The 54,900-nt window shown below is 67.7% G+C and carries 57 protein-coding genes (2 of these 57 cut by a window edge); 24 read left to right on the forward strand and 33 right to left on the reverse strand.

Annotation, left to right across the window (positions count from 1 at the left end; genetic code table 11):
• Both hmgA and PPZ50_RS01670 read left to right on the forward strand, forming a co-directional pair.
• Nucleotides 1-312, forward strand: the end of a protein-coding gene (hmgA, locus tag PPZ50_RS01665) for a homogentisate 1,2-dioxygenase (RefSeq protein ID WP_066692175.1). 969 nt of this gene lie to the left of the window's left edge; only the last 312 of its 1,281 coding nucleotides appear in the window; its start codon lies off the left edge, out of view; the stop codon is at nt 310-312.
• Nucleotides 309-668 (forward strand): Rieske (2Fe-2S) protein, encoded by a 360-nt coding sequence (locus PPZ50_RS01670; protein ID WP_066692177.1) that lies wholly within the window; start codon nt 309-311, stop codon nt 666-668. The genes hmgA and PPZ50_RS01670 overlap by 4 nt, the downstream gene beginning before the upstream one ends.
• Here PPZ50_RS01670 and PPZ50_RS01675 read toward each other — a convergent pair.
• Complete coding sequence (locus PPZ50_RS01675; protein WP_066692186.1) at nt 665-1,699, reverse strand: patatin-like phospholipase family protein; 1,035 nt, start codon at nt 1,697-1,699, stop codon at nt 665-667. The two genes, PPZ50_RS01670 and PPZ50_RS01675, sit on opposite strands and share 4 nt — an antisense overlap.
• 144 nt (nt 1,700-1,843) lie before the next feature.
• Here PPZ50_RS01675 and PPZ50_RS01680 point away from each other — a divergent pair, with 144 nt between their 5' ends.
• Nucleotides 1,844-2,461, forward strand: a complete 618-nt coding sequence (locus PPZ50_RS01680; protein WP_066692188.1) for a YbhB/YbcL family Raf kinase inhibitor-like protein — start codon at nt 1,844-1,846, stop codon at nt 2,459-2,461.
• A 32-nt stretch (nt 2,462-2,493) separates the two neighbouring features.
• Here PPZ50_RS01680 and ribH read toward each other — a convergent pair whose 3' ends face one another.
• The 7 genes from ribH to gltX all read right to left on the reverse strand — a co-directional run bounded on the left by ribH (nt 2,494) and on the right by gltX (nt 8,489).
• The gene (ribH, locus tag PPZ50_RS01685) at nt 2,494-2,916 is read right to left on the reverse strand and encodes a 6,7-dimethyl-8-ribityllumazine synthase (protein WP_066692191.1); all 423 of its coding nucleotides are present in this window, start codon (nt 2,914-2,916) and stop codon (nt 2,494-2,496) included.
• A gap of 2 nt (nt 2,917-2,918) precedes the next feature.
• Complete coding sequence (gene ribB, locus PPZ50_RS01690; protein ID WP_066692193.1) at nt 2,919-4,049, reverse strand: 3,4-dihydroxy-2-butanone-4-phosphate synthase; 1,131 nt, start codon at nt 4,047-4,049, stop codon at nt 2,919-2,921.
• The gene (locus PPZ50_RS01695; protein WP_272815693.1) at nt 4,036-4,641 is read right to left on the reverse strand and encodes a riboflavin synthase; all 606 of its coding nucleotides are present in this window, start codon (nt 4,639-4,641) and stop codon (nt 4,036-4,038) included. The genes ribB and PPZ50_RS01695 overlap by 14 nt, the downstream gene beginning before the upstream one ends.
• 144 nt (nt 4,642-4,785) lie before the next feature.
• A complete protein-coding gene (gene ribD, locus PPZ50_RS01700) occupies nt 4,786-5,739 on the reverse strand; it encodes a bifunctional diaminohydroxyphosphoribosylaminopyrimidine deaminase/5-amino-6-(5-phosphoribosylamino)uracil reductase RibD (protein ID WP_066692790.1) in 954 nt (317 codons plus the stop codon).
• Between the two features lie 41 nt (nt 5,740-5,780).
• Complete coding sequence (locus PPZ50_RS01705; protein ID WP_066692205.1) at nt 5,781-6,128, reverse strand: hypothetical protein; 348 nt, start codon at nt 6,126-6,128, stop codon at nt 5,781-5,783.
• Nucleotides 6,129-6,402: 274 nt separating this feature from the next.
• Nucleotides 6,403-7,077 carry a TonB family protein gene (locus tag PPZ50_RS01710; RefSeq protein ID WP_066692207.1) on the reverse strand — a complete coding sequence of 225 codons (675 nt, stop codon included), beginning with the start codon at nt 7,075-7,077 and terminating at the stop codon, nt 6,403-6,405.
• 92 nt (nt 7,078-7,169) lie between these two features.
• On the reverse strand, nt 7,170-8,489 hold the full coding sequence (gene gltX / locus PPZ50_RS01715; protein WP_066692209.1) for a glutamate--tRNA ligase: 1,320 nt from the start codon (nt 8,487-8,489) through the stop codon (nt 7,170-7,172).
• 120 nt (nt 8,490-8,609) lie between these two features.
• On the opposite strand from gltX, the gene PPZ50_RS01720 reads away from it, so the two are divergent.
• Nucleotides 8,610-9,545 (forward strand): ribose-phosphate pyrophosphokinase, encoded by a 936-nt coding sequence (locus PPZ50_RS01720; protein WP_066692211.1) that lies wholly within the window; start codon nt 8,610-8,612, stop codon nt 9,543-9,545.
• Between the two features lie 24 nt (nt 9,546-9,569).
• Here PPZ50_RS01720 and PPZ50_RS01725 read toward each other — a convergent pair whose 3' ends face one another.
• The 6 genes from PPZ50_RS01725 to PPZ50_RS01750 form a co-directional block, all read right to left on the reverse strand.
• Nucleotides 9,570-10,070, reverse strand: coding sequence for an Mpo1 family 2-hydroxy fatty acid dioxygenase (locus PPZ50_RS01725; RefSeq protein WP_066692213.1), 501 nt, complete (start codon nt 10,068-10,070; stop codon nt 9,570-9,572).
• Between the two features lie 123 nt (nt 10,071-10,193).
• Nucleotides 10,194-10,697, reverse strand: coding sequence for a hypothetical protein (locus PPZ50_RS01730; protein WP_126013541.1), 504 nt, complete (start codon nt 10,695-10,697; stop codon nt 10,194-10,196).
• A gap of 458 nt (nt 10,698-11,155) precedes the next feature.
• Nucleotides 11,156-12,373 carry a hypothetical protein gene (locus PPZ50_RS01735; protein WP_272815694.1) on the reverse strand — a complete coding sequence of 406 codons (1,218 nt, stop codon included), beginning with the start codon at nt 12,371-12,373 and terminating at the stop codon, nt 11,156-11,158.
• A 10-nt stretch (nt 12,374-12,383) separates the two neighbouring features.
• Complete coding sequence (locus PPZ50_RS01740; protein WP_066692796.1) at nt 12,384-13,082, reverse strand: sulfite exporter TauE/SafE family protein; 699 nt, start codon at nt 13,080-13,082, stop codon at nt 12,384-12,386.
• A gap of 51 nt (nt 13,083-13,133) precedes the next feature.
• Nucleotides 13,134-13,517: a hypothetical protein gene (locus tag PPZ50_RS01745; protein ID WP_066692219.1), complete on the reverse strand. Its 384-nt coding sequence runs from the start codon at nt 13,515-13,517 to the stop codon at nt 13,134-13,136.
• Nucleotides 13,514-14,038 carry a sterol desaturase family protein gene (locus tag PPZ50_RS01750; protein WP_066692798.1) on the reverse strand — a complete coding sequence of 175 codons (525 nt, stop codon included), beginning with the start codon at nt 14,036-14,038 and terminating at the stop codon, nt 13,514-13,516. The genes PPZ50_RS01745 and PPZ50_RS01750 overlap by 4 nt, the downstream gene beginning before the upstream one ends.
• Before the next feature lie 23 nt (nt 14,039-14,061).
• Between PPZ50_RS01750 and PPZ50_RS01755 the strand changes: the two genes are divergently transcribed.
• The 4 genes from PPZ50_RS01755 to PPZ50_RS01770 all read left to right on the forward strand — a co-directional run bounded on the left by PPZ50_RS01755 (nt 14,062) and on the right by PPZ50_RS01770 (nt 17,416).
• On the forward strand, nt 14,062-14,217 hold the full coding sequence (locus PPZ50_RS01755; protein WP_164523916.1) for a hypothetical protein: 156 nt from the start codon (nt 14,062-14,064) through the stop codon (nt 14,215-14,217).
• 120 nt (nt 14,218-14,337) lie between these two features.
• Complete coding sequence (gene sucC, locus PPZ50_RS01760; RefSeq protein WP_066692220.1) at nt 14,338-15,537, forward strand: ADP-forming succinate--CoA ligase subunit beta; 1,200 nt, start codon at nt 14,338-14,340, stop codon at nt 15,535-15,537.
• A gap of 203 nt (nt 15,538-15,740) precedes the next feature.
• Nucleotides 15,741-16,490 carry an electron transfer flavoprotein subunit beta/FixA family protein gene (locus tag PPZ50_RS01765; protein ID WP_066692222.1) on the forward strand — a complete coding sequence of 250 codons (750 nt, stop codon included), beginning with the start codon at nt 15,741-15,743 and terminating at the stop codon, nt 16,488-16,490.
• Complete coding sequence (locus tag PPZ50_RS01770; RefSeq protein ID WP_066692224.1) at nt 16,487-17,416, forward strand: electron transfer flavoprotein subunit alpha/FixB family protein; 930 nt, start codon at nt 16,487-16,489, stop codon at nt 17,414-17,416. Before PPZ50_RS01765 ends, PPZ50_RS01770 begins: the two co-directional genes overlap by 4 nt.
• A 167-nt stretch (nt 17,417-17,583) precedes the next feature.
• Here PPZ50_RS01770 and PPZ50_RS01775 read toward each other — a convergent pair whose 3' ends face one another.
• Nucleotides 17,584-18,111 (reverse strand): hypothetical protein, encoded by a 528-nt coding sequence (locus tag PPZ50_RS01775; RefSeq protein ID WP_126014991.1) that lies wholly within the window; start codon nt 18,109-18,111, stop codon nt 17,584-17,586.
• Between the two features lie 80 nt (nt 18,112-18,191).
• Here PPZ50_RS01775 and PPZ50_RS01780 point away from each other — a divergent pair, with 80 nt between their 5' ends.
• Nucleotides 18,192-19,424, forward strand: coding sequence for a dipeptidase (locus PPZ50_RS01780; protein ID WP_066692229.1), 1,233 nt, complete (start codon nt 18,192-18,194; stop codon nt 19,422-19,424).
• Here PPZ50_RS01780 and nhaA read toward each other — a convergent pair.
• From nhaA to mnmA, 4 genes are all read right to left on the reverse strand, one after another.
• Entirely contained in the window at nt 19,411-20,601 is a 1,191-nt protein-coding gene (nhaA, locus tag PPZ50_RS01785) for a Na+/H+ antiporter NhaA (protein WP_066692232.1), read from the reverse strand. The genes PPZ50_RS01780 and nhaA overlap by 14 nt on opposite strands.
• A gap of 155 nt (nt 20,602-20,756) precedes the next feature.
• A complete protein-coding gene (dapD, locus tag PPZ50_RS01790) occupies nt 20,757-21,575 on the reverse strand; it encodes a 2,3,4,5-tetrahydropyridine-2,6-dicarboxylate N-succinyltransferase (protein ID WP_066692234.1) in 819 nt (272 codons plus the stop codon).
• Complete coding sequence (locus PPZ50_RS01795; RefSeq protein ID WP_066692236.1) at nt 21,572-22,234, reverse strand: pyrimidine 5'-nucleotidase; 663 nt, start codon at nt 22,232-22,234, stop codon at nt 21,572-21,574. The genes dapD and PPZ50_RS01795 overlap by 4 nt, the downstream gene beginning before the upstream one ends.
• A 185-nt stretch (nt 22,235-22,419) precedes the next feature.
• The gene (gene mnmA, locus PPZ50_RS01800; RefSeq protein WP_066692238.1) at nt 22,420-23,514 is read right to left on the reverse strand and encodes a tRNA 2-thiouridine(34) synthase MnmA; all 1,095 of its coding nucleotides are present in this window, start codon (nt 23,512-23,514) and stop codon (nt 22,420-22,422) included.
• Nucleotides 23,515-23,627: 113 nt separating this feature from the next.
• Between mnmA and PPZ50_RS01805 the strand changes: the two genes are divergently transcribed.
• The 3 genes from PPZ50_RS01805 to PPZ50_RS01815 all read left to right on the forward strand — a co-directional run bounded on the left by PPZ50_RS01805 (nt 23,628) and on the right by PPZ50_RS01815 (nt 24,658).
• Complete coding sequence (locus tag PPZ50_RS01805; RefSeq protein WP_198158589.1) at nt 23,628-23,897, forward strand: hypothetical protein; 270 nt, start codon at nt 23,628-23,630, stop codon at nt 23,895-23,897.
• A gap of 98 nt (nt 23,898-23,995) precedes the next feature.
• Nucleotides 23,996-24,298 (forward strand): CtrA inhibitor SciP, encoded by a 303-nt coding sequence (sciP, locus tag PPZ50_RS01810; protein ID WP_066692240.1) that lies wholly within the window; start codon nt 23,996-23,998, stop codon nt 24,296-24,298.
• Nucleotides 24,299-24,406: 108 nt separating this feature from the next.
• Nucleotides 24,407-24,658, forward strand: a complete 252-nt coding sequence (locus tag PPZ50_RS01815; RefSeq protein WP_066692242.1) for a GlsB/YeaQ/YmgE family stress response membrane protein — start codon at nt 24,407-24,409, stop codon at nt 24,656-24,658.
• Between the two features lie 61 nt (nt 24,659-24,719).
• Here PPZ50_RS01815 and PPZ50_RS01820 read toward each other — a convergent pair whose 3' ends face one another.
• Both PPZ50_RS01820 and msrA read right to left on the reverse strand, forming a co-directional pair.
• Nucleotides 24,720-26,705, reverse strand: coding sequence for a GAF domain-containing protein (locus tag PPZ50_RS01820; RefSeq protein ID WP_272815695.1), 1,986 nt, complete (start codon nt 26,703-26,705; stop codon nt 24,720-24,722).
• Between the two features lie 109 nt (nt 26,706-26,814).
• A complete protein-coding gene (gene msrA, locus PPZ50_RS01825; protein ID WP_066692247.1) occupies nt 26,815-27,357 on the reverse strand; it encodes a peptide-methionine (S)-S-oxide reductase MsrA in 543 nt (180 codons plus the stop codon).
• Nucleotides 27,358-27,421: 64 nt separating this feature from the next.
• On the opposite strand from msrA, the gene galE reads away from it, so the two are divergent.
• Nucleotides 27,422-28,417: a UDP-glucose 4-epimerase GalE gene (gene galE / locus PPZ50_RS01830; RefSeq protein ID WP_066692249.1), complete on the forward strand. Its 996-nt coding sequence runs from the start codon at nt 27,422-27,424 to the stop codon at nt 28,415-28,417.
• 111 nt (nt 28,418-28,528) lie between these two features.
• Here the strand turns inward: galE and ligD are convergent, their stop codons facing one another.
• Together ligD and ku are read right to left on the reverse strand one after the other, a co-directional pair.
• On the reverse strand, nt 28,529-30,931 hold the full coding sequence (gene ligD, locus PPZ50_RS01835) for a DNA ligase D (RefSeq protein ID WP_066692250.1): 2,403 nt from the start codon (nt 30,929-30,931) through the stop codon (nt 28,529-28,531).
• A gap of 1 nt (nt 30,932) precedes the next feature.
• The gene (ku, locus tag PPZ50_RS01840) at nt 30,933-31,805 is read right to left on the reverse strand and encodes a non-homologous end joining protein Ku (protein ID WP_066692799.1); all 873 of its coding nucleotides are present in this window, start codon (nt 31,803-31,805) and stop codon (nt 30,933-30,935) included.
• Between the two features lie 117 nt (nt 31,806-31,922).
• Here ku and pdxH point away from each other — a divergent pair, with 117 nt between their 5' ends.
• The 4 genes from pdxH (at nt 31,923) to PPZ50_RS01860 (ending at nt 35,289) form a co-directional block, all read left to right on the forward strand.
• Complete coding sequence (gene pdxH / locus PPZ50_RS01845; protein ID WP_066692252.1) at nt 31,923-32,498, forward strand: pyridoxamine 5'-phosphate oxidase; 576 nt, start codon at nt 31,923-31,925, stop codon at nt 32,496-32,498.
• Complete coding sequence (locus tag PPZ50_RS01850) at nt 32,495-33,451, forward strand: cation diffusion facilitator family transporter (protein WP_066692255.1); 957 nt, start codon at nt 32,495-32,497, stop codon at nt 33,449-33,451. Before pdxH ends, PPZ50_RS01850 begins: the two co-directional genes overlap by 4 nt.
• The gene (locus tag PPZ50_RS01855) at nt 33,451-34,236 is read left to right on the forward strand and encodes a PhzF family phenazine biosynthesis protein (RefSeq protein ID WP_066692258.1); all 786 of its coding nucleotides are present in this window, start codon (nt 33,451-33,453) and stop codon (nt 34,234-34,236) included. The genes PPZ50_RS01850 and PPZ50_RS01855 overlap by 1 nt, the downstream gene beginning before the upstream one ends.
• Nucleotides 34,237-34,302: 66 nt before the next feature.
• Nucleotides 34,303-35,289, forward strand: coding sequence for an LLM class flavin-dependent oxidoreductase (locus PPZ50_RS01860; RefSeq protein WP_066692261.1), 987 nt, complete (start codon nt 34,303-34,305; stop codon nt 35,287-35,289).
• Between the two features lie 164 nt (nt 35,290-35,453).
• Here the strand turns inward: PPZ50_RS01860 and PPZ50_RS01865 are convergent, their stop codons facing one another.
• From PPZ50_RS01865 to PPZ50_RS01875, 3 genes are read right to left on the reverse strand one after another with little or no spacing between them, the layout of a single operon-like run.
• The gene (locus PPZ50_RS01865; RefSeq protein WP_066692264.1) at nt 35,454-36,821 is read right to left on the reverse strand and encodes a sensor histidine kinase; all 1,368 of its coding nucleotides are present in this window, start codon (nt 36,819-36,821) and stop codon (nt 35,454-35,456) included.
• Between the two features lie 10 nt (nt 36,822-36,831).
• The gene (locus PPZ50_RS01870) at nt 36,832-37,521 is read right to left on the reverse strand and encodes a response regulator transcription factor (protein ID WP_066692267.1); all 690 of its coding nucleotides are present in this window, start codon (nt 37,519-37,521) and stop codon (nt 36,832-36,834) included.
• A 21-nt stretch (nt 37,522-37,542) separates the two neighbouring features.
• A complete protein-coding gene (locus PPZ50_RS01875) occupies nt 37,543-37,857 on the reverse strand; it encodes a PepSY domain-containing protein (RefSeq protein ID WP_066692270.1) in 315 nt (104 codons plus the stop codon).
• Between the two features lie 86 nt (nt 37,858-37,943).
• Here PPZ50_RS01875 and PPZ50_RS01880 point away from each other — a divergent pair, with 86 nt between their 5' ends.
• On the forward strand, nt 37,944-39,713 hold the full coding sequence (locus PPZ50_RS01880; protein WP_066692273.1) for an ATP-binding cassette domain-containing protein: 1,770 nt from the start codon (nt 37,944-37,946) through the stop codon (nt 39,711-39,713).
• Between the two features lie 27 nt (nt 39,714-39,740).
• On the opposite strand, the gene PPZ50_RS01885 is transcribed toward PPZ50_RS01880, so the two are convergent.
• The 5 genes from PPZ50_RS01885 to PPZ50_RS01905 form a co-directional block, all read right to left on the reverse strand.
• Nucleotides 39,741-40,550 carry an ATP-binding protein gene (locus PPZ50_RS01885; protein ID WP_066692277.1) on the reverse strand — a complete coding sequence of 270 codons (810 nt, stop codon included), beginning with the start codon at nt 40,548-40,550 and terminating at the stop codon, nt 39,741-39,743.
• Nucleotides 40,551-40,676: 126 nt separating this feature from the next.
• Nucleotides 40,677-42,731: a tetratricopeptide repeat protein gene (locus tag PPZ50_RS01890; protein WP_232308024.1), complete on the reverse strand. Its 2,055-nt coding sequence runs from the start codon at nt 42,729-42,731 to the stop codon at nt 40,677-40,679.
• On the reverse strand, nt 42,715-44,070 hold the full coding sequence (prsR, locus tag PPZ50_RS01895) for a PEP-CTERM-box response regulator transcription factor (RefSeq protein WP_066692280.1): 1,356 nt from the start codon (nt 44,068-44,070) through the stop codon (nt 42,715-42,717). Before prsR ends, PPZ50_RS01890 begins: the two co-directional genes overlap by 17 nt.
• On the reverse strand, nt 44,067-46,118 hold the full coding sequence (prsK, locus tag PPZ50_RS01900; protein WP_066692282.1) for an XrtA/PEP-CTERM system histidine kinase PrsK: 2,052 nt from the start codon (nt 46,116-46,118) through the stop codon (nt 44,067-44,069). The genes prsR and prsK overlap by 4 nt, the downstream gene beginning before the upstream one ends.
• Nucleotides 46,119-46,122: 4 nt before the next feature.
• Nucleotides 46,123-47,511: a TIGR03013 family XrtA/PEP-CTERM system glycosyltransferase gene (locus PPZ50_RS01905; RefSeq protein WP_066692291.1), complete on the reverse strand. Its 1,389-nt coding sequence runs from the start codon at nt 47,509-47,511 to the stop codon at nt 46,123-46,125.
• A gap of 261 nt (nt 47,512-47,772) precedes the next feature.
• Between PPZ50_RS01905 and PPZ50_RS01910 the strand changes: the two genes are divergently transcribed.
• The 4 genes from PPZ50_RS01910 (at nt 47,773) to PPZ50_RS01925 (ending at nt 50,736) form a co-directional block, all read left to right on the forward strand.
• Nucleotides 47,773-49,239, forward strand: coding sequence for a S41 family peptidase (locus PPZ50_RS01910; RefSeq protein WP_066692294.1), 1,467 nt, complete (start codon nt 47,773-47,775; stop codon nt 49,237-49,239).
• A gap of 140 nt (nt 49,240-49,379) precedes the next feature.
• Entirely contained in the window at nt 49,380-49,685 is a 306-nt protein-coding gene (locus PPZ50_RS01915; RefSeq protein ID WP_066692297.1) for an alkylphosphonate utilization protein, read from the forward strand.
• Nucleotides 49,682-50,413 (forward strand): uracil-DNA glycosylase, encoded by a 732-nt coding sequence (ung, locus tag PPZ50_RS01920; RefSeq protein WP_066692300.1) that lies wholly within the window; start codon nt 49,682-49,684, stop codon nt 50,411-50,413. Before PPZ50_RS01915 ends, ung begins: the two co-directional genes overlap by 4 nt.
• 44 nt (nt 50,414-50,457) lie before the next feature.
• Complete coding sequence (locus PPZ50_RS01925) at nt 50,458-50,736, forward strand: hypothetical protein (protein WP_066692303.1); 279 nt, start codon at nt 50,458-50,460, stop codon at nt 50,734-50,736.
• A gap of 352 nt (nt 50,737-51,088) precedes the next feature.
• Here PPZ50_RS01925 and PPZ50_RS01930 read toward each other — a convergent pair whose 3' ends face one another.
• Entirely contained in the window at nt 51,089-51,994 is a 906-nt protein-coding gene (locus tag PPZ50_RS01930) for a hypothetical protein (RefSeq protein WP_066692306.1), read from the reverse strand.
• Between the two features lie 89 nt (nt 51,995-52,083).
• Between PPZ50_RS01930 and PPZ50_RS01935 the strand changes: the two genes are divergently transcribed.
• On the forward strand, nt 52,084-52,320 hold the full coding sequence (locus PPZ50_RS01935) for a type II toxin-antitoxin system Phd/YefM family antitoxin (RefSeq protein WP_066692310.1): 237 nt from the start codon (nt 52,084-52,086) through the stop codon (nt 52,318-52,320).
• A gap of 412 nt (nt 52,321-52,732) precedes the next feature.
• On the forward strand, nt 52,733-53,014 hold the full coding sequence (locus tag PPZ50_RS01940) for a DUF3892 domain-containing protein (protein WP_066692311.1): 282 nt from the start codon (nt 52,733-52,735) through the stop codon (nt 53,012-53,014).
• Nucleotides 53,015-53,289: 275 nt separating this feature from the next.
• Here the strand turns inward: PPZ50_RS01940 and thiC are convergent, their stop codons facing one another.
• Nucleotides 53,290-54,900, reverse strand: partial view of a phosphomethylpyrimidine synthase ThiC gene (gene thiC / locus PPZ50_RS01945; protein WP_066692313.1) — the 3' portion only. 276 nt of this gene lie beyond the right edge of the window; the window shows 1,611 of its 1,887 coding nt (coding positions 277-1,887); its start codon lies off the right edge, out of view; it ends in the stop codon at nt 53,290-53,292.

Below are 54,900 nucleotides of genomic sequence, written 5' to 3' on the forward strand. Positions count from 1 at the left end.
TGGTTCCACCGCAACGTCATGAGCGAGTTCATGGGGCTGGTGACCGGCGCCTATGATGCGAAGGAAGGCGGCTTTGCGCCCGGCGGTGCATCGCTCCACAACCAGATGAACGGCCATGGCCCCGACCAGGCGAGCTATGAGAAGGCCGTCGCCGCCGATCTGAAGCCGCACCGCATCGCCGACACCATGGCGTTCATGTTCGAGACCCGCCACGTCGTCCGCCCGACCGCGTGGGCGATGGCCACGCCGACGATGCAGCTCGACTATGACGATGTGTGGACCGGTTTCGCCAAGGCGCAGCTGCCCGGATGACCGACGAACGCGTCTTCGCGACCCCGGCCGGGGTGACGATCGGGCCATTGAGCGACATCCCCGACGGCACCGCGCGCAATTACGTCCTGCAACTGCGCGCCGGACGCTTCCACGGCTTCGTCGTCCGGCAAGGGCAGGCAGTATTCGGCTATGTCGACCGCTGCCCGCATATGGGTCTGCCGCTGGCGCAAACGCTCGACGCCTATCTGACCCCGGACCGCAGCGCGATCACGTGCAGCTGGCATGCCGCGCTGTTCGCGATTCGAGACGGCCGCTGCCTCGGCGGCCCCTGCCCCGGCCGGTCGCTCACCCCCTGGCCGGTCACCGTCGTCGGCGGGGCGATCGTGACGGCCTAAGCCGTCACCGCCTCGGGCAGGGCGGTCAGCGTCGACTTGCGGCCGAGCTTTGCGCCATGGTCCCGCAACCACGCATCCGCCGTTTCGCGGCCCAGTTCGCGCAGGCCATCGAGCTGCGAGCGGCGCGTGTCGATCTTGCCGGTCGGCCCCCGCGCCGCCAGCGCGTGCGGTGCCTCCATCAGATGCAGGTTGGTGTTCGCCAGCGCGGTGAAGTTATCGTCGATCGGCGGCGCGCGCCGGGCGATCTCCTGCACCTGTGTCAACGCCTTCAGGTCGCGCAGCAGGCAAGCGTTGAAGCCGATATCGCTCATCCGCCCCATCACCTCGACCAGCGACTCGGGCGTGTCCTGCGTCACGAACGGCGTGATCTGCACGATCAGCAGGTCGCTCTGTCCGTGCCCGTCGAAGATCAGCGGCTCGAGCGCAGGGTTCGCCGAAAAGCCGCCGTCCCAATAGGGTTCGTCGTCGATCGTCACCGGGCCGAACAGGTCGGGCAGGCAGGCCGAGGCCATCAGCGCGTCGAGCGTGATCTCCGCATTGCCGAACAGCCGCGCCGCACCCGTCGACACCCGCGTCGCCGCGATCGACAGCGGAATGGCACGGGGATCGGTCAGCAGCGACAGGTCGAGGCTCGCCTCCACCACCCGCCGGAGCGACCGCATGTCGCGCAGGGTCGGCGACAGCGGCGCGACATAACGGCCGAGCAGCTTGCCGACCTCCAGCGAGCGGCGCAGCGCCGGTTCGAACAAGGGCGGTGCCCACATCCCGAAGTCGAACACCTGCAGCGGCGAATTGCGCGACACCGTGTCCCATAGCCGTTCGAGCGCGTCCTTCGCCCCCTGCCGTCCGCCCGCCGCCAGCCCGGTGACCAGCGCCGCACCGTTCAGCGCCCCCGCCGACGCGCCGCTGACCGCGACGATAGGCAGATCCTCTTCCAGCAGCCGGTCGATGACGCCCCAGCCATAGGCGCCATGCGCGCCGCCGCCCTGCAACGCGAGCGCGAGGCGCGGTGTTTCGGTGGATGCGGACATGGACGGCTCCTTGCGGCAAGTTCCCTTGCTGCAACGCAGCAACCCCGCCGGGTATCCGATCGTGCCCCGTCCAAAATTTCCGCACCACGGACCCCGCCGCGCCCTTCGCCGGTTCTGGTTCCGACCATTATCGAAAGGACCGACATGCTCGAACATGTTCCGGGATGGCTGGGCGCGTTGTTGCGCAACGTCCGTGCGGGCGCCTCCAAGCTGACGATCGTCGATCCGGCGCTGGGCAGCTTCGACAGCCTTGACCTCGCCAGCCTCGCCTTTGCCGATGGCCAGCGGCTGCCCGACCGCTTCACCGCCGATGGTGAGGGGGTGTCGCCGCCGCTCCACTGGCGCGGCGTGCCGGCGGCTGCCACGTCGCTGGCGCTGATCGTCGAGGATGCCGACGCCCCCTCGCCCCAGCCGCTGGTCCATGCGATCCTGTGGGACATCGCCCCGGCCGATGGACAGCTGGCCGAAGACGCGATCCAGCCCGATGGCGACGGCGACGCGGTACACGGCGATGTCGGCCGCAACAGCTATCTGCGCGAAGGGTGGCTGCCGCCCGACCCGCCGACCGGCCATGGCGAGCATCGCTACGCCTTCCAGCTGTTCGCGCTGAAGGACGCCCCGCACCTCGATCCCAATCCGGGCCGCAGCGCGGTGGTGGAGGCGATGGCCGGCCGCGTGCTGGCCGCCGGGCTGCTCACCGGTGTGTATTCGCGCGGGGAACCGGCGGAGGTGGGGCCGGTCGGAGAGGTAGCGCCGGCTTGAAAACTCCTCCCCGCGGGCGGGGAGGAGCTAGGTCACACCGAAAACCGCTCGCGCAGCGCCAGCATCGCCAGCGCCGCCTTGGCCGCCTCGCCGCCCTTGTCCTTCTCGTCCTTCTTCGCCCGGGTCAGCGCCTGCGCCTCGTTCTCGACGGTCAGGATGCCGTTGCCGACCGGCACGCCTTCGAGGCTCAGGTTCATGATCCCGCGCGCGCTCTCGTTCGACACGACCTCGAAATGATAGGTCTCGCCGCGGATGATGACGCCCAGCGCGACGAACGCGTCATAGGTCTCGGCGGCGTCGGCGATCGCGATCGCTCCCGGCACTTCCAGCGCGCCCGGGACGGTGACCGTCTCATGTTCATGCCCCGCCGCCTCGATCGCCGCACGCGCGCCTTCCAAGAGCAGGTCGTTCAGATGGTCGTAAAACCGCGCCTCGACGATCAGCACCTTCGCCATGTTCAATCCTCCGTGATCGGCCGTTCGCCGACGATTTTCAGCCCATAGCCGTCGAGCCCGACCAGCGTGTGATGGGTGTTGGTCAGCAGCACCATGTCCTCGACGCCCAGTTCGTTCAGGATCATCGCCCCGACGCCATAGTCGCGCAGTTCCTCCATGTCGGGCACCGGCGCCCCGCTGCGGGCGTGGATGGCGAGGGTCAGCCCGTCGGGACGCGGGCGGTTGATGACGACGACCACACCCGCCCCTTCCTCGCCGATGATCCGCATCGATTTGCTGAGCAGCCCGCCGCGCTCGCCCCCCTCGCCGAACAGGTCGGCAAAGGGCGACAGCGCGTGCATCCTGACCAACGTCGGCTTGCCCGGATCGATCAGCCCCTTGACCAGCGCGACCTGCTCGCTGCCCGTCGCCTTGTTCCAGAAGGTCATGGCGCGCCATTCGCCGCCCCACTCGCTCTCGAACACCGTCTCCGCGCGCTTTTCGACCAGATGGTCGTGGCGCCGGCGATAGGCGATCAGGTCGCGGATCGTCCCGATCTTCAGGCCATGCAGCTGCGAAAAGCCGACCAGGTCGTCCATCCGCGCCATGGTGCCGTCCTCGTTCATGATCTCGCAGATCACGCCCGAGGGGTTGAGCCCGGCAAGGCGCGATACGTCGACCGCCGCCTCGGTATGGCCGGCGCGCACCAGCACCCCGCCTTCGCGCGCGACCAGCGGGAAGACATGGCCGGGCGTCACGATCTCCGACGCTTCCTTGCTCGCATCGATCGCCACCGCGATGGTCCGCGCGCGATCGGCTGCCGAGATACCGGTCGTCACCCCCTCGCGCGCCTCGATCGAGACGGTGAAGGCGGTTTCGTGCCGCGTGCCGTTGTTGCGCGCCATCAGGTCGAGACCCAGTTGCTCGACCCGCCCCCTGGTCATCGCGAGGCAGATCAGCCCGCGCCCGTGGCGCGCCATGAAATTGACCGCATCGGGCGTCGCCATCTGCGCCGGGATGACCAGATCGCCCTCATTCTCCCGGTCCTCGTCATCGACCAGGATGAACATCCGCCCGTTGCGGGCCTCGTCGATGATCTCTTCGGGGGACGACAGGAAGGCGTGGCGGAGACCCGCCAGTTCAGCGTTGGCCACGGACTTGTTCCATTCGCATCAGATAACGGGCGAGCACGTCGATCTCGATATTGACCGACTGCCCGATGGCAAGGGTCCCAAGCGTGGTGACCGCCTGGGTATGGGGGATCAGGTTGACGGTAAAGCGCGTGCCCGCCGCATCGTCGGCGACGTCGTTGACGGTCAGCGACACGCCGTCGATCGTCACCGACCCCTTGGTCGCGACGAACGGGCTGAGCGCGCGGGGAATCGCAAAGGTCACGCGGGTCGAATCCTGGTCGGCCTCGACGTCCACGACCGTGCCGACGCCATCGACATGGCCGGTAACGATATGCCCGCCCAGCTCGTAGCCCAGCTTCAGTGCGCGTTCGAGGTTCAGCGGACGGCCCGCGACCCATTGGTCGGCGGTGCGCGACACGGTTTCGCCCGACACATCGACCGCGAACCAGTTCGGGCCCTTCTCGACCACGGTCAGGCACACGCCCGAACAGGCGATCGACGCGCCCATGTCGATGGTCGTGGTGTCATAGGCGCATGCGATCTTCACGCGCAGGTCGCCCGGCCCGTCGATCGATTCGATGCGCCCTACGTCGCTGACTATCCCGGTGAACACGCTTCGCTCCTTCTCACGGATCGCTCGGTAACTGCTCCTTCGTCATTCCCGCGAAGGCGGGAAGCCATAGCCGCTGACGGTTCGGCACGTTCGCTACCGACGGCGTATACGGATCCCCGCCTGCGCGGAGATGACGAACGGGTGCTATCGCCCGATCCTGACGCGCTCGTAGACCTCCAGCCGGTCGCTGCCAAGCATCCGGGCGTCGTACAGCCGCCACCGCCCATGCGCCTGTGCCAGATCGGGCAATCCGATATCGGGCAGCGTCCGGCCATGGCCGATCAGGATCGGCGCCCGGTACAGCAGCAGCCGGTCGACCACATCCGCGCGCAGGAACGCCGCCGCCGTCGCCGCCCCGCCCTCGACCAGCACATGATCGCCGGAGAGGCTGGCCAGCGCATCGATCGACGACAGCATCGCGAACCCGTCCAGCGCCGCGCTGTCCGCCGACAGCACCACCCGCTGCGGACTGCGTTCGGCCAAGCCGGGCAGGCGGACGTTCAGCGCCGGCCGGTCGATCTCCGCCGTGCCGCGTCCGACCAGGATCGCCTCATGCCGGCTGCGCTCCAGATGGCCGTGCGCGCGCGCCTGGGGTCCGGTGATCCACTGGCTTTGCCCGTCGGCGCGCGACACCGCCCCGTCGAGCGACAGGGCGAGCTTCAGGGTGACGAACGGCCGCCCGAGCGCCCGCCGCTTCAGGAACCCGGCCATGCTGCGTGCCGCATCGTCCGCCCGCACGTCGCAGACGACATCGATGCCCGCTGCCCGCAGGCGCGCGATGCCCTGTCCGTTGGTCCGCGGATCGGGATCGGTCAGGGCGATGACGACCCTTGCTACCCCGCTGGCCACCAGCAGGTCCGAACAGGCCGGCCCCCGCGTCGAGACATGCGCGCACGGCTCCAGCGTGACATAGGCGGTCGCGCCGCGCGCCCGTTCCCCGGCCTGTGCGAGCGCCGCCGCCTCGGCATGGGGTCGCCCGCCGCTCTGGGTCCAGCCGCGCCCGACCATCCGACCGTCGTGGACGATCACGCACCCGACATTGGGATTGGGCGCGGTCCGTCCCCGCGTCCGCTCGGCCAGCGTCAGCGCGACGCCCATCCAGCGCGCGTCGTCGGGCGTCCCGGCGGTTGCCAAGCGGGTCAGATGCCCCAGCTTTTCAGCTTGTCGTCGATCTTCTTCCATTCCGCCTGCCGCGCGGCACGTTCGCGTTCGAACTCGGCGGCCTCGGCGCGTTCCTTGGCCAGGTCGATCTGCTGCTGGGCGATGATCTCTTCGTCGGTGCGGTTCGCCGGCCAGCTTTCGACATAGATGATGTTCGGCTTGTACTCGCGTTCGAAATGCGAATCGTGGACGAACGCCCAACCGATCACCAGCACGACGCAGATCGATGCCAGCAGGAACCACCATTCATGCTTTTCGCGCGCGCGGGCGAAGTTCACGAAATCGCGAATGGCATGAACCGGCGAGAATAGATGGCGAATCTTCACTCCGGCCAAGATAGTCGCGGGGGCGTCTGATCGCCAGCCCCTCGGGACGGGTGCAGAAGAAGGATGGTTCACGCGGAGGCGCGGAGGCGCGGAGGGGTTGCGTTCCAGGCGAGTCTCTCGCGAACGGGAGACGATTTCGCCGCTTGCCCCGGTCGATCCGAGGCTGCTGGCGCGGATCGGGTTGCAGCGGACGCACCCCCTCCGCGCCTCCGCGCCTTCGCGTGAACCAACTCTTCTAAAGGCCCGCACCCCGGCGAGGTACGGGCCACCCCGATCAGCGATCCTCCATGGTGAAGCGCACCGTCATCTCGCGCCAGCTCTCCACCGCCACCCCGTCGCGGGTCGCCGGGCGGAAGCGCCATTTCGACAGCGCGCGCCGCCTGGTCGCTTCGAAGAACGCATCGCTCGTAGCGCTGACCTGCTCGACCGCGCTCACCCGGCCATTGGCACCGACCAGCACGCGCAGGACCACCACGCCGTCGCGCGCCAGATTGCGTTCGATCGCGGGATAATCGGGCTGGAAATCGGCGCGGTAGCGCGGGTCGATGCTGGCATTGACCAGCACCGGCAGCGGGCTGGCGACCGTCACCGGGCTGCCGGTGCCCGTACCGCCGGGCGCGGTCACCACCGGGGCGACGGGCGGTGGCGCCACCGGCATGTCGGTCGTGGTGGTCATGATCGGGCCCGGCACCGGGATCGGCGCGGGCGGTGCGTAGAGCGGCGGGACCGGCGCGGGATCGGGCAGCGCCTTTTCGACCGGCTTGGGCATATCGACGGGCGGGGGCGGCGGTTCGATGGGGACGTTGACCGCTTCGATCGGCTTCCACGGATCGATCCGCGTGACCACCGTCGTCGCCGTCAGGATCGCCACGGCCAGCAGGCCGCCGTTGATCGCAATCGCAATGCCCAATCCCACCGGGTTCAGGCCACGTTGTCCCTGATATGCCATGCCACCTTCCTTCTCGATTCGTATCTCCTGCCGTCCAGTCGGCCGATGCGATGAGATACCCTATCGAGGGCGGTGTAAAGCTGACGTGCGCGTCAGCCCGTCAGGCGTGCGACCGCCCGCTCGCGCCCGATCAGCGGCAGCAGCGCGGCCATGTCCGGCCCATGGTCCATACCGGTCAGTGCGCGTCGCAGCGGCAGGAACAGCGCCTTGCCCTTGCGGCCCGTCTCGGCCTTCAGCGCACTGGTCAGCTCCGCCCACGGATCGACCCATGCCAGCCCGGCGGCAACCTCCGCCGCGCGGGTCAGGAACGCACGATCCTCCTCCGCCACCGGCAGCGCATCGACCGGCCCGGTCACCACCCGCCACCAGTCGGCGGCGTCCGCGACCCGCTCCAGATTGCCGCGCACCGCATCCCATGCCGCCGCGTCCATCCACTCGGGCAGCGCCTGCCGCACCCGCTCGAACGGCAGCTGGTGCACGATCCGCGCATTCACCTGCGCCAGCTCGCCCTCGTCGAACCGCGCCGGCGCGCGCCCGAAGCGGCCGAAATCGAACGCCGCGATCAACGGCGCCGGATCGACCACCGGCTCGACCGGATCGCTGGTCCCCAGCCGCGCCAGCAGCGCGACGACCGCCTCCGGCTCGATCCCTTGCTCCCGGAAATGCTCGACGCCCAGCGACCCCAGCCGCTTCGACAGCTTGCCTTCGTTGCCGACCAGCAGCGCCTCATGCGCGAACGCCGGCGGCGTTGCGCCCATGGCGGCAAACATCTGCATCTGCGTCGCGGTGTTGGACACATGATCCTCGCCGCGCACGACATGGGTCACCCCCATATCGGCATCGTCGATCACCGAGGGCAGCAGATACAGCCACGACCCGTCGGCGCGCCGCACCACCGGATCGGACAGCAGCGCCCCGTCGAACCGCTGCGGCCCCCGCACCATGTCGTCCCATGCGATCGGCTCCGCCTCCAGCCGGAACCGCCAGTGCGGCCGCCGCCCCTCTTCCTCCAGCCGCGCCCGATCCTCGTCGCTCAGCTTCAGCGCCGCACGATCATAGACCGGCGGCAGCCCGCGCCCGGCCAGGATCTTGCGCCGCAAATCCAGCTCTTCCGGCGTCTCATAGGCCGGATAGATCCGCCCGCGCGCCACCATGTCGGCGAACACCGCCTCGTACCGATCGAACCGCGCCGACTGCCGCTCCTCGCCATCGGGCACCAGCCCCAGCCACGCCAGATCGCGCCGGATCGCCGCGACGAACCGCTCTTCGCTGCGCTGCGCATCCGTATCGTCGATCCTGAGCAGGAACCTGCCCCCCGCCTTCTTCGCGAACATCCAGTTGTGAAGCGCGGTGCGCAGGTTGCCGATATGGAGAAAGCCGGTCGGGCTGGGGGCGAAGCGGGTGACGGTCATGGCGCAGCCCTCTCGCCCATTTGTCGCATCGGCGCAAACGCGGGCGTCACATGGGTTTCACAATTCGTCCGCGCGCTCTATGGCGCACCCATTCTTTCCATCATGGATACGGGCGCACCCATGAAGCTGCTGGCGGGCAATTCCAACCTTCCCCTGTCGACCGCGATCGCGGACTATCTGGAAATCCCGCTGACCAAGGCCAGCGTGCGGCGCTTCGCCGACGAGGAAATCTTCGTCGAGGTGCTGGAAAATGTCCGCGGCGAGGACGTGTTCGTCGTCCAGTCGACCAGCTATCCGGTCAACGACAATCTGATGGAGATGCTGATCATGATCGACGCGCTGAAGCGCGCGTCGGCACGGCGCATCACCGCCGTCATCCCCTATTTCGGCTATGCGCGGCAGGACCGCAAACCCGGCCCCCGCACGCCCATTTCGGCCAAGCTGGTCGCCAACATCGTGACCGAGGCCGGCGCCGACCGCGTGCTGTGCGTCGATCTCCACGCCGGGCAGATCCAGGGCTTCTTCGATATCCCGACCGACAATCTCTATGCCGCGCCGGTGATGTCGGAGGATATCAAGACCCGGTTCGGCGAACATAACCTGATGGTCGTGTCGCCCGACGTCGGCGGCGTGGTCCGCGCGCGCAGCCTCGCCAAGCGGCTGCACAACGCCCCCCTCGCCATCGTCGACAAGCGCCGCGAGCGCGCCGGCGAATCGGAAGTGATGAACATCATCGGCGATGTCGAGGGCCGCTTCTGCGTCCTGATCGACGATATCGTCGATTCGGCCGGCACGCTGTGCAACGCCGCCGCGGCGCTCAAGCAGGCCGGCGCGGTCGGCGTCGTCGCCTATTGCACCCACGGCGTCCTGTCGGGCGGCGCGGTCGCCCGGGTCGAGGCATCGGCGCTCGAGGAACTGGTCATCACCGATTCGATCGGCAACCACGACGTGATCGCGCAGGGGCAGAAGATCCGCCACCTGACCATCGCCCCGCTACTCGCCGAAGCGATCCGCCGCATCGCCGACGAATCGTCGGTGTCGAGCCTGTTCGACTGATCCGGACGGGCCGCCCCGCCCGCGTCAATGCGGGCGGAGGGCCCCTTCCATCGCCCGCCGCACCGGCTGCCGCAGGCCCAGCATAAACGCCGCCTCGGCCACCACGAACAGCGGCCCGACGAACAGGCTCGACAGGTCGTCGACGAATGCCGGTTTGCGCCCTTCGAAATAATGGCCGACGAACTGCAGCGTCCACCCGACCACGAAACTGCCCAGCCCGACCGCCAGCCACGCGCCGGTCGACCAGGCGGCCACCCCGCTCCCCGCCCACGTGATCAGCGCGAGGAACGCCGCGAGCACCGCACCGAACATCAGGTCGAGCCGCAGATAGCCGGCCGCCGCAACCGCCGCGACGATCATCATCGGCGTGACCACCAGCCCCTCGCCCAGCGCGATTGCCGGCCGCGACAGCAGTACGGCGATGGCGAACAGGATCAGCGGAATGCCGACCATGTGCGTCGCGACATTATGTCCGTTGCGATGATATTCGGCATAGGCCGACAGCTGCCTGACCAGACGCGACATCGATCCTCTCCTTCACCAGCCGCCGGGCGAGTCGTTCGTCCGTTTCGGCAGCGTGCGGTTCGATCCTGTCACGTCCCATCGCTCGCGTCACCTTGCAGCGCGACGTAGGACGTAGCGGGTCGCCTATTCCCCGCCTGCACGAAACGTCACCGCGCGCGCTCCGTCGGGCATCGGCACCGCCAGCGTCACCCTATCGCCGATCGACAAGGGCGTGTCGTTCGCCCGCGCGAACTCGATCTGTACCCGCGCCTCGCCGTTGGCCGCGATCGTCAGCGGCGCCTCGTCCAGCAACGGTCGACCGATCGCATTGCCGGGAAAGGGTTTCGTGCGGTCCCACGCGGAGGTCGCCGGGCGGGCGATACCTGTCGCTCCGCCCCGTATCGCGATACGAACCGGCACCGCTCCTGCCCGATAGCGTATCTCGATCGTCTCGTTCTGCTGCGACCAGCGCCCGGTAACGTCAGCCGTAACCCCGCTGCCGGACAGGCGTGCGGTGTCGTCCGGCAGGCCTTCGGTCGATGCCAGCGTCACGCCCGGACCGGCGACTGGTGAAAGGTCGCCGCGATTTGCTGGCGAACAATTGGTCAGGAGCAATAGCAGCGCAACGGAAAAGCCTGTTCGTCCCATCGACGGCGCTGCCAAACCACCGTGCTGCCGCTCTTGCCGGTCAGAACGATAGGACACCGTAGGAATAGCCGACCTGCAGCGGGATCTGCAGCGAAATGTAAACACCAACCAGTTGCAGCATCCACGGCAGGCCACGAAAACCGTGCCCAAAAGCAACGCCGCAGGCAGCAGCCAACCCAACCGCCACGCATCCCCATAGCCAAAGCGTCCCCGGCGGGGCCGGGAACGTGCTACGCAAAAATCGGGAGACGAATATTCCACCTACACCTACCGCCAAGGCAAGAATGTCAGAGAGTGCTTAGCGGGATTTCTTAGCGGGCAAGTCCATCAAAAATTATCCTCGCCTAAAGTGCGTGGGAGCGTTGAGATTGACCCCGCAAGATTCGTCAGGCTGATAACGAAAAGGCGCCGGGACAACGCTCTGGACACGCATGCCGAATACGATGGCACAGCCCCCCCTACTCCTTCGCGGCCATCGGTACGTCCACCACCTTCAGCTGATACCGCCCGGGCGGCAGTAGCAGCGCGATATCCTCGCCCGGCCGGATCGCCACCCGGTCCATCGGCACCGACGCCTCGCTCTCCCCGACCGGCCGCGCCTCGACGATCCGCCAGCCTTTGGCCGGGCGCAACGCGGTTGGGATCGACACCACCCGGTCGCCTGCCGCCACCCGCCATGCCGGACGCCCGCGCACGAACTTCGCCGTCGGATGATCTACGACCACGTCGAACGTACCGGGCCGCTGCTCGGCGGGCAGCACGGCAAGCCGCTCCCGGCTACCGCCGCCCCGGCAGGTCGTCTGCGACACGGTCAGTGGGTCGATACCCGTGATCGCCTTCAGTCGCGTCGCCATCCATCGTTGGCCGTCGGCACGCGGCACTTCGGTTGCATGCGAATAACCGACATGGATCAGCAGCTTGGCCTTGGGATGCGCGGCGATGTAGGCGGCGAGCTGCTCCGCCTGTGCCGTTTCGCGCCGGGCGATGCCCTCATCCAGGGACAGGGTCGCTGCCGTCTCGCTGAACCGCTCTTCATAGGGCAACAGGCGATACCCCAGCGCCTTTGCCTCCCGCCCCAGTCGTCCGAAACCGGCTTCATAGAGGTAATAGCCGTCGGTATCTTCGAAATACAGCTGATCCGGTCGCTTGAGATAGGGCGGCAGGAATTTGTCCGGCGTTCCCAGCGCCGGGATCGACAATGTCTCCATTGCCAGTACGTCATAGCCGAGCGGACGCAGCGCACGCGCAACCCGCGCCGTAAAGCCGCGATGCTCGGATCGCTCATGGCTTTCATTGACGATCACGATCGAGGTTTTGCGGGCACGTTCGATGATCGTCCCGATCGCATCCCCCGCCCCTGCGATCGGCGAACACGCCGTCGGCTTGTAATCGCTGCTGGTGCGGGCGATCAGGTCCTCGCGGCCGAACAGGCTGAGCGTCTGCCCCGCCATTGCTCCGGCCAGGGGTTGTGCGGGATCGACGTCCGCGAGTGACCGTACCTTGTAATCGTCTTTCGCTATTGGCGCTGCGATCGGTGTCGGCGGCGGGATCAGCGTCACCTGTCCGGCACATGCCGAAACAAACAGGCAAATGACGGGTGCGAGCGGACGACGGTGAACGGCCATGGCATAGCCTAGGGTGCCGAAACGACACAGGCCATCGTCTTTTCGCGGCATGCCTGCCCGGCTAAACCACCCCGTCCCACACCAGCTTCACCCCCACCACGATCATCAGCACATAGATCAGCGTGTAGAACCGCTTCGCCGACACCCGCTGCACCAGCCACACCCCGCCGAACGTCGTCGCGATCGCCACCGGCAGCAGCGCGGCCGATGTCAGCAGGTTCGCGCGCGTGAACTGGCCAAGGCCGATATAGGCCGGCACCTTCAGCCAGTTGACCGCGCAGAAATACAGCGCGGTCGTCCCCACCAGCACGTCGCGCGGAAGTTGGCGCGGCAGTACCCAGAGCTGGAACGGCGGCTGTCCGGCATGGGCGATCTGACTGGTGATGCCCGATGCGACGCCGAACAAGGTGCCGACCCAGCCCGGCGAACGGCTGGCGACCGGCATGCCATGGCGCTCGGTCCACAATCGCCAGCCACCGAACAGGATCGAGATCAGCCCGACCGTCGCCAGTACCGCCGAAGGTGACACCAACGCCGCAAAGCCATAGCCGAGGGCGATGCCGATCACCGCGCCCGGCAGCATCCATGCCAGCACCCGCCCGTCGAAGGTCCGCCGGAACGCCCATACCCCCACCACGTCCTGCACGATCAGGATCGGCAACAGGATCGCGGCGGCGCGGACCGGATCGATCGCCAGTGCCAGCAGCGGCATCGACAGCGCGCCCATGCCGGCGAACCCGCCCTTGGCCAGCCCCTGCATCGCCACCGCGATGACGGCGACGACATAGAAGAACGGGTCGACGATCACCGGCTAATCGCGCCGCTCGGACAGCACCTGTGCGATACGGAACAGCGCCAGCACCCCGACCGCCAGCACCGCGACCAGCGCCAGCACGGCATAGGTCAGCACCGCCAGCCAGTCGGCGACCTTGCGCGTCGCGGCGGCCTGCGCGGCGACGGCGATGCTCTGCGGCGTCTCGACGCGCGGCGCGCCGGTGGTGAAGGGCGCGGGCGGCGGCACTGGCGCGCCGGTGCGCGGATCGACCTGCCGGGTGGCGTCGCTGTCAACTTCGGCGCCCGATCGTGTCGGTCCGCCATTGGTCGACATCGTCGCCACCGCGCCGACCATCGCCAGCGTGGCGAAGATCGCGAGCAGCCACGACAGCGCCCGCGCCTGCCATCCGCCGGCGGTCATGGATGCTCGACGCGGTCGCGGGTCGTCGCGGTCGCCGCGCGCACCCCGGCATTGCCGCGCCGCTTCAGTTCGGCCTTCAGCTCCTCGGGCCTGGGCGCCCACAGGAAGCCGAAGCTGACCGTGCCGTCCTTCGTCTCGACCGCATGGTGCAGCCGGTGCGCGGAAATGATCCGCTTCATATAGCTGGATTTCGGCAGATAGCGGTGCTGCAACCGGCGATGGACGATGATGTCGTGGAAGCCGAAATAGATCGCGCCATAGGCGGCGATGCCCGCGCCGATCCAGATCGTCCCCGGCCACCACCCCCATTGCACCCCGCCCAGCAGCAGCACGATCGACGGCACCGCAAAGATCGCGGCGTACAGGTCGTTCCACTCCCAGTTGCCATGGCGCGGGCGGTGGTGGCTGGCGTGCAGGAACCAGCCCGGCCCGTGCATCAGCCAGCGATGCGCGACATAGGCGAAGCCTTCCATGAAGATCACGGTGGCGAGGAAGATCAGGATGCCGATTGCCCAGTGCATCGCGGGCATATAGCGGCTCGGCCATGACATTGCGACGCCTTACCGCCCTGTTGGTCCTCGCCGGCCTCACGGGCTGCGCAGTGCCCGAGGCGCGGTTGCGCAGCGGCCTGCAATCCGCCGGCCTGTCGCGCTCTCTGTCGGCGGGCATGGCGGCGCTCTGCGCGACCGCTCTCTCGTAAAGCATCTGCGACGCAATCGCATTAAGGTCGATTTGGGCTGGATTCGACCTCCCGCATGTGCTTTAGCGCGGCAACTTTGCCAACTATCAGGCACCCACCCGAGAGGCGGAAGGCGAATCCATGAACATTCACGAATATCAGGCCAAGGAACTGCTCGCGAAGTTCGGCGTGCCCGTCCCCGCCGGCTTCTCGGCGATGAGCGTCGAGGAAGCGGTCGAAGCATCCTCGAAGTTGCCCGGACCGCTCTATGTCGTGAAGGCACAGATCCATGCCGGCGGCCGCGGCAAGGGCAAGTTCAAGGAACTGGGTCCGGATGCCAAGGGCGGCGTCCGCCTCGCCAAGACCGCCGACGAAGTCCGCGCCCACGCCACCGACATGCTCGGCAACACGCTGGTCACCATCCAGACCGGTGACGCCGGCAAGCAGGTCAACCGCCTGTACGTGACCGACGGCGTCGACATCGCGAAGGAATTCTACCTCGCGCTGCTCGTCAACCGCGCGACCGGCCGCGTCTCGATGGTCGCCTCGACCGAAGGCGGCATGGATATCGAAACCGTGGCGCATGACACGCCCGAAAAGATCCACTCGATCGACATCGACACCGCGACCGGCTTCATGCCGCACCACGGCCGCGCCGTCGCCGCCGCGCTCGAACTGACCGGCGACCTCGCCAAGCAGGCCGCCAGCGTCGCATCGAAGCTGTACGACGCGTTCCTCGGCACCGATGCCGAGCAGATCGAGATCAACCCGCTTGCCGTCACCGACGACAACAAGCTGGTCGTGCTCGACGCCAAGGTCGGCTTCGACGGCAACGCCATGTTCCGTCACAAGGACCTGATGGAACTGCGCGACACCACCGAAGAAGACGCGATGGAGCTGGAGGCGTCGAAGTACGACCTGGCCTACATCAAGCTCGACGGCGATATCGGATGCATGGTCAACGGCGCCGGCCTCGCCATGGCGACGATGGACATCATCAAGCTGAACGGCATGTTCCCGGCCAACTTCCTCGACGTCGGCGGCGGCGCGAACAAGGAGAAGGTCACCGCGGCGTTCAAGATCATTCTCGCCGATCCGGCGGTGAAGGGCATTCTCGTCAACATTTTCGGCGGGATCATGAAGTGCGACATCATCGCGGAAGGCATCGTTGCCGCCGCGAAGGAAGTGAACCTGTCGGTGCCGCTGGTCGTCCGCCTCGAAGGCACGAACGTGCAGGCCGGCAAGGACATCCTCGCCAATTCGGGCCTCGCGATCGTCCCCGCCAACGACCTGGGCGATGCCGCCAAGAAGATCGTCGCGGAAGTGCAGAAGGCGGCCTGATCGCCCTTTGCCTGCGACGGACAAGGGGTCCGGACGGAAACGTCCGGGCCCTTTTTCGTTGGGGTGGCAGGGCGATTCGCGCTAGGGTCGCCACCTGCCGCTACGGCGTCGCTGCGTTTCCATACCGGACTTGCGAAACCCACGCAAAACCGCCAGAGAAACGCGCGATGCCACCGCGTAAAACGTTTTGAGAGGGAGTGCTCATGAAGGTGCTGGTGCCGGTCAAGCGTGTGCTTGATTACAATGTGAAGCCCCGCGTGAAGGCGGACGGGTCGGGTGTCGACCTGGCCAACGTCAAGATGAGCATGAACCCGTTCGACGAGATCGCGGTCGAGGAAGCGATCCGCCTGAAGGAAAAGGGCGTGGCGACCGAGATCGTCGTCGTTTCGATCGGCGAACAGAAGGCGCAGGATACGCTGCGCACCGCGCTGGCGATGGGCGCCGACCGCGCGATCCTCATCACCAGCGAGACCAAGGTCGAGCCGCTGGGCGTCGCCAAGCTGCTCAAAGCCGTGATCGACGAGGAAGCGCCGCAGCTAATCATCCTCGGCAAGCAAGCGATCGATGACGACAACAACCAGACCGGCCAGATGCTGGCCGCGCTGACCGGCTATCCGCAGGGTACTTTCGCCAGCAAGGTCGAGGTCGCGGGCGACAAGGTCAACGTGACCCGCGAAGTCGATGGCGGGCTGGAGACGGTCGCGCTCACCCTGCCGGCGATCGTCACCACCGACCTGCGCCTCAACGAACCGCGCTACGCGTCGCTGCCCAACATCATGAAGGCCAAGTCGAAGCCGCTGGCGGCCAAGACCGCCGCCGATCTGGGCGTGGACGTCGCGCCGCGCCTGACGACCGTGAAGGTCGAGGAACCGGCCAAGCGCCAGGCGGGCGTGAAGGTCGCCGATGTCGACGAACTGGTCGGTAAGCTCAAGACGCTGGGAGTGGTCGCATGAAGACGCTGGTTTGGGTCGAACATGACGGGCAGTCGGTCAAGGACGCAACCTATGCCACCGTCACCGCCGCTGCGAAGCTGGGCGAGGTCGAACTGCTCGTCGCGGGTCAGGGCGTCGATGGCGTGGCACAGGCCGCCGCGCAGATTGTGGGCGTCACCAAGGTGCTGGTCGCCGACGATGCCGCCTATGCCCATAACCTCGCCGAAAACGTCGCGCCGCTGGTCGTCGAGTTGATGGGCAGCCATGACGCCTTCCTGGCGCCGGCCACCACCACCGGCAAGAACATCGCGCCGCGCGTCGCCGCGCTGCTCGACGTGATGCAGATCAGCGAGATCCTCTCGGTCGAGGGGCCGGACAGCTTCACCCGCCCGATCTATGCCGGCAACGCGATCGCGACGGTCAAGACCAGCGATCCCAAGCTGGTGCTGACGGTGCGCGGCACCGCGTTCGACAAGGCGGCAGCGACCGGTGGATCGGCCACGGTCGAAGCGGTCGCCTCGACCGGCGACAAGGGCGTGTCGAGCTTCGTCGGCGCCGAGATCGCCGCATCGGAACGCCCCGAGCTGACCAGCGCCAAGATCATCGTGTCGGGGGGTCGTGCGCTCGGATCGGAAGAGCAGTTCCACGCGCTGATCGATCCGCTCGCCGACAAGCTGAACGCCGCCGTCGGCGCTTCGCGTGCGGCCGTCGATGCCGGCTATGCGCCGAACGACTATCAGGTCGGTCAGACCGGCAAGATCGTCGCGCCGGAAGTCTATATCGCGGTCGGCATTTCCGGCGCGATCCAGCATCTGGCGGGCATGAAGGACAGCAAGGTCATCGTCGCGATCAACAAGGACGAGGACGCGCCGATCTTCCAGGTTGCCGATGTCGGGCTGGTGGGTGACCTGTTCAACGTGGTGCCGGAGCTAACCGCCAAGCTTTGAGCGAAGCAGCGCAAGCTGCTGACCGGTGCGCAAGGGGCAATGCCCCAAGCGCACAAGGCGGCGACGGCCGGCGTCGCCATAGCGACGACCGACGACGCGGGATTCACTCCCGCGTCACCCCCGGAGGCGAAGATCCTCCCCGGCACGGGGAGGATCTTCGAGCCCCCCTACTTCGCCGCTACGGCCGCTACCGGCAACGGCACCGCCGGATCGAGCGGGATCGCCACGCGCTTCGCCCGCTCCTTCTTCGACGGGCCGCCCTTGATCCCGCGCACGATGTCGCCGACCAGCTTGCCGACATCCTTGTATTCGTCCGGTTCCTCACAGCAGCTGCCCGGGTCGATCAACTTGCCGATCGCGCGAATGGCAAAGGTGCCGCCACCGAAAATATCGACGCCGGTGGTGCAGCCCTGCGACAGGGTGGCACATGGGCTGTCGGCCGCCAGCTCCGCACCCCGCCCATCGGCATAAGGATTGGATGCGAGCGGACGGTCGGGGGGCGCGCGTTCCGATGGCAGCGGCAGACGCGGCTCGCGCACGCCCTCCCCGCAAACCAGGATTTCGTCGTCCTGCGAATTGCGCCGCTGCGACGCGCAGGGATCGACCAGGATCGAGATTCGCTCGGGCGGGCCTGGCAGCGGGACGGCGGGCGTCGCGGCCTGTCCCAGCAGCAACAGCATGGCGTACATCGGCACGTCTCCCATATCCCCGGCGCATGGCCGATGCCATGCGTAGCACTTGTCCGGCCTACGCGCGACGGATTAGCGTGGGATCCATGATCCTGCCGCTCCTGCTCCTCGCCGCCGCACAGGCCCCCGCCCCTTCCGCACAGGACCGCGCACGGGCCGAACGGGTGCTGGAACGCGCGCCGATCATCGACGGGCATAACGACTTGCCGTGGGGCATTCGCGAACATCATCACGCGGCGGTCGAATCGGTCGACCTGACCAGCGATACGAGCAAGATCGATCCGCCGCTGCAGACCGACCTCGCCCGCCTGAAGCGTGGACATGTCGGCGGGCAATTCTGGTCGGTCTGGATCCCGGCAACGACGACAGGTCCGCAGGCGGTCGAGACGACGATCGAGCAGATCGACATCGTCCGCCGGATGATCGGCGCCAATCCGACCCGGATGGCGCTGGCTCGCGATGCGGCGGACATGGCGCGCATCGCCAGGAGCGGCCGCGTCGCCTCGCTGATCGGCGTGGAGGGCGGGCACCAGATCGACGGGCGGCTGTCGGTGCTGCGGCAATATTACAATCTCGGCGTGCGCTACATGACGCTGACGCATACCAAGAGCGTCGGCTGGGCCGATGCGTCGACCGATACGCCGCAGGCCAACGGCCTGACCCCGTTCGGTCGGCAGGTGGTGCACGAGATGAACCGGCTGGGGATGCTGATCGACGTCGCACACGTGTCCGATGCGACGATGGCGGCGGCGCTGGCCGAATCGAAGGCACCGGTGATCGCGTCGCACTCCAACGCCCGCGCGCTCGCCGACCGGCCACGCAACATTCCCGACGATCTGCTGCGGGCGATCGGCGCGAAGGGCGGGGTGGTGATGGTCAATGCCTATCCCGCCTTCCTGTCGGCGGAGTGGAACGCATGGGACAATCGCCGCGGCGCCTTTGCCAAGGCACAGGGGCTGCCGGGCAACCTGTATGGTGCGCAGGCACCGGCAGCGGTAAAGGCTTGGGAAGCCGCCAACCCCGCTCCGCGCGTGACGGCGGCAACGATGGCCGACCATGTCGAACATATCGCGAAGGGCGCCGGTCGCGCGTCGGTCGGCATCGGCGGCGACTATGACGGTATTTCCGGCACTGGTCCCGAAGGCATGGGCGGGGTCGACGGCTATCCGCTGCTGTTCGCCGAACTGGCGCGGCGCGGGTGGAGCGATGCCGACCTCGCGGCGCTGGCGCAAGGCAACGTGTTGCGCGTGCTGGGTCAGGCCGAAGCGGTGGCGAAGGCGATGGCCGGGCAGCGCCCGGTCGACGCTACCTACCCCTGACCGGCGCGAGGCGGAGGAGCGTCGCGCCGAGCAGCGCGGACAGCAGCGACCCGGCCAATACCCCGATCTTCACCTGATCGATGGCCGCCGCGTCATCGGCAAAGGCCAGCCCGCCGATGAACAGGCTCATGGTGAAGCCGATCCCGGCCAGCGCGGCGACGCCCCAGAGCTGCATCCAGTTCGCATCGCCCGGCCGGCACGACAGCCCGCTGCGCACCGCCAGCCAAATCGCGCCCAGCACACCGACCTGCTTGCCAACGAACAGCCCGACCGCGACCGCCAGCGGCAGCGGCGCCCACAGGATCGACAGCGGCACGCCGGTCACCGCGACCCCGGCATTGACGAAGCCGAACAGCGGCACCACGCCGAACGCGACCCAGGGATGGATGGCATGTTCCAGCCGGTGCAGCGGCGAATCGATCGCCTCCGGTGCGCCCGGCGTCGGCTTGACCGGGATCGTCATCGCCGCCAGCACCCCGGCAACCGTCGCGTGGATGCCCGACAGGAACACGAAGTACCACAAGGGTACGGCCAGCAGCAGATAAGGTGCCAGACGCATCACCCCCGCCCGGTTGAGCGCGACCAGCATCGCCAGCACCAGCACCGCACCGCCCAGCGCCGTCAGGTCGAGATCGCTGGTATAGCCGAGCGCGATGATCGCCACCGCCCCCATATCGTCGACGATGGCGAGCGTCGTCAGGAACAGCTTCAGCGCCGCCGGTACCCGCTTGCCCAGCAACGCCATGACGCCCACAGCAAAGGCGATGTCCGTTGCTGCCGGGATCGCCCAACCCTGCGCGAGACCCGGCGTCGACCGCGCGACCAGCAGGTACAACATCGCCGGGACGCCCATGCCGGCGATCGCCGCAATCACCGGCAGGCGGCGTTGCTCCCACGTGGCGAGCCGCCCGTCGACCAGCTCGCGCTTGATCTCTAAACCGACCAGCAGAAAGAACAACGCCATCGCCGCGTCGTTGACCCACAAATGCAGCGTCATCGGCCCATGCCGGTCGCTCAACACCGGCCCGGTCACGATATGCAGCGCGTGGAAATAGGCGGTGTCGATGCCGGGCAGATTGGCAAGCAGCAGTGCCAGCGCCGAGGCGAGCATCAGGACGATACCGCCCGACGCTTCGCCATGGAGAAAGCTGCGGATCATGGAACGGGGGCGGGTCATGGTGTCGGCCTACCAGTTCCTCTCCAGTACGGGGAGGGGGACCACGCCCAGAGGGCGGGGTGGAGGGGGGTACTCACAAAACGCAACGGTGGTGGACGAGGACACCCCCCTCCACCAGCTTCGCTGGTCCCCCTCCCCGTGCCGAGGAGGATATATTAGTCGCGCAGCAGGTCGTTGATGCTGGTCTTCGAGCGGGTCTGGGCATCGACCCGCTTGACGATTACCGCGCAGTACAGCGCCGGCTTGCCGTCGCCGCCACCGATCGATCCGGGCACGACCACCGCATAAGGCGGCACTTCGCCCCGGAACACTTCGCCGGTCGCCCGGTCGATGATCTTGGTGGACGCGCCGAGATAGACGCCCATCGACAGCACGGCACCCTCACCGACGCGGACACCCTCCGCCACCTCGGCCCGCGCGCCGATGAAGGCGCCGTCGCCGATGATGACCGGATCGGCCTGCAGCGGCTCCAGCACACCGCCGATGCCCGCACCGCCCGACAGGTGGACGTTCTTGCCGATCTGCGCGCAGCTGCCCACGGTCGCCCAGGTGTCGACCATCGTGCCTTCGCCGACATAGGCGCCGATATTGACGAAGCTCGGCATCAGGATCGCGCCCTTGCCGATGAAGGCGCCGCGCCGCACGATGCTGCCCGGCACCGCACGGAACCCGGCGTCGCGGAAGCGATGCTCGCCCCATCCGGTGAACTTGCCCGGCACCTTGTCGAACCAGTTGGTGCCGCCCGGGCCGTCCATGATCTGGTTGTCGTTCAGGCGGAACGACAGCAGCACCGCCTTTTTCAGCCACTGGTTAACCTGCCAGCCGTCCCCGACCGGTTCGGCCACCCGCGCCTCACCCGAATCGAGCAGCGCCAGCGCAGCGTCGACGGCGACGCGGACCTCGCCCTGGGTATGGACGGTCAGTTCGGCACGGTTTTCCCAGGCGGCGTCGATCTGGGCGGCAAGGTCGGTCATGATTCCTCCACGAAGCGTAGCCACGCGACGATGTCGTGCGTGATGTAATCGATATGGTCGCGTGCCGTCCCCGGCCCCTGTTCGGACCCGTTGTCGACCCACACGGTGGTCATTCCCGCCGCCTTGGCCGGTACGAGATTGCGGGCCATGTCCTCAGCGAACAAGGCGGTCGTCGGGTCGATCTCCCATGCCGCGCACAGCCCTTCATAGGCGCTGACATGCGGCTTGGGATGATAGGCGGTGGCATGGATATCGTGGATGCCGGCGAAACTGTCCGACAGGCCGAGCTTCGCCAGGACGCGGCCGGCATAGGCCGCGTCGCCATTGGTGAAGACCAGCTTGCGTCCCGGCAGCGCTGCCAACAGGCGCGGCAGGTCGGGATCGGGCACCAGCGGCGACAGGTCGATATCGTGGACGAAATCGAGGAAATGGTGCGGATCTACCGCCTGTTCGGCCATCAGCCCCGACAGCGAGGTGCCGTGATTGTGGAAATGCAGCTTCTGTACCCGACGGGCTTCTTCCGCATCGCAGCCGAGCAGGTCGCAGATATAGTGCCCCATGCGCGCCTCGATCTCGGCGAACAGATTGGACGACGCCGGATAGAGCGTATTGTCCAGATCGAAGATCCAGTCGCGGACATGGGCTAGCGCGGGCAGCATCGGGTCGGGGCTGTAAGGGGACGAAGCGCAAGCGGCAAGCCGATCCTCCCCATATCATGGGGAGGGGGACCATGCGCAGCATGGTGGAGGGGGTAGGCCGCGCAAGGCAACCTCGCCGCATGCCGCCAGCCCCCTCCACCACCGCTTCGCGGCGGTCCCCCTCCCCGCAAAGCGGGGAGGATCCTTCAGGCCGCCTCGGTCCCTTCGATCCAGCCGCCGCCCAGCACGCGGTCACCGGCATAGAGCACCGCCGCCTGTCCCGGCGCGACGCCATATTCGGGCGCGTCGAACACCAGCCGTTCGCCCGCCAGCCGCGCCGGCACCGGCTTGGCCATCGATCGTACCTTGGCGGTCAGCGGTCCGGCATGGTCGCCGCCGATCCAGTTGATGTCGGAGAGCCGCGCCGCGCCGACCGCCAGCGCGCTGCGCGGGCCGACGACCAGCCGCTTCGTCGCGGGTTCGAGGCGTACGACATAGAGCGGTTCGGCCAGCCCGCCGATCTCGAGGCCGCGCCGCTGCCCGACGGTATAGCCGACCAGTCCGCCATGGCGGCCCAGCACCCGCCCTTCCAGATCGACGATCTCGCCACCGTCCTTCGCCTCGGGCCGCAATTTGCGCACCAGCCCGGCATAATCGCCATCGGGGACGAAGCAGATGTCCTGGCTGTCGGGCTTTCCGGCGACGCCCAGCCCCAGTTCGGCGGCGATCTCGCGCACCCTTGCCTTGGGCATCGCGCCCAGCGGGAAACGCAGGAAGTCGAGCTGGGCCTGCGTCGTCGCGAACAGGAAATAGCTCTGGTCGCGCGCCGTATCGATCGCACGGTGCAATTCGGCCCCGGCCGGCCCCATCACCCGCCGGATATAATGGCCGGTCGCAAGGCAATCGGCACCCAGGTCGCGGGCCAGCGCGAACAGGTCGGTGAATTTCGGCCCCATATTGCACTTCACGCAAGGGATCGGCGTGCGCCCGGCCAGATAGGCATCGGCGAAATCGTCGATCACCGTCTCGCGAAAGCTGCTTTCATGGTCGAAGACATAATGGGCGATGCCGAGCCTGTCGCACACCACACGCGCATCGCGAATGTCGCGCCCGGCGCAGCATGATCCGGCACGTCCTACCGCCGCGCCATGATCGTAGAGCTGCAGCGTGACGCCGATCGTCTCCGCCCCGGTCGCATGGGCGAGTGCGGCGACCACCGAACTGTCCACGCCGCCCGACATCGCCACGACGATGCGGCGCGCCGAAACGGGCGCATCCAGTTGAAATTCACCAAGGTCCATGGCCCGCCAGATAGGCGCTTCGCGCGTCGGTTGCAAAAATGCGGTGCCATTTACCGGACCTTCAACGTTGTCGAGGTAACACCATCCCCTAAGTCCTGTTGCTGGAAGAACATTTGGATCTGAGTTTCGCCCGTTTCGACCGTGGTTCCACGGTCACCACCCTGCCGACGGAGCTGGCCGTGTTGCTGGCGGCTGCGACCGGGCGGCAGGCGGCGACGCCGACGGCGCGACTGCAGACCCGACTGGCATGGAACCGCGCGCCGGTGTCCCTGCTCAATCCGGCGGACGGGGCGTTCAACGGGTGGACTGCCGCCCTGCTGAGGGCATGTGTCGTACCGGAACACCGGCCCGTCGCGAAGGGATGGCACGATGCGAACGGATGAAGACGATGTTTACCTAGCCGTTTTAGCCGATGTTCAACCGCGTTCGCGTATGACCGCGCAAGAAGGTTTGAGGGGGCGACCCCGGCTCGAGGTCCAGTATGATTGAGAACCACAAAATCCGTCCGGCAAAAGTGATCGGTCCGCTCGGCGAACCGCTGACGATCGATTCGCTGCCGCCGCCCGATACGACCCGCTGGGTCGTGCGACGCAAGGCGGAAGTGGTCGCAGCGGTCAATGGCGGCCTGCTGAGCGTCGACGACGTGTGCCAGCGCTACAACCTGTCGGCGGAGGAATTCGCCAGCTGGCAGCGCGCGGTCGACCGGTCGGGGATGCCGGGCCTGCGCGTGACGCGGATCCAGCACTACAAGTCCCTGTATGAGCGGCAGCAGCGCAAATATTGAGCCTATCAGTTAAAACGGAGGCGGAACAAGCCGGACGTTTGTGAGTCTTTCCCTCAGTACTCCCGGTACGAAATTGCCGGGTTGCAGGCAGCAATGGAGGGACGTCACATGGGTATCATCATCTGGCTGGTTGTTGGTGGCATCGTCGGCTGGCTCGCCAGCATCATCATGCGGACCGATGCGCAGCAGGGCATCATCCTGAACGTCGTCGTCGGCATCGTCGGTGCCGTGATCGCCGGTTTCGTGACCGGTGCGAACATCAACAACGGCATCACCGTGATGAGCTTCCTGTATTCGCTGGTCGGCGCGATCGTGCTGCTGGCAATCGTGAACCTCGTGCGTCGCGGTTCGGTGCGCTAAGCACCTGCCGTAACGGTACAGGATACGGGCCGTCCCTGTCGGGGCGGCCCGTTTTCGTTGGTCAGCCGCCGACCAGATCGGCAAGATTGGCGCGCATCGACACGCGGACGCCCGCCGGATCGTAACAGATTTCACTGTCCCCCGTTCCCGCCAGGCCCAGCCGCAACAGCTTCGACCCGAACCCCCGGCGGGCCGGTTGCTGCACCGACGGGCCACCGCATTCCCGCCACGTCATGCTCAGCTGATCGTCGGCCACCTGCCAGTCGAGCAGCACCGACCCTTCGACGGTCGACAGCGCGCCATATTTGACCGCGTTGGTGCCCAGTTCGTGCAGCATCAACGCCAGCGCCAGCGCCGCCCGGGCGCCGAGCGCCACGTCGGGACCGGTCAGCGTAATGCGGTCGTCGCAGCCGAACACCGCCATTACCTGTCCGATGGTCGTCGCCATGTCGGCACCAACCCAGTTGCGTTCGACCAGCACGTCATGCGCCACGCCCAGCGCCTGCAACCGGCGTTCGAACGCGTCGAGCGGCGCGCGGTCGACCGACCCGCGCAGCGTCTGCGAGGCGATCGCCTGCACCATCGACAGGGTGTTCTTCAGCCGGTGAGCGAGTTCTTGGATCAGCAGATTCTGCCGCGCTTCCGATTCGACCTGCGCCATGCCGACCTCGACCCGGTCGGCCACCTTGCGCAGGAACACGATTTCCTCCCCGGTCCATTGGCGCGGACCGGTCATGCAGACGAGGAATGCGGAAACGATTCGTCCGTCGCGGCGCACCGGTACGATGACGAACGCGCCGATGCCGCGCGCGATCAGCGCATCGGCATGCCCCGCCGTCCGACGATCGTGCTGGACATCCGCGACCACTATCGCGTCGCCCCGTCCGATATCGCCCGCCAGTTCACCGAAGGTGTCGAGCGCCTGTCGCCCCGTTAGCGACGCGCCGCCGGTCACGGTCCAGTCGGGACCGATTTCCACCTGCGTCAGACCGGCGTCGATCCGGCCGAACCCGGCACAGCTGACGTCCAGCGCCTGCCCGATCAGCGCCGACGCCGCCCGCGCGACATCGGCGACATCGTGGCAGTCGCGCAGCAGGTCGCCGAGCTGGATCAGCGCGGACTGGCGGCCATCCGCTGCGCGTTCGGCGGTGATGTCGCGCAGGATCGCGCCGAACCGGTCGCCCTCGATGCGGAAACAATGGCCGCGGAACCAGCGGCGCAGATGGGGGATGTGGTGGACGAAACCGATCGGCACGCCGTCCGACAGCATGCCGTGCAATTCGTCGGCCCAGTGCGCGGGGGCAGCCGGATCGAGCCGCCGTCCGGTCAGTGCCAGCATCCGTTCGCGGTCCACGCCCGACAGCGCGAACCACGCCGGATTGGCGTCGACGAACTGCCAATCGACCACCTGCCCGTCCGGGTCGCGGATCGCCTCGCCCAATGCAAAGCCGTCGCTGATATTTTCGAACAGTCGCTGCCAGCGTTGCTCGTTGCCGCTCAGCGCCGCCTCGGTCTCGGCGATGCGGCGCAGGGTTTCGTCGCGTTCGGCGAGCAGCCGTCGCAGTTCGAGCGTGGTTACCGCCTGCCGCGCGAGCCGCAGCAGCATGTCGCGCTGGGTGTTGCTCAACCCTTGGGGACGGGCGACGACATCGATCACGCACAGCGTCCCGACCGGAACCCCTTCGGCAATGCGCAGCGGCACGCCGGCATAGAAGCGGATATGCGGTTCCCCTGTCACGATCCCGCTGTTGCAGGTACGCGGATCGGTCGAGAGGTCGGGAATGACGAGGATGTCTTCGACATCGAGCGCGTGGGTGCAGATCGCATCGCCCAGCGACGTGCCGCACAGATCGGTGCCGACCGCCGCCACGAACCATTGCTGGTCCGCCGCGAGCAGGGTGACCAGCGCCACCGGCGCTTCGCAGATTTCGGCGGCAAGCCGGGCAAGGTCGTCCTGCCCGCCATCGCCAATCGCCTCGATCAGCCGATAGTCGCGGATCGCGGCGAACCGCCGGTCCGATCCGGTCGTATCGATCGTCGCCCCCATGTCTCGTCGCCCCTGTGGCCGGGATCGGGATAGCAATTTACCCGAAACGACACAAGGGCCGCGCAGTCTTGGCACGGCCCTTGCAAACTTATGATAACCGAGTGGCGGTTCAAGCCGATTCGGCCGCCTTGCTCCGCGCGGCGAAACTCTTGCGCAGCTTTTGCAGCTTGGGCGGGATCACCGCCAGGCAATAGGGATTACGCTGGCCTTCGCCGTCCCAATATTCCTGATGATAATCCTCGGCCGGATACCAGGTGGCGAGCGGTTCGATGGTCGTGACGATCGTGCCACGCCCTTCGCCCGCGCGCTCGATCCCGGCACGCGCCGCCGCTTCCTGTTCCGGCGAATGGGGGAAGATCGCCGAGCGATACTGGGTGCCGACGTCGTTGCCCTGCCGGTTCAGCTGCGTCGGATCATGCGTCGCGAAGAAAATGTCGAGCAGATCGTCGTAACCGATGACGGCCGGGTCATAGGTGATGCGGATAGCCTCGGCATGGCCGGTGTCGCCACCGCACACCTGCTTGTAGGTCGGATGCTCAACCGTGCCGCCGATATAGCCGCTTTCGACCTGCTCCACGCCGATCACGTCGCGAAACACCGCCTCGGTGCACCAGAAACATCCGCCGGCGAAGGTCGCCTGTTCGGTAGCCATTGCGTAATCTCCTTTGGTCGCAGAGATAGGCGCGCATCACGGCGACGCAATCGGGGGTACGGTAATGGGCAAGGTTCTGGTCACGGGCGGTGCGGGCTATATCGGCAGCCATGCGGTGCTGGCGCTGCTCGACGCGGGCCATGAGGTGGTGGTGGTCGACAACCTCGTCACGGGCTTCGACTGGGCGGTCGATCCGCGCGCGACATTGGTCGTGGCCGATATCAGCGACGACGTGGCGGTGCGCGCGGCGATGCGCGACCATGACGTCCATGCCATCCTGCACTTCGCCGGATCGGTGGTGGTGCCGGAGTCGGTCGAGAACCCGCTAAAATATTATCGCAACAACACCGCCGCCTCGCGCAGCCTGATCGAGAGCGCGGTGGGCGAGGGGGTGAAGCACTTCATCTTCTCCTCGACCGCCGCGACCTACGGCATACCCGAAGTCGTGCCCGTGCGCGAGGACAGCCCGAAACAGCCGATCAATCCGTACGGCATGTCGAAGCTGATGACCGAGATCATGCTGGCCGACGTCGCCGCCGCGCATCCGATCAACTATGCGGCACTGCGTTACTTCAACGTAGCGGGCGCCGATCCGCAGGGGCGCAGCGGCCAGTCGACGGCGGGTGCGACCCATCTCATCAAGGTCGCGGTCGAGGCGGCGACCGGCAAGCGCGGCCATGTGGGCGTCTATGGCACCGATTTCGCGACCCCCGACGGGACCGGCGTGCGCGACTATATCCACGTCACCGACTTGGCCGATGCCCATGTCCATGCACTCGACCTGCTGATGGCCGATCCGGCGAAGAGCCACACGATGAACGCGGGCTATGGCCGCGGTTATTCGGTGCTCGAAGTGCTCGACGCGGTCGACCGGGTGACGAACATGACGATCGACCGCCGGCTGGAAGGCCGCCGCGCCGGCGATCCCGACGCGCTGGTCGCCGACAACAGCACGATCCTCGCCACCCTGCCATGGCGGCCGCAGCATGCCGATCTCGACCAGATCGTGCGCGACGCGCTGGCGTGGGAGCGCAAGTTGGCGGAGCGGAGCGGCCAATAGCCGAGGCGTGCCCCCGCGCGGGCGGGGGTCCGGAGCCCCGAACGCAACCGGTGCAAGAAGCAACCCTGGATTCCCGCCTGCCCGGGAATACGGTAGTGGCCGGTGGCGCGCTTACCGGTCCGGCAACACCTGATCCGCGACGCCCCAGCCGGTCAGCAGTCGGCTGTCGGCGCGCTTCAGCAGTTCGTCGGCGTCGCGGATCGTCCAGCGGCCTGCGCTGTCGATGTCGTCCAGCTCGCGCCACGCGACCGGGGCCGCCACCGGCGCGCCGGTCCTTGCGCGGGCCGAATAGGGTAGCACGGCGGTACTGCCGCGCTGGTTGCGCAGCCAGTCGATGAAGATGCGTCCTTTCCGCTTCGCCTTCGCCATCGTCGCTACGAAGCGGTCCGGCTCGGCCTGCGCCAGCGCGCGGGAGAAGCGGTCGGCGAAATCCTTGACCGTCGGCCACTCGGCTTGCGGGGTGAGGGGAACGACGACATGGACCCCCTTGCCGCCCGACAGCATCGCGAAGCTCGCCAGCCCCAGATCGCCCAGATGCCGGCTGATATCATGTGCCGCGCGCTTCACATCGGCAAAGTCCAGCCCCTCGTCGGGATCGAGGTCGAACACCATCCGGTCGGGCCGCTCGACATCGCCGACGCCCGATCCCCAGCCATGGAATTCGATCGTCCCCATCTGCACGCAGGACAGCAGCCCGGCGGCATCGCGGACATAGAGATACGGTTCGCGCTTCCCCTCCTTCTCCGCAATATCGATCGCATGGACCGCATCGCCGAAGCTGCCGGCGTCGTGTTTCTGGAAGAAGCACGCCTTGCCCCGCCCCTGCGGACAGCGCACCAGGCTGAGCGGCCGGTCGGCGGCTGCGGGCAGCAGCAACGGCGCGACCCGCTCGACATAGGCTGCCAGATCGCCCTTGGTCAGCCGGTCGCCGGGAAAGATCACCCGCTCGGGATGGCTGATGCGCACCGCCGGCGCGGCATCGGCGGCGACCGGCGTTTCGCGCACCACGTCCTTGGCCGCCTTGTCCCCCCGCAAGGCAATGAAGCTCGCATGGCGCACCAGCCCGTCGGCGGTGAATTCGGCAAAGGCGATCTCCGCCACCAGCTTCGGCGTGACCCAGCGCGCACCCCGGCGTTGCACGGCGGGCAGCTCGACTGGTGGCGTCTTGCGCGCCAGCGGGGCCAGTGCCGCCGCCACCTCCGCCATGTTCGCCGCGTCGAATCCGGTGCCGACCTTGCCGGCATAGCGCAGGCCGCCTTCCTCCTGCACACCCAGCAACAACGACTTGAACGGCCGCCCCTTCGCCTCGCTCGGCAGCCAGCCGAGGATGACGAATTCCTGCCGATGGGTGCATTTGACCTTCAGCCAGCTGCGCGAGCGGGTGCCGCGATAGGGGGCATCGGCGCGCTTCGACACGATCCCCTCGAACCCCTCCGCACACATCGCCGCGAACAGCTTCTCGCCCGACCCGGTGACATGGTCGGAATAGGCGATGCGCGGATCGGCCCCGGCCAGCACCCGCTGCAACCGCTCCTTGCGCCGCACCAGCGCCTCGTCGCGTCGGTCGCCATCGGCATCGCGCAGCAGGTCGAAGGCGAAGCAGCGCATTTCCCCACCGTCCTTGATCGCCGCCTGCAAGGTCGAGAAATCGGGCTTGCCGTCTTTCAGCGCGACCACCTCGCCATCGAGCAACAGGCCCGGCGGCAGGCTTGCCGCCGCCTCGGCAATGCCGGGAAACTTCGCCGTCCAGTCCAGCCCGGTGCGGGTGTAGAGTCTGGGACCGGTGCCACCGGTCGCGATCAGGATGCGATAACCGTCATATTTCACCTCGTGCAGCCATTCGCCGCCCGTCGGCACCGCATCGACCAACGTCGCAAGCTGCGGTTCGACGAACGCCGGGCGCTTCGCTTCGGCCGCCACCTTGCGCGGGGCGGGCTTGCTCTCGGCAATCTCCTCCATCGTCCGCCCGGTGGTCACGCTGGTCAGCATCGTTGCAGTCAGCGTGTCGGTGCCGCCCGCTTCCCCATCGGCGACCTTGCGCAACAGCCAGTTCTCGCGCTTCTCCTTGCCACGGGGCTTGAGCCGGACCAGCAGCCATTCGCCGCGCATCCGCGTGCCCGCCAGCACGAAATGGAGATGCCCCTTCTTCAAATCCGTCGCCGATTTGCCCGCGACCGGCGACCAGGTGCCCTCGTCCCACAACATCACCGTGCCGCCGCCATATTCGCCCGCCGGGATCACCCCTTCGAACCCGGCATAATCGAGCGGATGATCCTCGGTGCGTACCGCCAGCCGCTTCTGATCGGGGTCGAGACTGGGTCCGCGCGTCACCGCCCAGCTTTTGAGCACCCCGTCCACCTCCAGCCGGAAATCATAGTGTAGCCGTGTGGCGTCATGCTTCTGCACGACGAAGCGGTTGCCTTGCCCCTTGGCCAGCGTCCCCGCTGGCTCGGCGGTGCGCGCGAAATCGCGCTTGGCGTTATAGGTGGCCAGCGGATCGGACTTGCGCGCCATGTCAGGCCCGCTTGCGCGTCGTGGCGGCCTTCTTCGCCGGTGCGCGCTTCTTCGGCGTGGTCTTCTTCGCCGGTGCCTTGGCCGCCGGCTTCTCGAGCGATTTCTTGAGCGCCGCCATCAGGTCGACGACATTGCCGCCGCTCGGTCGATCTTCGTTGGGGTCGGTATCGACGATCTTACGCCCCTTCGCCTTGGCCTTGCGCTCGATCAGGTCCTTCAACGCATCGACATAGCGGTCGTGAAACTCCTGCGGGTCGAACGCGGCGGTCTTCTTGGCGATCAGCGTCTCGGCCAGGTCGAGCAGATCGGCATCGGGCCTGGCATCGGGAATGTCGCGGAAATAGGACTGGGCGCGATTGACCTCGTCGGCATAGCGGAGCGTCTCCAGCACCAGCCCGCGCCCGCACGGCTTCAGGCTGACGACATATTCCCGGCCGCGCAGCGCCAGCTGGCCCAGCCCGACCTTCTTCGTGCGCTTCAACGCCTCGCGCAGCACGACGAACGCTTCCTCGGCAAGGTCGTCGGCGGGCACCACGAAATAGGGTTTCTCGTAATAGATCACGTCGATCTCATGCGCGTCGACGAACTGGGTCAGCTCCAGCGTCTTCTTCGACTCCAGCTTGACCGCGTCGATCTCGTCCTGGTCGAGCAGGACATATTCGCCCTTTTCGAGCTGGTATCCCTTCATGATCTCGTCCGGGTCGACCGGGCCGATGCCGGTCACCGATTTCTCGTAATGGATCGGCTTGCCGCTGGGTTCGTGAATCTGGCGAAAGCTGATGCTCGCCCCCGATTTGGTGGCGCTGTAGATTTCGACCGGGATCGATACGAGGGCGAGGCGAATCTGCCCCTGCCAATATGCGCGTGCCGTCATGCCGGTTGTCCCGAAATCGTTGCTCAACCGATTCAATTCGCAGGGGAAAGAGTCGTTCCGCGGCGCTGCCCATCGGGCCGGGGTGAAATCGCCTGCGAAAGGGCGTATGGGCGGGCCATGACCGATCCCTTTGCCCTGTTCGACGAGTGGTTCGCCGAGGCGCAGACCAGCGAGCCGAACGACCCCAATGCCATGGCGCTCGCCACCGCCGATGCCGCGGGGAGGCCGTCGGTGCGGATGGTGCTGCTGAAAGGGCATGGCCGCGACGGATTCGTGTTCTATACCAATCGCGAAGGGCGCAAGGCCGGCGATCTGGCCGCCAATCCCAACGCGGCGCTGCTGTTCCACTGGAAGTCGCTGCGCCGGCAGATCCGGATCGAGGGGCCGGTGACGCTCGCCTCCGACGCCGAATCCGACGCCTATTTCGCCTCGCGCGGGCGCGATTCGCAGCTGGGGGCATGGGCCTCCGAACAGTCGCGCCCCCTCGACAGCCGCGACACGTTCGAAGCACGCTTCGCCGAGGTACAGGCGCGATTCGACGGGCAGGACGTGCCGCGCCCGCCCTTCTGGGGCGGATACCGGGTTACCCCGCGGACGATCGAGTTCTGGCAGGACCGCGCGCACCGGCTGCACGAACGCCGGGTCTTTACCGCGACCGACGACGGCTGGAGCCAAGGACTGTTGTTCCCGTGACCGAGACCGAACGCAAGCGGGTGATCCCACTCGCCACCCGCGCCGCCATCGCGTCGGTGACGATGGCGCTGTTCCTGCTGGGGCTGAAGGGCTTTGCCGCATGGCATACCGGGTCGGTGGCGATGCTCGGCAGCCTTGCCGATACCGCGCTCGACCTGCTCGCCAGCCTCGTGACCCTGTACGGCGTGCGCCTCGCCGCGACGCCCGCCGATCACGACCATCGCTTCGGCCATGGCAAGGCGGAGGCGCTGGCCGCGCTGTTCCAGGTCATGCTCATCACCGCATCGGCGGCGGGTATCGCGTGGCGCGCCATCGCCGCGTTCGGCGCGCCGGGCGAGACGCAGGACGTGGAGTTCGGCATCGGCGTGTCGGTGATCGCGATGATCGCCACCTTCGCACTGCTGGCGTATCAGAAGTCGATCATCAACCGCACCGGATCGGTCGCGATCCGTGCCGACAATGTCCATTATCAGAGCGACCTGCTGCTCAACCTCGCGGTCATCGTCGCGATGGTGCTCGACCAGATTTTCGGGATTCGCGGCGCCGATCCGGTGATGGGCATCCTGATCGCGCTATGGCTGGGCTGGGGCGCGTTCCAGGCGTCGAGCCAGGCGATCGACCAGCTGATGGACAAGGAATGGCCGGAGGAGGAGCGCCGCGCCTTCCTCGACGTCGCCGCCCGGCAGGAGGGGCTGCGCGGCATCCACGACTTCCGCACCCGCCGGTCGGGCAGCCACGATTTCGCGCAGTTCCACATGGAGGTCGCCCGGGACATGACCGTCGCCGATGCGCATGACGTGGTCGAAGGGGTCGAACGCGCGCTGCGCCAGGCATTCCCCAAGGTCGAGGTGCTGATCCATCTTGACCCCGAAGGCCATGTCGACACCGACAATCCGCTGGTCGAGGCGGACGTGACGCCGCACTGGTTCGGCAAGCGCGTGGGAAGCTATTGATGGCGATGCCCTTCACCGTGGTCGACGCCTTTGCCGACAGGCCCTTCGCGGGCAATCCGGCGGCGGTGATGCCGCTCGACGCATGGCCCGACGATGCGCTGCTCCAGTCGATCGCGCTGGAGCATAACCTGTCCGAAACCGCCTTCGTCGTGCCGGCAAGCGACGGCGAGGCGGAGTACGAACTGCGCTGGTTCACGCCGACCGTCGAGATCGCGATGTGCGGCCATGCCACGCTCGCCAGCGGCCATGTGCTGATGGGGACGCGCGACGCGGTGCGGTTCGCGACACGCAAGGCGGGGGTGCTGATCGTTCGGCGGGAGGGCGATGGCTATACGCTCGACCTGCCGGTGACGCGGGTTGCGCCTGCCCCCGATGTGGCGTTGCTGGCGGCGCTGGGCGTCGAGGGCGAGGTGTTCGCGAGCGTGTCGGGCGCGCAGGAAACCAGCATCATCCTGGTGAAGGATGCGGCGACGGTGCACGCCTGCACGCCCGACATGGCGGCGCTGTCGGCCTGTCACGTCATGGCGATCGTCACTGCGCCGGGCGATATCGCCGATGTCGTCAGCCGCGTCTTCGTGCCCGCCTGGGGCGTGGACGAAGACCCGGTGACCGGATCGGCGCATGCCGCGCTCACCCCGTTCTGGGCAGAGCGTCTGGGCCGCGACCGCTTCACCGCGTTTCAGGCGAGCGCACGCGGCGGGCATCTGACCTGCACGCTGGACGGGGATCGCGCGGTGCTGGGCGGACAGTGCGTGACGGTGATGCGCGGCGAGCTGCTGCTGTAAGCCCGGCTTGGGCGCGGCCAATGTGGGATTGGTGGCAATTCGCAACCTGCTCCCCATCTCTCTCGAATGACCCGCTATTCGATGCTCGACCTCGTCCCCGTCCGTCAGGGGGGCACCCCAGGCGAAGCGCTCGCCGCCGCCGCCGACCTTGCCGCCCATGCCGAGGCGGAGGGATTTCACCGCTACTGGGTGGCCGAACATCACGGCATGCCGGGAATTGCCAGCGCGGCGACGGCGGTGGTGATCGGCCATGTCGCCGCCGCGACGAAGGCGATCCGCGTCGGTGCGGGTGGCATCATGCTGCCCAACCATGCGCCGCTGACCATCGCCGAACAGTTCGGGACGCTCGACGCGCTCTATCCGGGGCGGATCGACCTGGGGCTGGGCCGTGCGCCGGGATCGGACCAGATGGTTGCGCGGGCGCTGCGCCGCACGCTGGACAGCGACCCCAACGCCTTCCCGCAGGACGTCGTCGAATTGCAGAGCTATTTCGCGGACGACGGCCGCACCGGCATCCGCGCGGTGCCGGGCGCCGGTGCCAACATCGACCTGTGGATATTGGGGTCGTCGCTGTTCGGCGCGCAACTCGCGGCCATGCTCGGCCTCCCCTACGCCTTTGCCTCGCACTTCGCCCCCGCCGCGCTCGACCAGGCGCTGGAGGCGTATCGGCGTAACTTTCGTCCCTCTTCGGTGCTCGACAAACCCTATGCCGCCGCCGCGTTCAACGTGCTGGCAGCGGATACCGACGAAGAGGCCCGGCTGCTCGCCAGCTCGACCGAACAGATGTTCGTCGCGATCCGTACCGGCCAGCCGATCGAACTGCCCCCGCCCGTCGCGAACTACCGCTCGCAGATCGGGGCGCAGGGCAATGCGATCCTCGACCATGTGCTTGAATGCTCGGCGATCGGCGGACCGGACACGGTGCGGGCGGGACTGGCGAAGTTCATCGAGCGGACGCAGGTGGACGAGGTAATCGTGACCGGCGCGATGTTCGATCCGGCGGCGCGCAAGCGGAGTGCGTCGATCGCGGCGGCAGCGATGCGGGGGTTGTAGGCTCCGTCCCCCGTCCCCCGTCCCCCGTCCCCCGTTTGCTTCGAGCGCAGGTTCGAGCCTGTCGAGAACCGTAGTCGAGAAGGGGTTGCCCCAAACGCATGGTTCTCGACGGGCGCTTCTCGACAAGCTCGAAGCTGCTCGAACCGAACGGAGGGAGACGGGGGTTACGCCGACGGCAACCTCAGCCGCACCAGCAACCCGCCCAGATCCTCGCTCTCCTCGAGCGACGCTGTACCCTCGTAAATCTCCGCCACGTCGCGCACGATGGCGAGGCCGAGACCGGTGCCGGGTTTGCCCGAATCGAGCCGCACGCCGCGATCGAAAATGCGCAGCCGGTCCGCCTCCGGAATGCCGCGACCGTCGTCCTCGACCAGCAGTTCGACGAAGCCCGCATCGGCACGCGCGGTGACGAAGACGCTGCCGCCGCCATATTTGGCGGCATTCTCGACCAGGTTGCCGAGGATTTCGTCGAGGTCCTGCCGCTCGATCCGGGCGATCAGGTCCTTCTGCCCGTCCACGTCGATGCGGACATTGGGATAGAGCCGGGCGACGGCGCGTTCGACCGCCTCGACCGAGGCCCATACGTCCGCCCGGCTGTGTGCCGATCCGCGCCGCCCGACCGCGCGGGCGCGGGCGAGGTGGTGGTCGACCTGCCGGCGCATCGTCCGCGCTTCGCGGATCACCGTGTCGGCAAGGTCGTCCTGTCCCGCGGCGGAGGCATTCATGATGACGGTCAGCGGGGTTTTCAGCGCATGGGCAAGGTTGCCGGCATGGCGCCGCGCCTCCTCCGCCTGCTTGTCGTTATGTTCGACCAGCGCGTTCAGTTCCTCGACCAAGGGTGCGACCTCGGCCGGCATCGCCCCTTCGACCCGCGCCGATTGGCCTGCGCGCAACCGGGCGATCGCATCGCGAACGGCGCGCAAGGGCAGCAGGCCGTACCAGGTCTGGAGCGTCGCCATGACGATCAGCCCCAGCCCCAGCAGCGCGAACGAGCGCACCAGCGTCTTGCGCAAAGCCGCGATCAACCCGTCGAGCACGTCGCGCGATTCGGCCACCTGAAACCGCCAGACGGTCGGCGATCCGGGCAGCGTCAGGTCGCGTTCGACGATGCGCAATTTCTGGTCGGGGAACGGCCGCGCGTCATAGACATGGACGTCGGTATAGCGCTTGCCATCGACCGGCAGTTTGCGGTCCCACAGCGAGCGCGACGGCCAAGTCTCGTGCCCCGGCCCGCTCACCTGCCAGTAGAGGCCGGAATAGGGTTCGAGGAAGCGCTGATCCGACAGCTGCCGGTTGAACGTCACCTCGCCCGTCGAATCGATCTCCGCCGACACGATCAGCGAATTGAGCAGATATTCGAGCCCGTCATCGGTGTTGCGGGTCACCGCCGACACCAGCACCCGGTCGAGCGCGAAGCCGCCACCGGCCAGCAGCAGCATGATCCACAGCGCCGCGACGAGGATCATCCGCCGCGACAGCGATCCCGTCACCCGGACATAGGTGCGCGGGGCAGGATCGGTGCCGCTCGTCATGACGCTCGCTTCAGTCCTCCGCGCCCGCCGGCTTCGGCGCGCCCGGTTCGTCGAGGCTGTAGCCCAGACCCCGGATCGTCGTGATGACGTCGGCGCCCAGCTTCTTGCGGATGCGCGTCACGAACACCTCGATCGTGTTCGAATCGCGGTCGAAATCCTGGTCGTAGATATGCTCGATCAGCTCGGTGCGGCTGACCACCTTGCCCTTGTGGTGGAGCAGGTACGACAGGAGCTTGTATTCCTGGGCGGTCAGCTTCACCGGTTCGCCGGCCTTGGTCACCTTGCCCGAGCGGGTGTCGAGGCGGATGTCGCCGGCGGTCAGTTCGGCCGAGGCATTGCCCGAGGCGCGGCGGATCAGCGCGCGCAGGCGGGCGATCAGTTCCTCGGTCTGGAACGGCTTGGCGACATAATCGTCGGCGCCCGCATCCAGCCCGGCGACCTTGTCCGACCAGCTGTCGCGCGCGGTCAGCACCAGCACGGGGGCGGTGCGCCCTTCCTTGCGCCAGCGATCGAGCACGGTCAGCCCGTCGAACTCGGGCAGGCCCAGGTCGAGGATGATCGCGTCATAGGTTTCAGTGGACCCGAGGAAATGCCCCTCCTCGCCATCGGTGGCGAGGTCGACGGCATAGCCCGCACCCTCCAGCGTGGCGCGCAGCTGGCGGCCGAGATTGGGTTCGTCCTCGACGATCAGGACGCGCATCGGCTGTTCTCCCCTAGTTGCTTAACGGCTGCGGCCGGTAACCTGACCGGTCCGGGCATCGACATCGACCCAGATCACCGCCCCATCGCGCAGGAATTTGAGCGTGTAAATCCCGCGATCGGGATCATAGTCGAAGCCGAGATACTGGGCACCGCGCATCTGTGGCAGGACGCGGCGTTCGATCTCGCGCATCGGCAGGATGCGGCCCTCCGCCCGCGCGGTGCGCGCGGCCTGGTGATCGCGCAGCACCTGGTCGGGCAATGCCTGCGCATTTCCCGACACCGCCAGCAATCCCAGCACAAGGAACCGAACGACCATCGACATGAGGCGTGGCATAGGGGCAACGCGTTGAACAGCCCGTGAATAGGGCAGACAGGCTGGCGTAACTTGCTTCGTTCGCGAGTGCGGCTTACCTGCCACACATGGCTGCACCGATATTGTCCTATGAGGGCCTTGGATTGATCCAGGGCAATGGCTGGCTGTTTCGCGGGCTCGACATCCATGTCGGCACACGCGACCGGCTGGCGCTGATCGGGCGCAACGGGGCGGGCAAGACGACGCTGCTGAAGCTGATCGCGGGGGGAATCGATGCCGACGAGGGGCGCCGGACGATCGTGCCGGGCACCCATGTCGTGCTGCTGGAGCAGGACCCGAAGGTCGATGGCTACGCGACCTTGCGCGACTTTGCGCTCAGGGGGCCGCGGGCGCCGGCCGAGCATGAGGTCGATGCGATCGCCGACCAGCTGGGCATCGACCTGAACCGCGAAGCCGCCACCGCTTCCGGAGGCGAGCGGCGGCGGGCAGCGATCGCCCGCGCGCTGGCCGAGAATCCCGACGTGCTGCTGCTCGACGAACCGACCAACCATCTCGACCTGTCGGCAATCGAATGGCTCGAGGAATGGCTGAACCGCTATAATGGCGCGTTCATCGTCATCAGCCACGACCGGACCTTCCTGACGCGGCTGACCAAGTCGACCTTGTGGCTCGACCGCGGTGGTATCCGTCGGGCGGAGATCGGGTTCGGCGGGTTCGAGGCATGGATGGAACAGGCCGCCGCCGAAGAGGAGCGCGCCGCGCAACGGCTCGACGCGAAGCTCAAGATCGAGGAGCATTGGCTCCACCGTGGCGTCACCGCGCGACGCAAGCGCAACATGGGGCGGCTGGAAAAGCTGCATGAACTGCGCGCCCAGCGCGCGGCGATGCAGGGGCCGCAGGGCACGGCCAAGATCCAGGTCGAAGCCGACGATACCAAGACCAAGGTCGTGATCGACGCCGAGCATGTGACCAAGGCGTTCGGCGACCGGACGGTCCTCAAGGACTTTTCGCTGCGGGTGCGGCGCGGCGACCGGATCGGCATCGTCGGCGGCAATGGTGCGGGCAAAACGACGCTGCTGCGGCTGCTGACCGGCGATCTGGACCCGGACGCGGGCAAGATCATGCGCGCGCAGACGCTGGACGGGATCGTCATCGATCAGCAGCGCAAGCTGATGGCACCGGAAAAGCGGGTGCGCGACGTACTGGCGGACGGTGGCGACTGGATCGAGGTCAATGGCTCCAAGAAGCACGTCCATGGCTATCTGAAGGAATTCCTGTTCGATCCGTCGATCGCCGAAGCGCGGATCGGCACGCTGTCGGGGGGCGAGCGGTCGCGGCTGCTGCTGGCGCGGGAATTTGCGCGGCCGTCGAACCTGCTGGTGCTGGACGAACCGACCAACGACCTCGACCTCGAGACGCTCGATCTGTTGCAGGAGGTGATCGGCGATTATGCCGGGACCGTGCTGATCGTCAGCCACGACCGCGACTTTCTCGACCGGACGGTGACGGTGACGCTGGGGCTGGATGGTTCGGGCCATGTCGATGTCGTGCCGGGCGGCTATGCCGACTGGGTCGCGAAGCGGCGCGAGCGGACGGTGGCGAAGGCGAAGGTCGCCAAGCCGGTCGAGGCGGTAGCGAAGCCCAAATCGACCAAGATGAGCTACAAGGACCAGCGCGACCTCGACCTGCTGCCCGGCCGGATCGAGGAGCTGGAGGCGGCGATCGCGCGGGACGAGGCGCTGCTGGCCGATCCGGCGCTGTACACGAAGGACCCGAAGCGCTTCGCCGCGCTCACCGCGCAGATCGACAAGGCACGCGCGGAGAAGGATGCCGCCGAGGAACGCTGGCTGGCGCTGGCCGAGATGGCCGAGGCGTAAGGCTCCTCCCCGTGCGGGGAAGGACCTTTACACCGCTTTCCCGTGCCGGCCGGCCAGGTCGGTCACATATTGCCACGCCACCCGGCCCGAGCGGCTGCCGCGCTTTGTCGCCCAGTTGATCGCTTCCTGCGCATCGAACGGCAGGTTATAGGCGGCGCAATAGCGTTCGACGATCGCGACATAATGGTCCTGATCGACGACGTGGAAGCCCAAGGACAGGCCGAAGCGGTCGGCGAGTGCCAGCGCATCGTCGATGCCGTCGCGCGGGTTGATGGCGCTGTCCTGTTCCTTGAGGTCGCGGGGTACGAGGTGGCGGCGGTTGGCGGTGACGATCAGGCGGACGTTGCCGGGCCGTCCCTCGGTGCCACCCTCCAGCAGCGAGCGCAGCGCGCGGCCATCGGCAGGGGTGTCGAAGCCGAGATCGTCGACGAATACCGCAAAGGCGCGCGGCACGGCGGCCAGCAGCGCGAACAGGCGGGGCAGTCCGGCCAGCGCGTTGGCCGGTGCCTCGACCAGCGCCAGTGCGCCGCCGGTCGCCTGCACCTGCCCGACCGCGGCCTTGACCAGTGCCGACTTGCCGGTGCCGCGTGCGCCCCAGAGCAGCACGTCATGCGCCGCCGCGCCGGCCGCCAGCCGGGTGAGATTGTCGGTCAACGCCGTCTTCTGCGCGTCGATGCCGACCAGCCGGTCGAGCGGAAGCGGGCGGAAGCTGCGTGCCGCACGCAGCACCATGCCGTCCCAGCCATAGGCGGGATGGCCCAGCGGATCGGCGGCGGGTGGCGGCGGAGGCGACAGGCGTTCGAGCGCCTCGGCGATGCGGAGCAGCGGGTCGGTCATGGGGCGGCCCTAGCGCAAAGGCCCAGGGCACGTCATCCCGGCCTTGCGCCGACGTCCCGCCTTTGATCGAACGCAGAAGAAGAAGCGGGACCCCGGATCAAGTCCGGGGTGACGGGTTTGGTGATCTCAGCTCCCGGCGATCAGCGTTTGTGCCGCTGCGCGGTCGGCGAAGCGGGCGTCGGCCAGTGCCGCCTGCGCATTGGCGATGGCGACCGGGCGGTTGCCGGCGGCGTCGGCGATCTGGGCCATGTGCCAGCGGATCGTGGCATCGCCGGGCGACAGCCGCACCGCCTTGACCGCCAGCGGCACCGCTGCCCCCACATTGTCACCGGCATAGAGCGCCCAGCCGAGCGCATCGGCCGTCATCGGGTTGGACGGAGCGAGCGCATAGGCCGCGCTGGCATAGCCCTGTGCCGCCTCCGGCTCGCCCGCGCCGGCATAGGCGAAGGCGAGCAGCGCCAGCACCGCCGCGTCGCGATCGCCGATGCGTTCGCGCAAGCGCTCGAGCGTCTCGATCGCCGCGTCATGCTCACCCGCCGCGACCTGCCATTCGCCCAGCAGGCGGAGCGCGACGACATTGCCGGGGTTCTGGGTCAGGAACAGCGACAGGGTGGCGCTCGCCTGATCGCGCTGCCCGGCGCGGTCGCGGGCATCGACCAGCCGCAGCATCGTGGCTTCGTCGAAGCGAGTGGCGGCGGCACGGGCATAGGCGGTCGCCGCCTCTCCCATCCGCCCCGCCCCGGCCAGCGCATCGCCCAGCACCAGTTGTGCGGCGGGCGAGCCGGAATTGGCATCGGCCAGCGCCTGCGCCGCCGACAGGGCGCCGGCCGCATCGCCGCTTGCCGACAGCGCGCGGACATAGGGCAGCGCCGCCGCCGGATTGCCCGGCGCGGCGGCCGCGTCGTTGGCGAGCGTCGCGAGATTCTCGCCGGTGGCAAAGGCACCCGAGCGGCCGCGGGTCAGGGCGGCGGCACGGTCGAACAGCGGCGCGGCATTGGCGCGGTCGCCGATCCGCTCCAGCGCGCGGGCGGCGAGCAGCAGTGTGTAGCTGTCGGCATCGCTGCGCGAGGCGACCGGCAGGATGGTGTCGAACGCCTCGCGCGCCGAATCGGTTTGCAGCAGCGCCAGCGCCAGCAGCTTGCGCGCGGTGATGTTAGTCGGTTGCCGTGCGACGAGTTCGCGTAAGGGGATAGCCGCCTGTGCCTCTTCGCCGGCGGCGAGGCCGATCGAGCCGCTGAGCAGCAGCGCGCCGGGCATGCCCGCCAGCCCCCGCCCCGCCTTGTCCAGCACGCTGCGCGCGGTCGCGAGGTCGCCGGCGCGCGCCGCGAGCACCGATTGCAGGTACAGCCCCTGCGGACTGCCCGGCCGCACCGCCATCGCCCGGCGTACCGCCACCAGCATGTCGCGGGCGCGCCCAACATCGCCGAGCGTCGCGGCATAGTCGATCAACGTGTCATGGGCGTAGGGGTCGCGCGCCAAGGCCGATTCGAACCATGGCAGCGCGGCGACGAGGCCATATTGCGTCCGCATCGTCTGTGCCCGGAGCCGCAGCGCGTCGGGCGAGGCGGGGTCGGCGCGGACGGCGGCGGCACTGGCGTTGATCGCGCCGACCATGTCGCCCGCATCCTGCTGCATCCGGCCGAGCGCGACCCACGCAAATGCGTCGCGCGGGGCTGCTGCGACCCGGTCTTCCAGCGTCGACAGCCCGGCGCGGACATCGCCGCCGGCCGCCAGCGCCTGGGCGCGGATGGTCGTGGCATAGCCGCGATAGCGCGGGGTGGTGCGGTCGGCCTCGGCAATCGCGCCGGCAGGATCGCCCTGCAGCAAGCGGGCATGGGCGTAGAGCTGATGCGCGCGGGCGACAGCGAACCCGGCCTTGGTCGCGCGGTCGAGCGATGCCTGCGCCCCCGCCCCGTCGCCCAGCGCCAGTTGCGTGCGGGCCAGCACCGCCTGCGCAAAGCCCGATGCCGGATCGGCCTCGGTCGCGGCACGGGCACGGTCGCGAGCCACGGTCCAGTGGCCGGCTTCGAACTGCGCCAATGCCTGCGCGACCCGGGTCCGCGCATCGGCGTCGGCACGCGCCGGCAGCACGCCGCCGAGCGAGGCCAGCGCGGCGGCGACGACCGCCAGCCCGCCCATGCCCAGCAGCGCGCGGAACGATCGGTCAGGGTTGCAGGTCATAGCTCTTCATCAGGTCATAGAGGGTCGGGCGGCTGATGCCGAGCAGGCGGGCGGTGCCCGAGATATTGCCCTGCGCCTGTGCCAGCGCCGAGCGGATCGCCGAGCGGTCCGCTGCTTCCCGCACCGCCTTCAGGTTGATCGGGCCGGACGCCATGTCGGGACTGGCGAGGTCGAGATCGGCGGCGGTCACCGCCTTGCCATCGGCCATGATCGCGGCGCGCTTCACCCGGTTCTCCAGCTCGCGGACATTGCCGGGCCAGCCCCATGCCTCGATCGCGGCCAGCGCATCGGGGGCGAAGCGCTTCGGCCCCAGCCCCATCTGCGCGGCGTGGCGGTCGAGGAAGTGGCGGGCGAGCAAGGCGGGATCGCCGGGCCGTTCGGACAGCGAGGGGATGCGGACGACGATCTCGGCAAGGCGGTAATAGAGGTCCTCGCGGAAGCGGCCGTCGGCGACCATCGCGTCGATGTCCTGATGCGTCGCGCAGACGATGCGGGTGTCGACCGGGATGGCTTTCCGCCCGCCGATGCGTTCGATCACCCGTTCCTGGAGGAAGCGCAGCAGCTTCACCTGCAAGGGCAGCGGCACGTCGCCGATCTCGTCGAGGAACAGCGTGCCGCCCGCGGCCTGTTCGATCTTGCCTTCGGTGGTCTTCACCGCACCGGTGAACGCGCCCTTTTCATGGCCGAACAGCTCGCTTTCGAGCAGGGTTTCGGGGATGGCGGCGCAGTTGATCGCGACGAAATTGCCGCGCTTGCGCCGCGATGCGTCATGGACGCCGCGCGCGAGCAGTTCCTTGCCGGTACCCGATGCGCCGAGCAGCATCACCGAGACGTCGGCCGGGGCGACGCGTTCGATGGTGCGGGTGACCTTCAGCATTTCGGGCGCGGCGGTGATCATGCCGCCCAGCACCGCCTGCCCCTCGATCCGGTCGGCGAGACGGCGGTTCTCTGCCTCCAGCGCATGGACGTGGAAGGCGCGCGCGACGATCAGGCCCAGCGCGTCGATGTCGATCGGCTTGGCATAGAAATCCCATGCGCCCAGATCGATGGCGCGCAGCGCGCTCGACCGGTCGCCATGGCCGCTCGCCACCACGACCTTGGTATCGGGCTTCATGGCGAGGATGGCTTCCATCGTCGCGAAGCCTTCGCTCACCCCGTCGGGATCGGGCGGCAGGCCGAGGTCGAGGGTGACGACCTGCGGTTCCTCGGCGCGGACGGCGGCGATCGCCGCCTCGCGGTCGCCGGCGACGACGATGTCATAGCCCTCATAGGCCCAGCGCAACTGGCGTTGCAGCCCGGCATCGTCCTCGACGATCAACAGGCATTTGCGTGTCGTCATGCCGCCTGCTCCAATGTGGGCGTCGCCGCCGCCAGCGTGACGCGGAAGCGCGAGCCGCGCCCCGGATGGCTCTCCACCTCGATCGTGCCGCCCATGGCGTGGGCCAGCTGCCGCGCCTCGAACGCGCCGATGCCGAAGCCGGTCGGCTTGGACGAGACGAAGGGGCGGAACAGATCGTCGCGGACGAACTGCTGGGTCATGCCGGCGCCGGTGTCGACCACGTCGATCCACACCCGGTCGCCGTCCTGCCCCAGCACCACGCGCACCGGATCAGGGCCGCCGGCATCCAATGCGTTCAGCACCAGATGGTCGAGCACCTGTTGCAGCCGGGCGGGATCGGCCGCGGCGTGGAGGGTGCTCGTCCCCTCCACCACCACTGCCCCGCGCGCCCGAAAGCGCTGGACCGACTGGGCGGCGATCGTCGCCAGCGCGACGGCGCGCGGCGCTTCGATGCGGGGCGGTTCGCGTTCGGACAGGCGGGCGAGCAGGTCGTTCATGCGGGTCGCCGATTCGTTCAGCGTCGCGACCATGTCGGCGCGGAAGTCGGGATTGTCGGCGTGGCGCGGGGCGTTGCGCGCAACGAGGCTCAGCTGGCTCACGATATTCTTCACGTCATGCAGGATGAAGGCGAAGCGGCGATTGAATTCCTCGAACCGGCGCGCTTCGGACAGGGCGGACTGGGCGCGTTCCTCGGCCAGGTAGCTGGCGACCTGTCGCCCGGCGATACGCAGCAGGTCGAAATCCTCCCAGTCGAGCGAGCGGGCGAGGATCGGCCGGGCGAGCAGGATCGCGCCCATCAACCGCCCGAGATGCGGGAGCGGCACGACCACCCACGCATCGGGATGGTCGAGCATCGCATCGGGCACCGCCGCGCGCTCCGGGTCTTCGGGGTGGTCGCGCAACGGATCGAGTTCGAGGATGCGCCCGGTCGCCTGGAGATAGGTCGCCAGCCGCGCGCCGCCGGCGGTGTCGGGCAGCGCCGCCCCGTCCCAGCACCACGACGCCTGGAGCGACAGCGTATCGCCATCGGCGACCAGCAGGAGGCCGGCGGGCGAATCGGTCAGGTCGCCGACCGCCTTGATCAGCCGTTCGTCGAGCGGGGCGCCGCCCTTGGGCTCACCCAGCGTTTCGGTAAAGCGGGTCCATTCGGCGCGATAGTCGTAGCGGTGGCGGAAGAGGTGCTTGACCAGCTTCACCTTGATCCACGCGCGCAGCCAGCCCGACGAGGCGGCGGTCAGCACCGCGACGGTCGATCCGAAGACGAAGGCGGTCTGCGCGATCCGGGCATGGGAGCCGCCCAGCGCCTCGATCAGGCTGGTCGCCATGATCGTGATCGCGCAATAGGCGACGAGCCCGAGCAGCGACAGGGTGTGGAAGGTCGCGGTGCGCGAGAATTGCACGCCGCCATCGCCGGGCCGCGACAGGGCGAGGCCGACCAGCAGCGCCATGGCCGCGACGCCCACGCCCCGCGCGGCGATCAGCTCGGCCGGGACGCCGCCGAACAGATAGCTGGCGATGCTGGCATTGACGTCGATCAGCCAGAAGGCGCCGGCCGTCACCAGCACCAGCCGGGTCGCGGCCGAGGCGGTCGAGCGGAACAGGCCGTGCAGCAGCAGCAGCGCCCCCAGCGCCGCGAGCATGCCGAGCACCGTCGCGACATCGCCGATCAGGCCGGCGACCGTGGCGTTGCGCGCGCTCGCGCCGATCAGCTCGAGCAGCAGCTGCGCGACGTCGACCACCGCCACCGCGCCATAAGCCATGGTCCGCCCGAGCGCTTCGCCCCCCCGCGTGCCGGTGCGCCGCTGGATCGCGAACAGCAGCACCAGCCAGCCGAGCGTGCGCAAGCCGGCCAGCAGATGCGTCAGCGGATGGTCGGTGGCGATCCCCGCCACCGCCAGCGCCCACAAGGCGGTCAGCGCCAGCGCGACCGACAGCCAGCGGCGCGGCAGCGCGCCATCGGCCGGACCATGGCGTGCAGCCCAGAAGGCCAGCGCGCCGAACAGCAGCGCGGCGATGGCATGGCCCCAGACGACGACCCCGGTCAGCATCGCATCAGCGCGCCCCGCCCGACCAGATCACGACCCGGATCGTCTGGAGCAGGATCAGCAGGTCGAGGAAGGGCGAATAGTTCTTGGCATAATAGAGGTCGTATTCGAGCTTCTGCCGCGCATCGTCGATCGACGCGCCATAGGGATAGTTGATCTGCGCCCAGCCGGTGATGCCCGGCTTCACCATGTGCCGTTCGGCATAATAGGGCAGCTTTTCCTCCAGCGAGGAGACGAATTCGGGGCGTTCGGGGCGGGGGCCGACAAAGCTCATCTCGCCGATCAGCACGCTCCAGCATTGCGGCAGTTCGTCGATCCGCGTCTTGCGCAGGATGCGGCCGATCCGGGTGATGCGCGGGTCGTTCTTTTCGGCCCAGACGGCCGAACCGGCCGCCTCCGCATCGGTGCGCATCGAGCGCAGCTTGGGGATGTCGAAGCCGCTGCTGTACAGCCCGACGCGGCGCTGGCGGTAGAAGACCGGTCCGCGGCTGTCGAGCTTCACCGCCAGCGCCGCCAGCAGGATCACCGGCAGCGTCAGCGCGAGCAGCAGCAGGCTGGCGGCGATGTCGAACATCCGCTTGAACACGCTCGACACCATCCGCCCCGACGAGAAGCCGTCCGAAAAGATCAGCCATGACGGGTTGACGCTGTCGAGGTCGACGCGGCCCGTCTCGCGTTCGAGGAAGGTCGAGATTTCGTTGACGTGCACGCCCGTCGTGCGGATGCGCAGCAGGTCCTTGAGCGGCAGCGCGTTGCGCCGCTCCTCCAGCGCCAGCACGACTTCGGAGGCGCCGAGCAGCACGACATGGTCGGCGAGGTTGTAGATCGCGTCGCGGGCGATCGCTTCGGGGATGACCCGGTTCGCCTCGCTCATCGCGATATAGCCGACGACGACGAAGCCCGCACCGGGGCGCTGGCCGAGGTCCTTGAGCCGCTGTGCGCGCGGGCCGGCGCCCAGCACGATCACCCGCCGCTTGAACGCCTGTCCGCCCAGCAGCGTGCCGGTGACGATGCGCAGCAGGAGCAGGAGCACCGCGGCGAAGCCGACCGCATAGAGCAGGTTCGAGCGCCAGAAGGTGATGCCCGGCGCCACGAAGAACAGCACCGCGAGGAAGATGACGCCCAGCAGGATCGCCACGATCAGGCGCGCAGCGGCGAACTTCACCGATTGCAGCGCGTCGGTGCCGTACACCCCGACCGCGACCATCGCGATTTCCAGGCTGAGCGCGAAGCTCGCCAATTGCGGGATGCGGGTGTGGATCGGCTCCACCGCCATGCCGATCTGCATCGCGCGCGTGATCCAGCCCAGTTCGGCCGCCACGAGCAGCGCGGCGATGTCGAGCAGGCCGAGCAGCAGCACGGCATGGGGGATGTAATGCTTGAACAGCCGAATCATCGCGGCGATCCCGATACAGGTGTAAGGCAATCCGACACCCACCCGCTATGCCGCGAAAGCGCAAAGAAATACTGAACGCCACGATGACGCCGTTCGCCATTGTGGTCCGACCGCAACAGTTGTGGCGACTGGTCCCGCCTGTTCAGCCGGCGATCAGCATGGGCGCAGCATTGTCGCTGTTCGAACGGGACCGGACGGCGAATCCCCCTTCCCTTCGTCATCCAGCCATCTAGGCTGGCGTCAGTTCATGGAGTGGATGTGATGCGGGTACGGATCGGGGCGGCGTTGGGCGTGTTGGCGATACTGTCGGCCTGTGGCGGCGGCGGTGGTGGCGGGGGCAGCGTGACCGGCGGCAGTCCGGCGCCGACCCCGGCGCCCACCGCCACGCCGACCCCCACCCCGACGACCACGGCGGGCTGTTCGCTGCGCGAGCGGCAGGACTGGGCGCTCGCGCAGCTGCGCGAATGGTATCTCTTCCCCGAAACGCTGCCGGCCAATCCCAATCCGGCGGCGTTCTCGAACGTCGACGACTATATCGATTCGCTGACCGCGACGGCGCGGGCGCAGCGCAAGGACCGGTATTTCACCTATCTGACGTCGATCAAGGAAGAGGATGCCTATTACAGCTCGGGCGCGACCGCCGGGTTCGGCACCCGCTTCGCGCTCGACCAGACCGGGCGGCGGCTGTTCGTGATCGAATCGTTCGAAGACGCGCCGGCGCTGGGCGCCGGGATCGATCGCGGGACCGAGATCCTGCAGATCGGCACGTCGACCAGCAATTTGCGCAACGTATCGACGATCATCGATTCGGAAGGGACCGCCGGGCTGAACGCGGCACTTGGCCCCGATACGCCGGGCACGGCGCGGGTGTTCCAGTTCCGCACCATCGCGGGCGAGACCAAGACCGCGACGGTGACCCAGACCGACTTCTCGCTCCTGCCCGTCTCCACCCGCTATGGCGCCAAGGTGCTGACCGACGGCGGCAAGAAGGTCGGCTATATCAACCTGCGCACCTTCATCGATTCGGCCGAGGCACCGCTCAAGGACGCCTTTGCCAGTTTCCGGGCGCAGGGCATCAACGAGTTCATCATCGACTTCCGCTACAATGGCGGCGGGCTGATCTCGATCGCGAACCTGATGGGCGACCTGATGGGCGGCGGCAAGTCGACGAACGACGTGTATAGCTATACCAGCTATCGTCCCGAAAAGGCGTCGCGCAACACGGTCAAGTATTTCGCGCCGACCGCCCAGTCGGTTACCCCGACCAAGATCGCCTTTATCGGCACCGGGCGGACCGCATCGGCCAGCGAGCTCGTCATCAACGGCTTCGTGCCCTATCTCGGCAACAACATGGCGCTGATCGGCACCAACACTTATGGCAAGCCGGTCGGACAGATCCCGGTCGACCGGGCGAACTGCGACGACCGGCTGCGCATCGTCGCGCTGGCGGTGCAGAATTCGGCGCGGTCGGCGGCCTATTATGACGGCCTCGCGACGACGGTGCCCAATACCTGCCAGGCGAGCGACGACATCAGCTATCCGCTGGGCGACAATCGCGAACAGTCGGTCGCCCGCGCGCTCGACTTCCTTGCGGGCCGTACGTGCAGCCGCATCTCCGCCTCGACCGGCAGCAGCGCGCAGCGCGAGACGGTGCGCTTCGACGAGCGCACGCTGCTGCAGCCTGCCCGGCCGAACACGGCGCAGCGCGAGGTGCCGGGGTTGTTCTGACCGTGGTCGCTCGGCTACGCCTTCGATCATGAGAGGCGGTGCCGGCCCGCTCCCCCGCCCCACCACCTACGCCAGTATGGTGATGGGTGGGGGAGCGGGCTGGCACCGCATCCGCGTGAGCGGATCGAAAGGGCCAGGCCATGAGCGACGACGACTATATCTATGACGAAGCGAGCGGCGAGTGGATGCCGGCGTCGCAGGTCGCCGCCGCGCCGGCCGATGACGACGCGGTCGTGGTGCGCGATGCGGTGGGCAATGTGCTGGCCGATGGCGATCAGGTGACGCTGATCAAGGACCTGACCGTCAAGGGCGCGGGGCAGACGCTCAAGCGCGGGACGCTCATCAAGTCGATCCGCCTGACCGGCGATGCGCAGGAGATCGACTGCAAGTTCGACGGGATCAAGGGGCTGGTGCTGCGCGCCGAGTTCGTGCGCAAGCGGGCATGATCCCGAGCGCGATCGACCCGAGCTGGGCGGACGCGCTCGGCCCCGTCTTTGCCAGTCCGGGGATGGCGGCGCTGCGCGACTATCTGAAGGCCGAGAAGGCGGCGGGGAAGCGCATCCTGCCGCACAGCGCCGACTGGTTCACCGCACTCTCCCTCACCCCGCTCGACAAGGTGCGGGTCGTGATCCTGGGGCAGGACCCCTATCACGGGCCGGGACAGGCGCATGGGCTGTCCTTTTCGGTGCGGCCGGGGGTGGCGGTGCCGCCGTCGCTGCGCAACATCTACAAGGAGCTGCACAGCGACTTGGGCGTAGTGCCGCCCGCGCACGGCTTTCTGGAGCATTGGGCGCGGCAGGGGGTGCTGCTGCTGAACGCGGTGCTGACCGTCGAGCAGGGCCGCGCCGCCGCCCATGCCGGCCGGGGGTGGGAGGCGCTGACCGATGCGGTGGTCCATGCCGTCGCCGAACAGGGCCGGCCGAGCGTCTTCCTGCTATGGGGCGCGCATGCCCAGAAGAAGGCGGGCTTCGTCCGCGACGTTTCCGCCGGGGGGCGGCATCTGGTGCTGAAAAGCCGCCACCCCTCCCCGCTGTCGGCGCATAGCGGGTGGTTCGGCAGCCGCCCGTTCAGCCAGGCGAACGCGTTCCTCGAGGCGCAGGGACGCGGCAGCATCGACTGGGCGATCCCCCCGCTCGATACGCAGACGGAACCATCGGCCCTTCCAAGCGATTGAACACGCTTGTCCGCCACAGGGGCGGGATCAAAGAGGGAATTGCCATGAAGACGATGATGACGGCGACCGGCCTGGCCGCGCTGATGCTGCTGGGCGCGTGCGGTGGCAATGCCGACGACAAGGCCGCCGACAATATCGAGGCGATGACCGAGAACCGCGCCGACGCGCTGGAAGACCAGGCCGACATGACCAGCAACGAACAGGTTTCGGACGCGCTGGAAGCACAGGCTGAGAACGTCCGCGACATGGGCGAGGACGCCGCCGACAAGGCCGACGACGACGACAATGCCCAGGTCGAACAGGCCGTGCGCAACGCGATGTAAGTCGCGTCACGCGGCATGAAGGACCGAAAGGGGGCGCTGCGGGATCGCGGCGCCCCTTTTTGCATGTGACGGCGGCCAGCTACTGTCCCGTCACCCCGGACTTGATCCGGGGTCCCGCTTTCTTGCGACGGCGGCAGAAGAAGAAGCGGGACCCCGGGTCAAGCCCGGGGTGACGAGAGGGGTGGCGGTTTTCACGCACGGAACCGTCACCCCGGCGGAGGCTGGGGTCTCAAGCGGCGCTTGCCGTGCGCTACAACCGGAAGACCCCAGCCTGCGCTGGGGTGACGTTCGTGGCGGTTGGGGTCGACGGTTGAAATTCCACAGCGCGTTTCCCGTCCAAAGTTCACTAAGTTCACACTCGTCGCTGCGCGCGGCGGGCGCGGCGGTTCGGTTTGGGGCGGGGCACGACGATGCCGCGCTTGGCGAGTTCGAGCTCGACCTCGAACGCTTCGCCCAAGGGACCGGGTTCGCCGATATAGATGTCGTCCTGCGCGGCCAACGCGGCGGCGAGCGCGTCGTGGAGCGGCGGTTCGACCCGCTTGCGCGCGACGGGCTTGATACGGCGATCGGGGTCGAGCCAGCCGGGCAGGCGGCCGTCACTGAGGTCGGCGACCTGGATCGCGACGTCGAGATCGGCGGGCGACATCAGCTTTTCGGGCTCGGCCGGGGTGACGGGGGAAAGCGCGTCGAGCGCCGCCGCCACGCTTTGCGCCGAGGCCGGGGGCGGTGCCTCCGCCTCGCCGGGGGCCGGGCGGCGGCGCTGCTGCTTGCCGTAGCGGTCGGGATAATGGGCGGCGAGCAGGAACATCAACATCCGGTCGCCGGGGCGATGCTTCGACCCGACGCGGCGGCCATCGGCGTCGAGCACCGGTTCGACGGTGCCGTTGATCGCCCGGTCGAACGCGACGTCGACCAGCATGCCTACCGCTTGCGCAACCGCCGCATCCCAGGCGCGGGCGAACGCCTCGCCACCGGGCGAGCGACGCAGGCGATAGGCGCTGCTGGCCGACATGTGGACGGCGCGGGCGGCTTCGGCGACCGATCCGCCATCGGCGAGCGCCTCGATAAAGTCGCGCTGCTTGGCTTCGGACCAGCCGTCGCTGCGCGGTTTGCGCAGGACCGGGACCCATTGATAGGCGGCCGGGTCATAGCCGTTGGCGTCGAGATACGGCGTCTCGGACGGGACCGTCAGGTTCGAGGGGTCGAGCGCCGGTGCGGGCGCGGGCGAATGCTCCGGGAGCTGGGTGTTGGCGTGCATGGAGGGCAGGGGAACATATTGGGAACTTGTAGGACAGTGGTTTTTGGGGGATGCGTTGCAGTGGGCGTCGGTTCCGGTACACTCGGCGGATGGAATCAATCAGCCTGTCCGCCGCGCGTGCCGATCTGAAAGCGGTCATGGACCGGGTCGTCGCCGACCGGATGCCGGTGGCGATCACCCGCCGGCGTGGCGAGGGCGTCGTGATGATTGCAGCGAGCGAATGGGCGTCGATCGAGGAGACGCTGTATCTGCTGCGGTCGCCGAAGAATGCTGAGCGGTTGTTGGCGTCGGTGCGCGGGTTCGAGCGGGGCGTAGCTTTCCCCTGAAGCGCAGTTCCTCGGTGCCGTATCTGCCGAACCCTCTGGAACATGGATCACGCATTTTCATATTCGTCCGAACGGACATAAGCAGATACAGATCGCTTATAGATTTTACTTGATTGGTGGGTTAAGTGGCGTAGGTTCCCTCATAACTATCGTGGGGATCGCCCCGGACAAAAGCAAACACCGGGTTCTCCCCCGCCGCTTGCGGGGACGAAATTAGGCTGTGCAGGTGATGGCGATTGGCCATTGTCTTCGGCCAAAAGAATTGGGGCCACAACCGCGCCAACGGAAGTGACCCCTAGCGGAGGAGGCAGACGCCCACTCTCCGGTGCTTGGTAAGCCCTAGGAGTTTAGTGGACCTTCGCGACGCAATCAACCGTGCAGGCGTCTGCGCACGGGATCGCCGGAGCGCGATATGACACAGACTGCCGAAATCCAATGCATCAACAAAACCTATCGTAGCAGCGCCTATGACCGCATCTCCCATGTGGGAGGCGGTTATCCGACGCGCTGGAAACTCACACAGCAGCAAGCGATCATCGAGATCGAAACTGGTAGGTGGCGCTTCTACACCAATGTCGGCGGCTCGATTGCGTGGGTGGAGGTTGCCCGAAGCGCAGCGGGCAACAAATATCTCAAGACCGAGAACGACGGCGAGCAGCCGAACAACCTGCTCAGCCTGCCCGAGTGCCCCTGATCTGAAGTTGCGGCGGGGCGGTGGCTTTACCACCGTCCCGCTCGCGGCCGCGCCCCTCCACCATGCTGCGCATGGTCCCCCTCCCCGCATAGCGGGGAGGATCTTTGGGGTGGCACTTTCAACACAACCGCTCGTGCTGAGTAGGGGCTGAGCGAAGTCGAAGACCCGTATCGAAGCATCCGCCTCAGACGGTCCTTCGATACGTCGCTTCGACAAGCTCAGCGACTACTCAGGACGAACGGTTGCCGGGTGGGGTGTACGCCCCACCCTCCACCTCACTCCGCCGGCAGGTAAACCTCCCCACCCTTCTCGCGGAACTTCTCGCTCATTTCCGCCATGCCGGCTTCGGCCGCTGCGGTGCCGTTCGCGAACAACGCGCGGTCGGCGTCCACCTTGTCGGCGGCGAGGAACGTATCCGCCGGGGCGTTCTGCTTCGCGGCGAAGTCGCGCACTTCCTGCGTGATCTTCATCGAGCAGAATTTGGGGCCGCACATCGAACAGAAATGCGCGGTCTTGGCGCCTTCGGCCGGGAGCGTCTGGTCGTGGTAGCTTTCCGCCGTATCGGGGTCGAGCGACAGGTTGAACTGGTCGCGCCAGCGGAATTCGAAGCGGGCGCGGCTGAGGGCATCGTCGCGCATCTTGGCGGCGGGGTGACCCTTTGCCAGATCGGCGGCGTGGGCGGCGAGCTTGTAGGTCACCACGCCGACCTTCACATCGTCGCGGTCGGGCAGGCCCAGATGCTCCTTGGGCGTGACGTAGCAGAGCATCGCCGTGCCGTACCAGCCGATCATCGCCGCACCGATGCCGCTGGTGATATGGTCGTAACCGGGCGCGATGTCGGTGGTGAGCGGCCCCAGCGTATAGAAGGGCGCTTCGCCGCAGACCTGCAGCTGCTTGTCCATATTCTCCTTGATCTTGTGCATCGGCACATGGCCGGGGCCTTCGATCATGACCTGCACGTCCTGCGCCCAGGCGCGGTGGGTCAGTTCGCCCAGCGTATAGAGTTCGCTGAACTGCGCTTCGTCATTGGCGTCGGCGATCGAACCGGGGCGCAGGCCATCGCCCAGCGAATAGGCGATGTCATACGCCTTCATGATCTCCGTAATCTCGTCGAAATGTTCGTAGAGGAACGATTCGCGATGATGGGCGAGGCACCATTTGGCCATGATCGACCCGCCGCGCGAGACGATGCCGGTCACGCGCTTCGCGGTCATCGGGATGTACGGCAGGCGGACGCCGGCGTGGATGGTGAAGTAATCCACCCCCTGTTCGGCCTGTTCGATCAGCGTGTCGCGGAAGATGTCCCAGGTCAGTTCCTCGGCGATGCCGCCGACCTTTTCCAGCGCCTGATAGATCGGCACGGTGCCGATCGGGACGGGCGAGTTGCGCAGGATCCATTCGCGGGTGTCGTGGATGTTGCGGCCGGTCGACAGGTCCATGACCGTGTCGGCACCCCAGCGGATCGACCAGACGAGCTTGTCGACTTCGGCGGCGACGTTCGATGCGACCGCGCTGTTGCCGATGTTCGCGTTGATCTTGACCAGGAAATTGCGGCCGATCGCCATCGGTTCGGTTTCGGGATGGTTGATGTTGTTGGGGATGATCGCCCGGCCGCGCGCCACTTCGTCGCGGACGAATTCGGGGGTCACGTAATCGGGGATGGCCGCGCCGAAGCTCTCGCCGTCGCGGACGTACTCGCGCAGCATCTCGCGGCCGAGATTTTCGCGGGTCGCGACATATTCCATCTCGGGGGTGATGATGCCGCGGCGGGCATAGTGCATCTGGCTGACGTTCATCCCCGCCTTGGCGCGGAGCGGCCGCTTGACGACGTTGGGCAAGGGCTGGACGCCGCCCGAACGATCGGGGCCGAGCTGGCCGTTATCCTC

The organism is Sphingomonas hankookensis (assembly GCF_028551275.1).
GTDB lineage: Bacteria > Pseudomonadota > Alphaproteobacteria > Sphingomonadales > Sphingomonadaceae > Sphingomonas > Sphingomonas hankookensis_A.

Bases quoted from the DNA above. Each gene is read 5' to 3' on its own strand.
- PPZ50_RS01670 (WP_066692177.1), top strand. From the start codon at position 309: ATGACCGACGAACGCGTCTTCGCGACCCCGGCCGGGGTGACGATCGGG.
- PPZ50_RS01675 (WP_066692186.1), bottom strand. From the start codon at position 1,699: ATGTCCGCATCCACCGAAACACCGCGCCTCGCGCTCGCGTTGCAGGGC.
- PPZ50_RS01680 (WP_066692188.1), top strand. From the start codon at position 1,844: ATGCTCGAACATGTTCCGGGATGGCTGGGCGCGTTGTTGCGCAACGTC.
- ribH (WP_066692191.1), bottom strand. From the start codon at position 2,916: ATGGCGAAGGTGCTGATCGTCGAGGCGCGGTTTTACGACCATCTGAAC.
- ribD (WP_066692790.1), bottom strand. From the start codon at position 5,739: ATGGGCGTCGCGCTGACGCTGGCCGAGCGGACGCGGGGACGGACCGCG.
- PPZ50_RS01710 (WP_066692207.1), bottom strand. From the start codon at position 7,077: ATGGCATATCAGGGACAACGTGGCCTGAACCCGGTGGGATTGGGCATT.
- gltX (WP_066692209.1), bottom strand. From the start codon at position 8,489: ATGACCGTCACCCGCTTCGCCCCCAGCCCGACCGGCTTTCTCCATATC.
- PPZ50_RS01720 (WP_066692211.1), top strand. From the start codon at position 8,610: ATGAAGCTGCTGGCGGGCAATTCCAACCTTCCCCTGTCGACCGCGATC.
- PPZ50_RS01725 (WP_066692213.1), bottom strand. From the start codon at position 10,070: ATGTCGCGTCTGGTCAGGCAGCTGTCGGCCTATGCCGAATATCATCGC.
- PPZ50_RS01730 (WP_126013541.1), bottom strand. From the start codon at position 10,697: ATGGGACGAACAGGCTTTTCCGTTGCGCTGCTATTGCTCCTGACCAAT.
- PPZ50_RS01735 (WP_272815694.1), bottom strand. From the start codon at position 12,373: ATGCCGCGAAAAGACGATGGCCTGTGTCGTTTCGGCACCCTAGGCTAT.
- PPZ50_RS01740 (WP_066692796.1), bottom strand. From the start codon at position 13,082: ATGCAGGGGCTGGCCAAGGGCGGGTTCGCCGGCATGGGCGCGCTGTCG.
- PPZ50_RS01745 (WP_066692219.1), bottom strand. From the start codon at position 13,517: ATGACCGCCGGCGGATGGCAGGCGCGGGCGCTGTCGTGGCTGCTCGCG.
- PPZ50_RS01750 (WP_066692798.1), bottom strand. From the start codon at position 14,038: ATGCACTGGGCAATCGGCATCCTGATCTTCCTCGCCACCGTGATCTTC.
- PPZ50_RS01755 (WP_164523916.1), top strand. From the start codon at position 14,062: ATGACATTGCGACGCCTTACCGCCCTGTTGGTCCTCGCCGGCCTCACG.
- sucC (WP_066692220.1), top strand. From the start codon at position 14,338: ATGAACATTCACGAATATCAGGCCAAGGAACTGCTCGCGAAGTTCGGC.
- PPZ50_RS01765 (WP_066692222.1), top strand. From the start codon at position 15,741: ATGAAGGTGCTGGTGCCGGTCAAGCGTGTGCTTGATTACAATGTGAAG.
- PPZ50_RS01770 (WP_066692224.1), top strand. From the start codon at position 16,487: ATGAAGACGCTGGTTTGGGTCGAACATGACGGGCAGTCGGTCAAGGAC.
- PPZ50_RS01780 (WP_066692229.1), top strand. From the start codon at position 18,192: ATGATCCTGCCGCTCCTGCTCCTCGCCGCCGCACAGGCCCCCGCCCCT.
- nhaA (WP_066692232.1), bottom strand. From the start codon at position 20,601: ATGACCCGCCCCCGTTCCATGATCCGCAGCTTTCTCCATGGCGAAGCG.
- dapD (WP_066692234.1), bottom strand. From the start codon at position 21,575: ATGACCGACCTTGCCGCCCAGATCGACGCCGCCTGGGAAAACCGTGCC.
- PPZ50_RS01795 (WP_066692236.1), bottom strand. From the start codon at position 22,234: ATGCTGCCCGCGCTAGCCCATGTCCGCGACTGGATCTTCGATCTGGAC.
- mnmA (WP_066692238.1), bottom strand. From the start codon at position 23,514: ATGGACCTTGGTGAATTTCAACTGGATGCGCCCGTTTCGGCGCGCCGC.
- sciP (WP_066692240.1), top strand. From the start codon at position 23,996: ATGATTGAGAACCACAAAATCCGTCCGGCAAAAGTGATCGGTCCGCTC.
- PPZ50_RS01815 (WP_066692242.1), top strand. From the start codon at position 24,407: ATGGGTATCATCATCTGGCTGGTTGTTGGTGGCATCGTCGGCTGGCTC.
- PPZ50_RS01820 (WP_272815695.1), bottom strand. From the start codon at position 26,705: ATGGGGGCGACGATCGATACGACCGGATCGGACCGGCGGTTCGCCGCG.
- msrA (WP_066692247.1), bottom strand. From the start codon at position 27,357: ATGGCTACCGAACAGGCGACCTTCGCCGGCGGATGTTTCTGGTGCACC.
- galE (WP_066692249.1), top strand. From the start codon at position 27,422: ATGGGCAAGGTTCTGGTCACGGGCGGTGCGGGCTATATCGGCAGCCAT.
- ligD (WP_066692250.1), bottom strand. From the start codon at position 30,931: ATGGCGCGCAAGTCCGATCCGCTGGCCACCTATAACGCCAAGCGCGAT.
- ku (WP_066692799.1), bottom strand. From the start codon at position 31,805: ATGACGGCACGCGCATATTGGCAGGGGCAGATTCGCCTCGCCCTCGTA.
- pdxH (WP_066692252.1), top strand. From the start codon at position 31,923: ATGACCGATCCCTTTGCCCTGTTCGACGAGTGGTTCGCCGAGGCGCAG.
- PPZ50_RS01855 (WP_066692258.1), top strand. From the start codon at position 33,451: ATGGCGATGCCCTTCACCGTGGTCGACGCCTTTGCCGACAGGCCCTTC.
- PPZ50_RS01860 (WP_066692261.1), top strand. From the start codon at position 34,303: ATGACCCGCTATTCGATGCTCGACCTCGTCCCCGTCCGTCAGGGGGGC.
- PPZ50_RS01865 (WP_066692264.1), bottom strand. From the start codon at position 36,821: ATGACGAGCGGCACCGATCCTGCCCCGCGCACCTATGTCCGGGTGACG.
- PPZ50_RS01870 (WP_066692267.1), bottom strand. From the start codon at position 37,521: ATGCGCGTCCTGATCGTCGAGGACGAACCCAATCTCGGCCGCCAGCTG.
- PPZ50_RS01875 (WP_066692270.1), bottom strand. From the start codon at position 37,857: ATGCCACGCCTCATGTCGATGGTCGTTCGGTTCCTTGTGCTGGGATTG.
- PPZ50_RS01880 (WP_066692273.1), top strand. From the start codon at position 37,944: ATGGCTGCACCGATATTGTCCTATGAGGGCCTTGGATTGATCCAGGGC.
- PPZ50_RS01885 (WP_066692277.1), bottom strand. From the start codon at position 40,550: ATGACCGACCCGCTGCTCCGCATCGCCGAGGCGCTCGAACGCCTGTCG.
- PPZ50_RS01890 (WP_232308024.1), bottom strand. From the start codon at position 42,731: ATGACCTGCAACCCTGACCGATCGTTCCGCGCGCTGCTGGGCATGGGC.
- prsR (WP_066692280.1), bottom strand. From the start codon at position 44,070: ATGACGACACGCAAATGCCTGTTGATCGTCGAGGACGATGCCGGGCTG.
- prsK (WP_066692282.1), bottom strand. From the start codon at position 46,118: ATGCTGACCGGGGTCGTCGTCTGGGGCCATGCCATCGCCGCGCTGCTG.
- PPZ50_RS01905 (WP_066692291.1), bottom strand. From the start codon at position 47,511: ATGATTCGGCTGTTCAAGCATTACATCCCCCATGCCGTGCTGCTGCTC.
- PPZ50_RS01910 (WP_066692294.1), top strand. From the start codon at position 47,773: ATGCGGGTACGGATCGGGGCGGCGTTGGGCGTGTTGGCGATACTGTCG.
- PPZ50_RS01915 (WP_066692297.1), top strand. From the start codon at position 49,380: ATGAGCGACGACGACTATATCTATGACGAAGCGAGCGGCGAGTGGATG.
- ung (WP_066692300.1), top strand. From the start codon at position 49,682: ATGATCCCGAGCGCGATCGACCCGAGCTGGGCGGACGCGCTCGGCCCC.
- PPZ50_RS01925 (WP_066692303.1), top strand. From the start codon at position 50,458: ATGAAGACGATGATGACGGCGACCGGCCTGGCCGCGCTGATGCTGCTG.
- PPZ50_RS01930 (WP_066692306.1), bottom strand. From the start codon at position 51,994: ATGCACGCCAACACCCAGCTCCCGGAGCATTCGCCCGCGCCCGCACCG.
- PPZ50_RS01935 (WP_066692310.1), top strand. From the start codon at position 52,084: ATGGAATCAATCAGCCTGTCCGCCGCGCGTGCCGATCTGAAAGCGGTC.
- PPZ50_RS01940 (WP_066692311.1), top strand. From the start codon at position 52,733: ATGACACAGACTGCCGAAATCCAATGCATCAACAAAACCTATCGTAGC.